The organism is Duganella radicis (genome assembly GCF_009720825.1).
Lineage (GTDB): Bacteria > Pseudomonadota > Gammaproteobacteria > Burkholderiales > Burkholderiaceae_D > Rugamonas > Rugamonas radicis.
The window spans coordinates 1-57671 of the sequence record NZ_WNKY01000014.1 but is presented as its reverse complement, the minus strand read 5'-3'; the positions used below and the strand labels follow the sequence as shown (position 1 = coordinate 57671).

At 63.1% G+C, this 57671-nt stretch carries 47 protein-coding genes and 2 rRNA genes (1 of these 49 running past the window's edge); 14 read left to right on the top strand and 35 right to left on the bottom strand.

Going from position 1 to position 57671, the window contains the following annotated elements:
- The 7 genes from GM676_RS14660 to GM676_RS14630 all read right to left on the bottom strand — a co-directional run.
- A protein-coding gene (locus GM676_RS14660) for a succinylglutamate desuccinylase (protein ID WP_155464392.1) crosses the window boundary here: on the bottom strand, positions 1–683 show its 5' portion. It extends 319 nt beyond the left edge of the window; 683 of the gene's 1002 nt are visible here — the first part of the coding sequence; the start codon lies at positions 681–683; its stop codon lies beyond the left edge, outside the window.
- A gap of 4 nt (positions 684–687) precedes the next feature.
- Complete coding sequence (locus GM676_RS14655) at positions 688–5385, bottom strand: NAD-glutamate dehydrogenase domain-containing protein (RefSeq protein ID WP_155464391.1); 4698 nt, start codon at positions 5383–5385, stop codon at positions 688–690.
- Positions 5386–5454: 69 nt separating this feature from the next.
- Complete coding sequence (gene astB, locus GM676_RS14650) at positions 5455–6789, bottom strand: N-succinylarginine dihydrolase (RefSeq protein WP_155464390.1); 1335 nt, start codon at positions 6787–6789, stop codon at positions 5455–5457.
- 11 nt (positions 6790–6800) lie between these two features.
- Complete coding sequence (gene astD, locus GM676_RS14645; RefSeq protein WP_155464389.1) at positions 6801–8282, bottom strand: succinylglutamate-semialdehyde dehydrogenase; 1482 nt, start codon at positions 8280–8282, stop codon at positions 6801–6803.
- Entirely contained in the window at positions 8275–9330 is a 1056-nt protein-coding gene (gene astA / locus GM676_RS14640; protein ID WP_155464388.1) for an arginine N-succinyltransferase, read from the bottom strand. Before astA ends, astD begins: the two co-directional genes overlap by 8 nt.
- A 14-nt stretch (positions 9331–9344) precedes the next feature.
- Positions 9345–10379, bottom strand: coding sequence for an arginine N-succinyltransferase (locus GM676_RS14635; protein WP_155464387.1), 1035 nt, complete (start codon positions 10377–10379; stop codon positions 9345–9347).
- 94 nt (positions 10380–10473) lie between these two features.
- Positions 10474–11718: an acetylornithine/succinyldiaminopimelate transaminase gene (locus GM676_RS14630; RefSeq protein ID WP_155464386.1), complete on the bottom strand. Its 1245-nt coding sequence runs from the start codon at positions 11716–11718 to the stop codon at positions 10474–10476.
- Positions 11719–12021: 303 nt separating this feature from the next.
- Here GM676_RS14630 and GM676_RS14625 point away from each other — a divergent pair, with 303 nt between their 5' ends.
- The gene (locus GM676_RS14625; protein ID WP_170304300.1) at positions 12022–14589 is read left to right on the top strand and encodes a transporter substrate-binding domain-containing protein; all 2568 of its coding nucleotides are present in this window, start codon (positions 12022–12024) and stop codon (positions 14587–14589) included.
- Here the strand turns inward: GM676_RS14625 and GM676_RS14620 are convergent.
- The gene (locus GM676_RS14620) at positions 14586–15530 is read right to left on the bottom strand and encodes a GlxA family transcriptional regulator (protein ID WP_155464384.1); all 945 of its coding nucleotides are present in this window, start codon (positions 15528–15530) and stop codon (positions 14586–14588) included. The two genes, GM676_RS14625 and GM676_RS14620, sit on opposite strands and share 4 nt — an antisense overlap.
- Before the next feature lie 6 nt (positions 15531–15536).
- A complete protein-coding gene (locus GM676_RS14615; RefSeq protein WP_155464383.1) occupies positions 15537–16445 on the bottom strand; it encodes a DMT family transporter in 909 nt (302 codons plus the stop codon).
- A gap of 75 nt (positions 16446–16520) precedes the next feature.
- Here GM676_RS14615 and GM676_RS14610 point away from each other — a divergent pair, with 75 nt between their 5' ends.
- The 3 genes from GM676_RS14610 to GM676_RS14600 all read left to right on the top strand — a co-directional run bounded on the left by GM676_RS14610 (position 16521) and on the right by GM676_RS14600 (position 18217).
- Entirely contained in the window at positions 16521–16982 is a 462-nt protein-coding gene (locus GM676_RS14610; RefSeq protein WP_155464382.1) for a MarR family winged helix-turn-helix transcriptional regulator, read from the top strand.
- 18 nt (positions 16983–17000) lie between these two features.
- Complete coding sequence (locus GM676_RS14605) at positions 17001–17282, top strand: hypothetical protein (protein WP_155464381.1); 282 nt, start codon at positions 17001–17003, stop codon at positions 17280–17282.
- A 98-nt stretch (positions 17283–17380) separates the two neighbouring features.
- Entirely contained in the window at positions 17381–18217 is an 837-nt protein-coding gene (locus tag GM676_RS14600; protein WP_155464380.1) for an HDOD domain-containing protein, read from the top strand.
- A 121-nt stretch (positions 18218–18338) separates the two neighbouring features.
- On the opposite strand, the gene GM676_RS14595 is transcribed toward GM676_RS14600, so the two are convergent.
- The 8 genes from GM676_RS14595 to queA form a co-directional block, all read right to left on the bottom strand.
- Complete coding sequence (locus tag GM676_RS14595; protein ID WP_155464379.1) at positions 18339–18956, bottom strand: glutathione S-transferase family protein; 618 nt, start codon at positions 18954–18956, stop codon at positions 18339–18341.
- A gap of 57 nt (positions 18957–19013) precedes the next feature.
- The gene (locus tag GM676_RS14590; RefSeq protein ID WP_211923234.1) at positions 19014–19709 is read right to left on the bottom strand and encodes a helix-turn-helix transcriptional regulator; all 696 of its coding nucleotides are present in this window, start codon (positions 19707–19709) and stop codon (positions 19014–19016) included.
- A gap of 60 nt (positions 19710–19769) precedes the next feature.
- On the bottom strand, positions 19770–20933 hold the full coding sequence (locus GM676_RS14585) for a DUF4351 domain-containing protein (protein WP_155464378.1): 1164 nt from the start codon (positions 20931–20933) through the stop codon (positions 19770–19772).
- A 135-nt stretch (positions 20934–21068) separates the two neighbouring features.
- Positions 21069–22091: a protein translocase subunit SecF gene (gene secF, locus GM676_RS14580; protein WP_155464377.1), complete on the bottom strand. Its 1023-nt coding sequence runs from the start codon at positions 22089–22091 to the stop codon at positions 21069–21071.
- 15 nt (positions 22092–22106) lie between these two features.
- The gene (gene secD, locus GM676_RS14575; protein WP_155464376.1) at positions 22107–23969 is read right to left on the bottom strand and encodes a protein translocase subunit SecD; all 1863 of its coding nucleotides are present in this window, start codon (positions 23967–23969) and stop codon (positions 22107–22109) included.
- Positions 23970–24028: 59 nt separating this feature from the next.
- Positions 24029–24361 (bottom strand): preprotein translocase subunit YajC, encoded by a 333-nt coding sequence (gene yajC, locus GM676_RS14570; RefSeq protein ID WP_371866239.1) that lies wholly within the window; start codon positions 24359–24361, stop codon positions 24029–24031.
- A 71-nt stretch (positions 24362–24432) separates the two neighbouring features.
- The gene (gene tgt, locus GM676_RS14565; RefSeq protein WP_155464375.1) at positions 24433–25572 is read right to left on the bottom strand and encodes a tRNA guanosine(34) transglycosylase Tgt; all 1140 of its coding nucleotides are present in this window, start codon (positions 25570–25572) and stop codon (positions 24433–24435) included.
- 2 nt (positions 25573–25574) lie between these two features.
- Positions 25575–26600 (bottom strand): tRNA preQ1(34) S-adenosylmethionine ribosyltransferase-isomerase QueA, encoded by a 1026-nt coding sequence (gene queA / locus GM676_RS14560; protein WP_155464374.1) that lies wholly within the window; start codon positions 26598–26600, stop codon positions 25575–25577.
- 71 nt (positions 26601–26671) lie between these two features.
- Here queA and recG point away from each other — a divergent pair, with 71 nt between their 5' ends.
- Entirely contained in the window at positions 26672–28738 is a 2067-nt protein-coding gene (gene recG / locus GM676_RS14555) for an ATP-dependent DNA helicase RecG (RefSeq protein WP_155464373.1), read from the top strand.
- A gap of 203 nt (positions 28739–28941) precedes the next feature.
- Here the strand turns inward: recG and GM676_RS14550 are convergent, their stop codons facing one another.
- From GM676_RS14550 to pyrC, 4 genes are all read right to left on the bottom strand, one after another.
- Positions 28942–30153: an MFS transporter gene (locus GM676_RS14550; protein WP_155464372.1), complete on the bottom strand. Its 1212-nt coding sequence runs from the start codon at positions 30151–30153 to the stop codon at positions 28942–28944.
- A gap of 68 nt (positions 30154–30221) precedes the next feature.
- A complete protein-coding gene (locus GM676_RS14545; protein ID WP_155464371.1) occupies positions 30222–31217 on the bottom strand; it encodes a Gfo/Idh/MocA family protein in 996 nt (331 codons plus the stop codon).
- A gap of 52 nt (positions 31218–31269) precedes the next feature.
- Positions 31270–32079, bottom strand: coding sequence for a DUF3025 domain-containing protein (locus GM676_RS14540; protein WP_371866238.1), 810 nt, complete (start codon positions 32077–32079; stop codon positions 31270–31272).
- Positions 32080–32082: 3 nt separating this feature from the next.
- Positions 32083–33135, bottom strand: coding sequence for a dihydroorotase (pyrC, locus tag GM676_RS14535; RefSeq protein ID WP_155464370.1), 1053 nt, complete (start codon positions 33133–33135; stop codon positions 32083–32085).
- A 112-nt stretch (positions 33136–33247) separates the two neighbouring features.
- Here pyrC and GM676_RS14530 point away from each other — a divergent pair, with 112 nt between their 5' ends.
- Together GM676_RS14530 and GM676_RS14525 are read left to right on the top strand one after the other, a co-directional pair.
- Complete coding sequence (locus GM676_RS14530) at positions 33248–33490, top strand: type II toxin-antitoxin system Phd/YefM family antitoxin (RefSeq protein ID WP_155464369.1); 243 nt, start codon at positions 33248–33250, stop codon at positions 33488–33490.
- Positions 33487–33750, top strand: coding sequence for a Txe/YoeB family addiction module toxin (locus GM676_RS14525; protein WP_371866237.1), 264 nt, complete (start codon positions 33487–33489; stop codon positions 33748–33750). The genes GM676_RS14530 and GM676_RS14525 overlap by 4 nt, the downstream gene beginning before the upstream one ends.
- Here the strand turns inward: GM676_RS14525 and GM676_RS14520 are convergent, their stop codons facing one another.
- Positions 33751–35199 (bottom strand): amidohydrolase family protein, encoded by a 1449-nt coding sequence (locus tag GM676_RS14520; protein WP_155464367.1) that lies wholly within the window; start codon positions 35197–35199, stop codon positions 33751–33753.
- Positions 35199–35924, bottom strand: coding sequence for an amino acid ABC transporter ATP-binding protein (locus tag GM676_RS14515; RefSeq protein WP_155464366.1), 726 nt, complete (start codon positions 35922–35924; stop codon positions 35199–35201). The genes GM676_RS14520 and GM676_RS14515 overlap by 1 nt, the downstream gene beginning before the upstream one ends.
- Before the next feature lie 190 nt (positions 35925–36114).
- Here GM676_RS14515 and GM676_RS14510 point away from each other — a divergent pair, with 190 nt between their 5' ends.
- The gene (locus GM676_RS14510) at positions 36115–37350 is read left to right on the top strand and encodes a dicarboxylate/amino acid:cation symporter (RefSeq protein ID WP_155464365.1); all 1236 of its coding nucleotides are present in this window, start codon (positions 36115–36117) and stop codon (positions 37348–37350) included.
- A gap of 40 nt (positions 37351–37390) precedes the next feature.
- Here GM676_RS14510 and GM676_RS14505 read toward each other — a convergent pair whose 3' ends face one another.
- Positions 37391–37591, bottom strand: a complete 201-nt coding sequence (locus GM676_RS14505) for a hypothetical protein (protein WP_155464364.1) — start codon at positions 37589–37591, stop codon at positions 37391–37393.
- 194 nt (positions 37592–37785) lie between these two features.
- Here GM676_RS14505 and GM676_RS14500 point away from each other — a divergent pair, with 194 nt between their 5' ends.
- Positions 37786–39357 (top strand): family 43 glycosylhydrolase, encoded by a 1572-nt coding sequence (locus GM676_RS14500; RefSeq protein WP_155464363.1) that lies wholly within the window; start codon positions 37786–37788, stop codon positions 39355–39357.
- Here GM676_RS14500 and GM676_RS14495 read toward each other — a convergent pair.
- Positions 39354–40775: a M20/M25/M40 family metallo-hydrolase gene (locus tag GM676_RS14495; RefSeq protein WP_155464362.1), complete on the bottom strand. Its 1422-nt coding sequence runs from the start codon at positions 40773–40775 to the stop codon at positions 39354–39356. The two genes, GM676_RS14500 and GM676_RS14495, sit on opposite strands and share 4 nt — an antisense overlap.
- Complete coding sequence (locus GM676_RS14490) at positions 40772–42610, bottom strand: ABCB family ABC transporter ATP-binding protein/permease (protein WP_155464361.1); 1839 nt, start codon at positions 42608–42610, stop codon at positions 40772–40774. The genes GM676_RS14495 and GM676_RS14490 overlap by 4 nt, the downstream gene beginning before the upstream one ends.
- A gap of 61 nt (positions 42611–42671) precedes the next feature.
- On the opposite strand from GM676_RS14490, the gene GM676_RS14485 reads away from it, so the two are divergent.
- Genes GM676_RS14485 through GM676_RS14475 form a run of 3 tightly spaced genes read left to right on the top strand, consistent with a single transcriptional unit; the run spans position 42672 to position 45025 of the window.
- On the top strand, positions 42672–43112 hold the full coding sequence (locus GM676_RS14485) for an acyl-CoA thioesterase (RefSeq protein WP_155464360.1): 441 nt from the start codon (positions 42672–42674) through the stop codon (positions 43110–43112).
- A gap of 25 nt (positions 43113–43137) precedes the next feature.
- Positions 43138–44703, top strand: a complete 1566-nt coding sequence (locus GM676_RS14480) for an alkaline phosphatase D family protein (protein WP_155464359.1) — start codon at positions 43138–43140, stop codon at positions 44701–44703.
- A gap of 43 nt (positions 44704–44746) precedes the next feature.
- On the top strand, positions 44747–45025 hold the full coding sequence (locus tag GM676_RS14475) for a hypothetical protein (RefSeq protein ID WP_155464358.1): 279 nt from the start codon (positions 44747–44749) through the stop codon (positions 45023–45025).
- Here the strand turns inward: GM676_RS14475 and GM676_RS14470 are convergent.
- From GM676_RS14470 to GM676_RS14455, 4 genes are all read right to left on the bottom strand, one after another.
- Complete coding sequence (locus tag GM676_RS14470) at positions 45022–46692, bottom strand: long-chain fatty acid--CoA ligase (RefSeq protein WP_155464357.1); 1671 nt, start codon at positions 46690–46692, stop codon at positions 45022–45024. The two genes, GM676_RS14475 and GM676_RS14470, sit on opposite strands and share 4 nt — an antisense overlap.
- 2 nt (positions 46693–46694) lie before the next feature.
- Entirely contained in the window at positions 46695–48386 is a 1692-nt protein-coding gene (locus GM676_RS14465) for a long-chain-fatty-acid--CoA ligase (RefSeq protein WP_155464356.1), read from the bottom strand.
- A 165-nt stretch (positions 48387–48551) separates the two neighbouring features.
- On the bottom strand, positions 48552–49679 hold the full coding sequence (locus tag GM676_RS14460; RefSeq protein ID WP_155464355.1) for an aminopeptidase: 1128 nt from the start codon (positions 49677–49679) through the stop codon (positions 48552–48554).
- 9 nt (positions 49680–49688) lie between these two features.
- A complete protein-coding gene (locus GM676_RS14455) occupies positions 49689–51767 on the bottom strand; it encodes a molybdopterin-containing oxidoreductase family protein (RefSeq protein ID WP_155464354.1) in 2079 nt (692 codons plus the stop codon).
- A 125-nt stretch (positions 51768–51892) separates the two neighbouring features.
- Here GM676_RS14455 and GM676_RS14450 point away from each other — a divergent pair, with 125 nt between their 5' ends.
- Entirely contained in the window at positions 51893–53086 is a 1194-nt protein-coding gene (locus GM676_RS14450) for a M20 aminoacylase family protein (protein WP_155464353.1), read from the top strand.
- Here GM676_RS14450 and GM676_RS14445 read toward each other — a convergent pair.
- The gene (locus GM676_RS14445) at positions 53078–53974 is read right to left on the bottom strand and encodes an NAD(P)-dependent oxidoreductase (RefSeq protein WP_267875605.1); all 897 of its coding nucleotides are present in this window, start codon (positions 53972–53974) and stop codon (positions 53078–53080) included. The two genes, GM676_RS14450 and GM676_RS14445, sit on opposite strands and share 9 nt — an antisense overlap.
- Positions 53975–54068: 94 nt before the next feature.
- Between GM676_RS14445 and GM676_RS14440 the strand changes: the two genes are divergently transcribed.
- Positions 54069–54614: an acyloxyacyl hydrolase gene (locus GM676_RS14440; RefSeq protein ID WP_155464352.1), complete on the top strand. Its 546-nt coding sequence runs from the start codon at positions 54069–54071 to the stop codon at positions 54612–54614.
- A gap of 42 nt (positions 54615–54656) precedes the next feature.
- Here the strand turns inward: GM676_RS14440 and GM676_RS14435 are convergent, their stop codons facing one another.
- From GM676_RS14435 to GM676_RS14420, 4 genes are all read right to left on the bottom strand, one after another.
- Entirely contained in the window at positions 54657–55871 is a 1215-nt protein-coding gene (locus tag GM676_RS14435) for a L,D-transpeptidase family protein (RefSeq protein WP_229262694.1), read from the bottom strand.
- Positions 55871–57235 carry a L,D-transpeptidase Cds6 family protein gene (locus GM676_RS14430; protein WP_155464351.1) on the bottom strand — a complete coding sequence of 455 codons (1365 nt, stop codon included), beginning with the start codon at positions 57233–57235 and terminating at the stop codon, positions 55871–55873. The genes GM676_RS14435 and GM676_RS14430 overlap by 1 nt, the downstream gene beginning before the upstream one ends.
- A gap of 122 nt (positions 57236–57357) precedes the next feature.
- A 5S ribosomal RNA gene (gene rrf, locus GM676_RS14425) occupies positions 57358–57470 on the bottom strand.
- An 82-nt stretch (positions 57471–57552) separates the two neighbouring features.
- Positions 57553–57671, bottom strand: a 23S ribosomal RNA gene (locus tag GM676_RS14420); the annotation flags it as partial.

Below are 57671 nucleotides of genomic sequence, written 5' to 3'. Positions count from 1 at the left end.
AGCGTGCCAATCCGTCCCAGTTCAATCGTCGTGCCGGCCGCCGCATGATGTTCGGCCGAGTAGTAGCTGTACGTCCCCACCGAAGCAGGGTTCATGATGATGGCGCCGATACCGGCAAGACCCAGCCAATCGATCAACATGCCACGCGGCTCGTCCGGGATCAGCTCCGGCACGATGGCGAAGGTTGGATAAACCGACGGGCGGATCGCGGTGTGCAGGTCGAGATGCCAGCGCCGCGGGCCAGCGTTTGCAAAGAACGCGCTGGTAGCGGCGATCATCACATCGGCGCGCGCGGCTTCCGCCGTGCCTTCCAGCGTGCCGCGCTGTTCGCGGAACATGCGGTTCAGGTCTGCATCGATGAAGCGCTTGCCAGCGCGGATGGCGCCGATGTTACCGACGCAGAGCATCAGATCCACTGCCAGCGCGGACGCCTGATGCGACAAGGCGTCCAGCAAGTAAGCCACGACTTCGATCGGGCCGGTCTCGTCGCCATGCACGCCGACGGAGACCAGCACCGCCGGCCGCTCGTCGTCGCCAGCGGCCGGGGCACGGATCGTGATGATCCCGTCCGCCGGCTCGGCGACCGTGAAGCCGGCCGCCGTGAAGCGCGGTCCGATGGCGCTGAAGTCCGCTTCCGCCAGCGCGCGGACGGCTGGCGGCAAGGCTGCTGGCAAATCGCTCATCGTGTTACGCCGCCACCGCAGTGGCGTTGACCGCCTCCGACAAGGCCCAAACATCCAGCATCGCTTGCTCCAGATCCGACGCCACCGCATAGCCCGACAAGCCCAGCGTGTTGGCGACAACTTCCACCGCCTCCACCGCCGAGTGATCGCCGGTCGCATGCTTGAGCACCTGCGTCAGCAAGCGTTGCTGCGTGCGGCGCAGCGCGTTCTGCGCATAGCTGCGCAACTGTTCCTGCGAACGGCTGGTGGCCGGCAATTTCAGGCCGCGCTCCAGCGTATCGATGCCGACCTGCGCGCGCAGCGCCAGGCCAACTTGCAGGAAGGCCGGCAAGTCCATGCCCGCAGGACGCTGCACCGACAGCGCCGCAAACACAAACGCCGCCACGGCTTCAATCGCATCCACCGCCATCCATGCACGCACAAATTCCGGACGCAGGCCGGAAGTCAGTTCCGCCTCCGACTTGCCGCTGGCAGGCGTCAGTTGCGCCAGCGTTTCCGGATTGGCGAACAGGCGGGTCAACTCGCCCACGCCATTGCGCAGCTGATCGGCAGGCACCGACAGCGCCCCTTCGATCACGGCCTTTTGCAGCACGCGGGTATGCGCATCGACCTTGATCGACACCGCGCGCGGCACTTTCAGCGCATCCGCATCCAGCGCGTTGAACACTGGCGCCAGATTCAGCGCCGACCATGCCTGGCCCCACGCCAGAATGACTTCCGCTTCATCCACGCCATGCTCGCCAGCCAGTTGGCGCAGCATCAGCGGGCCGCAGCGGTTGACCGATTCGTTGGCCAGCACAGTGGCCAGAACCGCATTCGCCAGCGGATGCGCCAGTGCTGGGCGGGTCGCCACCAGCAGATCCGGGAAGTACGGCTTGAGCACCGACTCGGCCCAGCTGTTATCCGTCAGCGGCAGCGCCGACAGGATGCGCTTGTAGCGGTTCTTCACGTTGGCGATGACCACCGCCAGTTCCGGCGTGGTCAGGCCGCGGCCATCGGCCTTGCGGCGCGCCAGCTCGGCCACCGATGGCAGCTGTTCCAGTTCACGCGACAGCGCGCCCTCTTCTTCCAGCGACGCGATCAAGGCAGCATAGCCATCCTGCACATCAGCATCGGCTTGCGCTTGCAGCTCGCGCACCAGAAGCTGCGTTTGCAGCGTGTTGTCGCGCAGGACCAGACGCTCGATATCCTGCGTCATTTCGTTCAGGATGCGGTTGCGGTCTGCTTCGCTCAACTGGCCGGCGTTCATTTCCACGTCCAGCCACATCTTCGCGTTCACCTCGTGGTCCGAGCAATCCACGCCGGCCGAGTTGTCGATCGCATCGGTGAAGATGCGACCGCCCGACAAGGCGAATTCGATACGGCCAGCCTGCGTCGCCCCCAGGTTGCCGCCCTCGGTCACCACCTTGCAGCGCAGCGCATTGCCGTTGACGCGGATATTGTCGTTGGCGCGGTCCTTCACCTGCGCGTGGGTTTCGGTGGAAGCCTTGATGTAGGTGCCAATGCCGCCGTTGTAGAACAGGTCCACAGGCGCCAGCAGGATGCGGTGCATCAGCTCTTCCGGCGCCAGCGCGGTTTCTTCGATATCCAGCACGGCGCGGATTTCAGGCGACAGCTCGATCGAACGCGCACTGCGCGGGAACACGCCGCCGCCTTTCGAGATCAGTTCCTTGTTGTAGTCGTCCCACGAGGAGCGCGGCAGCGCGAACATGCGCTCGCGTTCCTTGAACGAGACTTCCATGTCCGGGTTCGGATCGAGGAAGATGTGACGGTGGTCGAATGCCGCCACGATTTTCAGCTTGCGCGACAACAGCGCACCGTTGCCGAACACGTCACCCGACATATCGCCCACGCCCACCATGGTCACAGGCTGCGCGTGGATGTCGTGATCCATTTCGTAGAAGTGGCGCTTGACCGCTTCAAACGCGCCTTTGGCGGTGATGCCCATCTTCTTGTGGTCGTAACCGTTGGAGCCGCCCGACGCAAAGGCATCGCCCAGCCAGAAGCCGCGCTGCACGGCGATGCTGTTGGCGATGTCGGAGAAGGTCGCGGTGCCCTTGTCGGCCGCCACCACCAGATACGGATCGTTGCCGTCGTAGCAGACGGTATCGGTCGGCGACACGATCTTGCCCAGCACGCGGTTATCGGTCACTTCCAGCAGGCTGGAAATGAACAGGCGATACACTGCCTCGCCTTCCGCCGCGATGGTTTCGCGCACGGCGTCTTTCGGCATTTGCTTGCACACGAAACCGCCCTTGGCGCCGGCCGGCACGATGACGGCGTTCTTCACCATCTGCGCTTTCACCAGGCCGAGAACTTCGGTGCGGTAGTCTTCCATGCGGTCCGACCAGCGCAGGCCACCGCGCGCGACAGGGCCGCCGCGCAGGTGCACGCCCTCGAAGCGGCGCGAGAACACGAAAATCTCGCGGAACGGACGCGGCTCCGGCACCAGCGACAGATTGCTGGTGTCGAACTTGAAGATGATCTTGTCGCCCTTCTGCTCATTCTGGAAGTAGTTGGTGCGCAGCGTGGCGCCGATCAGCGTCGCCATCGCGCCCAGCACCTCTTCGCTGTCGGCGTGATTGATGGCCGGCAGGCGGCTCTTGATGTCGGCGATCTTGTCCAGCGCGGCGGCGCGCGTGGCGTCGTCGTTGGCTGGGTTGAAGCGTTGCAGGAAGGCGTCCACCAGCTCTTTCACCATGGCCGGCTGCTTGCGCAGCGTCTCCGCCATGTAGCGCACCGAGAAGCGCGGGCTGGCCTGGCGCCAGTAGCTCATGTAGGCACGCACCAGCTGCACTTCGCGCACACTCAGGCCGCCTTCGACGACCAGGCCATTCAGGCGGCCATCTTCCGCTTCATTGTTGAACAGGGCGGCAAACAGTTCCTCCGCCACCGGCACGATTTCGGCCTTGGCCAGCTTGACGGCGCTGGCGGCGTCCACCGACAGGCTGGTGACGTAGTGACGCTCGCCATTCACGCGCAGCGAGTGCGCATGTTCGCGGTCGATCGCCACGCCGGCGTTATGCAGCGCCGGCAGGATGGTCGACAACGAAGGCACGCGGTCCACCGAGTACAGGCGGATGGTGGTGTGGCCGTTGTCGGCTTCCACGCGCACGTTGACGCGCGCCGGGTCCGGGTTGCGCAGGATGGCGCCCAGATCGTGGAAGGCGGCGGACGGCGTGGTCGCCGCCACGTAGTCCGGCGGCAGGGTGGCGCACATCTTGCGCATGCTGGCGCGCAGCGGCACGTCGGCCACCGCATCCGCCAATACCGAGAATTGATCGTGCCAGCCATCCAGCACCGACAACAGCGGTTGCTGGATGTCGGTTTCCAGATCCAGCGGATAACGCGCGCCATGCGCGATCAGGTACACGCGGGCCAGCGGGCCGTCGGCCACCAGCGTCTGCGAGCTGACGTGATGCGCGCCGGCGCTGGCTTGCAGCGCCTTGGCCAGCGCGGAAGCGACGCTTGCGCTGTAACGCTCGCGCGGCAGGTAGACCAGCACGTTCAGGTGACGCGCATAGACGTCGCGGCGGGCGAACACTTTGGCGCGCGGCTGCTTGTACAGCGAGACGACGGCGCCGCACACCTCGGCCAGCCATTCCGGTTCCGCTTCCAGCGCTTCGGTGCGCGGCAGCGATTCGAGGATTTCAACAAACTTCTCGGCGCGAAACCCTTCCTGGCGCACGCCGGCGATGCTCAACACGCGCGCCACACGGCCGCGCGCGAACGGCAGCCGGTTCAGCGGCGTCGAGGTGGCGGCGCGGGTGAACAGGCCCACGAAGCAGTATTCGCCGAGGATGGCGCCTTGCGCGTCGGTGTGGCAGATGCCGATGAAGTCCAGTTGCGCATCGCGGTGCAGCGTGCCTTCCACGTCGGCCTTGACGATGGACAGGGTGTGGCCGCGCTTGGACAGCGTATCGAAATCGCCTGGGATGTTGGCGAGGCAGGTTCCGTACACCGGATGCGAGGTGTCTTGCAGTACGCCGATGCGGCTGGGGATATCGCGTTCCAGTTCGCGCACGCCCGGCTTCACCGCGTAGTAGGCGTAGCCGAACGGTTCGAAGCCCTCATTTTTGGCCCATTCGAGGAAGGCGGCGACCTCCTTGCCCTCTTCGCCATGCGCCGAGGCTTCGGCGCCGATGCGGCTGAAATGTTCGCGCATGGAGGCGGTATCGCGGCGGACCACGGCGGCGTCACGCGAGACCATGACGATCCGCTCCACCAGCATGCCAATTTCGGCTTCCGGCAAATCTTCCGACAGCAGCACCAGCACATAGGACTCCAGCTTGGCGCCGCTCTCGCCGACGGCGGTGACCACGCCATCCGCGTTGCGGGTGACTGGCAGCACGGCGTTCAGCACACCATTGGCGGTGACGCGCAATTTGCGCATCGCCATCACGATGGAGTCCACCAGATACGGCATGTCGTCGTTGAGGATCAGCAGCGCGGTGGCCTTGCCGCCACGGCCATCGTCGTAGCGCAGTCTGGCGATTTGCGCGCCAGTGCCGCTGCGCTTGGAAGCTTGCGTGAAACCGTCCCACAAAACCGGCGCCAGACTATCGGGCGCGGTGCCCGCCAGGTCTTCATCATCGAGAGAACCGAGCCAGGCGCTGATCAGCGCGGCGACTTCGGTGGCGGGCTTGTTTGCATTAACCAAATCCAGCGTCTGTTTACGCAGGTCTTGTGGCATTTGTTTCATCGTTGCTTCTCCAATACGTTATAGGTATCTTGTGTTGCAAACGCCGCGCCGGCTTGTGGCTGCGCGTCGTTAATCGTAGAGTCCAGGCAGGCCGAGGATGCGGCTTAACTCTTCCAGTGCATTATGCACCTCAATTGCCAATTGCGGGTCCGCCAGGTCGGCGGGTTCCAGGCGGTCGCGGTAGTGTTTTTCCACCCACGCCACCAGCGTGTGATAAAGCGCTTCGGTCATCACCACGCCTTGATGCATGGCCGCCGCCTCGGCGTCGGTCAGCGCCACGCGCAGGCGCAGGCACGCAGGGCCGCCGCCGTTGCGCATCGACTGGCGCAGGTCGAAGTGAATCAATTCGTCGATCGCGCCGCCGCTGGCGACCAGGCTTTCCAGATACGAGGCCACCGAAACGACTTCCTGGCACTCGTGCGGAATCACCAGTGCCATCTTGCCATCGGCCTTGCTCAGCAGCTGGCTGTTGAACAGATAGCTGGCGACGGCGTCCGCCACCGGCACGCGCGCCGTGTCGACGCGGATCGCGTTCAGGTCCGCGCCCACGCCGGCCATGGCACGGCGCAGCTGATCGAGCGCACCTGCTTCGTCGGCGAATGCCTGTTCGTGGTAGAACAGGGCATTGGCGTTACCTACCGCGATCACGTCGTTATGGAACACGCCTTGATCGATGACGTCGGGATTTTGCTGGATGTAGACCGTGCGCCCGGCCGACAGACCATGCAGGCGAGCTACCGCTTGCGAGGCTTCCAGCGTCTGGCGTGCCGGGTATTTTTTCGGCGCCGACGCCGATGCGTCGAACTCGGTGCGTCCGTAAACGAACATTTCGACGCCGGCGCTGCCATGGTCCTTGCACAAGCGCGTGTGGTTGGCCGCGCCTTCGTCGCCAAAGGCCGGCGTGCCAGGCAGCGCATCGTGCACGGCGAAGTGCTTCTCGTCCTTGAAGATGGCGCGCAGCGCGCGGGCCGACTGTGCGTGCTCGAAAGCGCGGTGCAGCTTGTTGTTCAGGTTAGCGGCGGTGAGGTGCAGGCGGCCGTCGGCGCTGTCGGCCGAAGGGCTGACGGTGGCGGCATTCGCGGTCCACATCGGTGATGCCGAATACGCGCAGGCCAGGATCACTGGCGATTCCTTGGCCGCTTTGGACAGCACCTCGGCATCGCTGCCGGTGAAACCGACGCTGCGCAGCAGGCGGAAGTTCGGACGATCCTGCGGCGGCAGCAGCGCCTGCCCGAAGCCACGCGCGGCCAGCGCGCGCATCTTGGCCAGGCCTTGCAGCGCGGCCAGCCTGGGATTGGAGGCGCTCTTGACGTTGTTGAACGATGCCACATTACCGAACGACAGGCCGGCGTAGTTGTGCGATGGGCCGACCAGGCCGTCGAAGTTGAATTCGCGTGCGGACATTGCAGCTACCTTTAGAAATTCATGCCCGGCGAGAGCTTCGCCGGCATTTCGAGGACGTTGTTTTCAATCGAAGCCACTGGATACGCGCAGTAGTCGGCCGCGTAGTAAGCGCTGGGACGATGATTGCCCGACTGACCCACGCCGCCGAACGGCGCGCTGCTGGCGGCGCCGGTGGTTGGACGGTTCCAGTTGACGATGCCGGCGCGGGCGCGCACCTGGAACATCTTCCACAACTTTTCGTCGTTGGAGATCAGCGCCGAGGCCAGGCCGAAGGCCGTATTGTTGGCGGCGTCGATGGCGCTGTCGAAGTCCGCCACGCGGATGATTTGCAGCAGTGGGCCGAACCACTCTTCATCGGGAATGCCCTTGGCGCCGGTAACGTCGACAATGCCGGCCGAAACAAAGCCGGTGTTGGCATCAAGGTGCTTCATCTCCAGCAGCAGCTTGCCGCCGCGCGCAACCATGTCGTTCTGCGCCTGCACCAGGCGTTTGGCCACAGCGGCCGACACCACAGGCCCCATGAACGGCGCCGGCTCGGCATCGGAGGCGCCGATGGTCAGGCGGCTGGCCACATCGACCAGGCGCGCGACGATGGCGTCGCCGGCCACGCCAACCGGCAGGATCAAACGGCGCGCGCAGGTGCAGCGCTGGCCGGCCGAGATAAAGGCCGACGAAATCGCCATGAACACGGCGGCGTCGGTTTCCCTGGCGTCCCAGATCACCAGAGGATTGTTACCGCCCATCTCCAGCGCCAGCATCTTGCCCGGCTGGCCGCCGAACTGTTTATGCAGCGCGGTGCCGGTCTGGCAGCTGCCGGTGAACAGCACGCCGTCCAGCAGCTTGCTCTGGCCCAGCGCGATGCCGGTCTCGCGGCCGCCATTGACCAGATTCAGAACGCCGTACGGCAGGCCGGCTTTTTCCCACAGCTGCACGGTTTTGATGGCGGTGCGCGGCGCGTATTCGCTAGGCTTGAACACCAGCGTGTTCCCGGCGATCAGTGCCGGAACGATATGGCCATTCGGCAGGTGGCCCGGGAAGTTGTAAGGACCGAACACGCCGAACACGCCGTGCGGACGGTGGCGCAGCACGGCCTCGCCATCGGCGACCTTGCTGTGCGACTCGCCGGTGCGCGCGCCATAGGCCTGCACCGAGATATCGATCTTGTTGGCCATGGTGGTGACTTCGGTGCGCGCTTCCCACAACGGCTTGCCCACTTCCTCGGAGATCAGCAGCGCCAGCTCCTCGGCATCCTGCTTGAGCAGATCGCGGAAGCGGGTGCAAATGGCGATACGCTGTTCCAGCGGCGTCAAGGCCCATGCATCAAACGCGGCGCGCGCGGCGGTGGTGGCTTGCGCCACGTCCTGCGCGGTCGACTCGTTGCTGCTCCAGGTTTGCTTGCCGGTGGCCGGGTTGATGGTGACCAGTTCCGCGCCGCTGCCGTGCAGCCATTCGCCGTTGATGAAGTTACTGATGTTTGCCGTTGAGTTAGCCATTGTTCTTCCTCGGATTGAGAGTCAAAGTGCGCACGGTGTCGCCGGTGTGGCAGCGCAGGAGCTTCTGCTCCGCTTCCGGCAAGGCGATGGCGCCGTTGACCGGTACCGCCTGCGACAACATCATGCGGAAATCCTTCATGTTGGTGTTGGAGACCAGCATAGGCTCGGCCGCCGTGCTTTCAGGCGCGCAGGCGGAATCCCAGTCCGTGGTCAGGCCGATTTCGGCCAGTGCGCTGTCACGCAGGGCGCGCAGTTCCGACACGCGCGCTTGCAGCACCGGGCCGGCATCGAAGATGTCGACATAACCTTCGAAGTACATGCCTTCCTGCTCCAGCAGGCGGCGCGCCGGCGCGGTGGAGGTGTGCACCTTGCCGATCACGTCCTGCGCGTCCTGCGGCAGGTAGTCGACGTACAGCGGCTGGCGCGGCATCAGTTCGGCGATGAAGGACTTCTTGCCGACCGCGGTCAGCGCGTCAACGTGGTCGAAGTCCATCTTGAAGAAGTGGCGGCCCAGCCCTTCGTAGAAGGGCGAACGGCCGCTCTCCTCCTGGTAGCCGCGCATTTCCGCGATCAGCTTTTCGGTGAACAGGTGCGGGAACTGGGCGATGAACAGGAAGCGGCTCTTGGACAGCAGCTTGCCGTTGTTGCCGCTGCGGTAGTCGGGGTGCAGGAACAACGAGCACAGTTCGGTGCTGCCGGTCAGGTCGTTCGACAGGTACAGCGTGTCCATGCGGGTGAACACATTCAGCTCGCGGCTGGAGTGCACCAGGGTGCCGATGCGGTAATTGTAGAACGGTTCGGTCAAACCCACCGCGCCCTTGATGGCGCACACGCCGGCCAGGCGGCCAGTGTCGGTATCCTCCATCACAAACATATAGTCGCGCTGTTCGGGCGGGATGGTTTCGGCGAACGAGGCCACGGCGATGGCGACGCGGTCGCCCATCATCTTCATGTCCGGCTTGAGCGTGGTCATGCCGCTGCCCACCTGGGTGGCCATCACGTACAGGGCGTCGAGGTCTTCGGCTTGGATTGCGCGTACAACTAGCATAGGTTTTCTCGTTTTTATATTCTGACGCAGATGACGGTGTCGCCTTCGGCGACCTTGAGCGCTTCCCGCACCTCCGCGGGCAGCGCCACGCTGAGTTGCGACTCCAGCGACGGGCAATGCGTGATCACGGCGCGGAACTCGTGCTCCGAACCGGACGACACGGCATAGCGCAGTTGCGGTTCGCGGCCGCGGTCCGGGGCCTCCACCGAGGTGGCGACGCGGCGTTGCAGCGCGCCGGTGAAGGTGCGCAGCGAATTTTTATGCGCCTGCAAAATCGGCCCGCCGTCGAAGATGTCGATGTAGTCGTCGGCTTCGAAGCCTTCGGCGGTCAGCAGGTTGAACGCCAGTTCGCCCGATGGATGGATCTGGCCCATGGCCGCCTGCGCGTCGCCCGGCAGCAGCGGCACGTAGACCGGATAGTGCGGCATCAGCTCGACGATCAGCGTGCGGTTACGCGCGCCGCCGATGGTGCGCTCGGCGTCGAGGAAATCCATCTTGAAGAATTTGCGGCCCAGCGCGTCCCAGAACGGCGAGCCGCCTTCACTGTCGGTCACGCCGGCCAGCGGCACGAAGAAGCGGTCCGAGAAGCGGTGCGGCGCCAGCACGGCGAACATCAGGCGCGCGCGCGACAGCAGCGCCGCTTCCGGCGTGCCGTGTTCGCGCTCGCCGACGTAGAAGGACGACAGCTGCGAGTAGCCGGTCAGCTCGGAGCACAGCGTCAGCGCGTGGACGCTGTGGCTGATGTTGAGGTCACGCGAGACCTGCTGGATCACGTCGTTGCGGAAGGAGAAGTAGGTGCCGTTGGAACCGGCGGCGGCAAACATGGCGGCGGTGCCGACGATCTGCCTGTGGTCCGACTCCAGCACCATCAGGTAACCCTCTTCGCTCGGGATGTCGACATGCGCCGCGAACGAGGCGATCGACAGCTCGACCATGGCGCGGATTTTCTCGCGCGTCTTGGGCAAGGTATGCACTCCCGGCATGGGCACCGCGGCCAGCGCTTCAAGGGCTGCGATATCCGCAAGTTCGACCGGACGGACTACATACATGGAAACTCCTTAGAGAATGCGAACGCACCCGGCGCGCCGAACGCGCAGGGCCGGAAGAAAAGCGGCGGATCGAAATCCGCCGCGTGGTGCCGTCTTAAGCCGCTTTCAACAGGCCATCCAGCGACAGGCGCAGGATGCGGTCGGCCTCGGCGATCTGTTCGTCCGAGACGATCAGCGCAGGCGCCAGACGCACCACGTCCATGCCGGCGATCAGCACCATCATGCCGTTGGCTTCGGCGGCCTTCTGGATATCCTTCGAACGGCCCTTCCACGCATCGGTCACCACCAGGCCCAGCAGCAGGCCGGCGCCGCGCACTTGCTGGAACACCTGCGGGTAGTCGCCGATCAGCTTTTCCATGGTCGAGCGCAGCTTGGCGCCGGCTTCTTTCACGCGCGCCAGGAAGGCTGGCTGGTTGATGGTTTCCAGCACGGTCAGCGCCACGGTGGCGGCCATCGGGTTGCCGCCGTAGGTGGTGCCGTGCGAGCCGACGCCCAGGGTCGCCGCCAGTTCGTGGGTGGTCAGCATGGCGGCCACCGGGAAGCCATTGCCCAGCGCCTTGGCCGAGGTCAGGATGTCCGGCACGATGCCGTAGCTCATGTAGTGGAACAGCTCGCCGGTGCGGCCCATGCCGGACTGCACTTCGTCGAAGATCAGCAGGGCGCCGGTCTTGGTGCACAGGTCGCGCAGTTCTTGCAGGAAGGCCTTGTCGCCCGGCACCACGCCGCCTTCGCCTTGCAGCGGTTCAACGATCACGGCGCAGACGTCGTCGCCGATGGCGGCGCGTGCCGACTCGATATCGTTGTAGGTGATGTGGTCGATCGACGGTGGCAACGGCTCGAAGCCTTCGGTGTATTTCGACTGGCCACCCACCGACACGGTGAACAGGGTGCGGCCGTGGAACGACTGGTAGCACGAAATGATGCGCGATTTTTGCGGACCGAATTTGCCGTGCGCGTATTTACGGGCCAGCTTCAGCGCCGCTTCGTTGGCTTCGGCGCCGGAGTTGCAGAAGAAGGCGCGGTCGGCGAAGGTGGCTTCGGTCAGGGCCAGGCCGAGGCGCAGCACCGGCTCGTTGGTGTAGCCGTTACCGAGATGCCACAGGGTGTTGGCCTGGCGGGTCAGCGCCTCCACCACGATAGGATTGCAGTGGCCCAGCGCGGCCACGGCGATGCCCGAGGTGAAATCCAGGTAGTGCTTGCCGGACTGGTCCCACAGGTCCAGGCCCGCGCCTCGGACCGGAACCATCGCTGCCGGTGCGTAAGTTGGCACCAGTACCTCATCGAAAGTCTGACGAGTCACAGGACGGTTGAGAGCGGTCGTATCTACTTTGGCGTTCATGGCATTCCCTATCAATGGTGGGTACGGTGCGGCACGGCGCCGCGTGGACCCATTATAAAAAGCGGCATGCTAAAACTCTTTTCAAATGGCGACAAGGATTTTCATTTTTGACCGATAGCACAAACTTGGCAAAATGGTCAGAAAAGAGGAGGGACGGGCGGCGCCACATGGTGTTGCTCCGTGGTGAAAGATGAAAAGCAAAGGCTGTTTCGGCGCCAAAACTCAGTTAAAGTAGTCGTACTGTTTCCGAAGGTTACCGCCAAAATGCCTACCGCAACACGTTTGCTGGCTTCATTCCTGTGCATGAGCGTCCTCTTCGGCGTGGACGCCACACGGCCGGCCGGCGCGCTGGCGCCCGGTGTGACGCTGACGCCGCAGGAACAGGCGTGGATCAAGGCCCATCCGCTGTTGACCATGGCGGCCGATGAAAACAATGCGCCCATGATCTTCCGCCGCGCCGATGGCGACCGCGGTTCCTTCGGCGGCGCCTGCTACGACTACGCCGCGCTGGCGGCGCGCAACGCCGGGCTGACTGTCCGGTACGAAGGCTCGACCTGGGACGAGGCGCTGCAAAAAGGCATGGCGCACCAGGTCGACGGCGTGCTGTGCGCGCGCGACCGCCCGGAACGCCGCACACGCCTGAATTTTTCCAACGCCTACATGGAACTGCCGATCGCCATGGCGACCCGCACCGAGCACGCCGACCTGCCGACGCTGGGCGGTTTCGCGCGCCAGCGCATTGCCGTGGTGCGCGGCACGGTGCGCGTGCCGGTGATCCGCGCGCGCTGCCCGGACTGCCGCATCATCGAAGTGGCCTCGCCCAAGGAAGGCATGGAGCTGGTCCGGCAGCGCCAGGCCGACGGCTATTTCGACGACATGCCGGTGATCCAGCGCGCCATGACGGCGGCGCCGGAGCAGTACAAGATCGCCCTGCTTTACTACGACTCGGAGGCGGCCGCCATCCGCCTGGCCTTGCGCAACGACCAGCCGGAACTGCTCTCCATCATCAACAAAGGCCTGGCCGCCATCACCGGCGCCGAGCATGAGCAAATCCGCGCGCGCTGGCTAGCCGGAGCGGAAGACGCGCCGGTCGAGCGCGCCCTGCCATTCACGCCGGCGCAGCGCGCGTGGCTGGCGGCGCATCCGGTGATACGCGTCGGCGTCGACAGCAGCCGCGCGCCGGTCGAGTGGCGCGGCGAGGATGGCAAGCTGCGCGGCATCTCGCTCGACTTCATGGCGCGCGTCAGCGAGATGCTGGGCGTGCGTTTCGAACTGGTGCCCATGGCCAGCGTGGCGGAAGAGCTGACCGGCATCGAGCAGCGCCGCATCGACCTGGCCTCGGGCCTGTCGCAGAACGCCACCCGCCAGCGCTATATGCTGCTGAGCGATTCCTACCTGAGCACGCCGCTGGTCATTTTCGGCAAGACCGGCAGCTCGCCCAGCGGCGGCCTGGCGGGACTGAAGGGCCAGCGCGTGGCGGTCAGCGCGCGCACCGCGGTGGCCGACGCCATCGCGCGCGACTGGCCCACCATCCAGGCCGTGCCGACCGCGAACTTCCGCGCCGCCACCCAGCTGCTGCGCTCCGGACAGGTGCAGGCCATCGTCGGCCCGCTGCTGACCGGCACCCACCAGCTGGTGGAACTGGGCGCCGCCGACGTGCAGGTGATGGGCGAGACCGACTACGCCTATCAGGTCGGTATCGGCGTGCGCTCCGACTGGCCGGAGCTGGTGCCGATGCTGAACATGGCGCTGGCGGCCATCCCCAAGACGGAGCGCGACGGCTTCCGCCAGAAGTGGAACACCGTGCGCTTCGAGCATGAGGTCGATTACCGGCCGCTGGGCCTGCTGGCGCTGGCGGTGCTGGTCGCGCTGATCTTCATCCTGCAATTGCGCGTGATGGTCAAGCACCGCACCCGCGAGCTGCGGGAGGAAGTGGCGACGCGCCGGGCGCGCGAGGAAGAAATCCAGCAACTCAACGCCGTGCTGGAAGCGCGCGTGGAACAGCGCACGGCGGAGCTGCGCCAGGCCAATGACGATTTGCGGCTGGCGGCCGACCATCTGGTGCAGACCGAGAAAGTGGCGTCGCTGGGACGGCTGGTGGCCGGCATCGCGCACGAGCTGAACACGCCGCTGGGCAGCACCTTGACGGCGGCCACCACGCTCAAAGCCCATCTGACGTCGTTCCGCAAGGGACTGGAGACCGGCACGCTGAAACGCTCCACCGCCGACGACTTCGTCGGCCAGTGCCAGCAAGCCTGCGACATCATCGAGCGCAACGCCTACCGCGCGGCCGGGCTGATCGACAACTTCAAGGAACTGGCGGTGGACCAGGCCAGCGCCCGCCGCCGCCGCTTCCCGCTCAAGCGCACGGTGGAGGAAGTGCTGGCCACCCACCACAACGCGTGGAAAGCCACGCCGCACAACATCGAACTGGAGATCGGCGACACCATCGAGCTGGACAGTTTCCCCGGCCCACTGGCGCAGGTGCTGTCCAACCTGCTGGAAAACTCGCTGGTGCACGGCCTCAGCGCAAGCCACCCCGGTTGCGTGCGCATCAGCGCCCGGTTGCAAGGCAATGACGTGGCGCTGACCTACAGCGACGACGGCAGCGGCATCCCGGCCCACCACCACAACCAGATCTACGATCCCTTCTTCACCACCCGGCTGGGGCAAGGCGGCTCCGGCCTCGGCCTGTACATCGTGCAGACGCTGGTGACGGGTGTGCTGGGCGGGCACATCACGGTGCAGTCCCAACCCGGACAAGGCACGGTGTTCAACATCACGCTACCGCTGGTGGCGCCGGTGCTGAGCGAAGGCACGGCCAGCGGTGCGCACGGCCTGGTGGCCGTGCCGTCTTCGAAGGCGGCCTAGGACGGCGAGGCCAGTTTGCGCTGGCGCTCCTCGCGCGGCGTATTGCCGAACAGGGAACCGAAAGCCGTCGAAAAGTGCGAGCCCGACGAGAAGCCGCACATCAGCCCCACCTGCACGATGGAGTGATTGGTCTCCAGCAGCAGCTGGCGCGCGCGTTGCAGGCGCAGGTCCAGGTAGTAGCGCGACGGCAGGCTGCCGAGATATTGCTTGAACAACCGCTCCAGCTGGCGGCGCGACAGGCCGACCAGGTTGGCGATGTCGTCGGTGGACAGCGGTTCCTCGATATTGGTTTCCATCAGCGTCACCGCTTCCGACAGGCGCGGCTGCAAGGCGCCGAAACGGGCCTGCAAGGCCACGCGCTGGCGCTCCTCCGGCCCGCGCACGCGCTCCACGCACAGGCTCTCCTTGACCGCGGCCTGCACATTGGCGCCGAACAGATGCTCGATCAGGGTCAGGGCAAAGTCGATCGAGGCGGCGCCGCCGCAGCAGCTCAGGTGGCGGCCGTCCAGCTCGAACAAATGGGGCGTGAGGATGGCGCGCTCGGTGATGTCCTCGGTATCGGCATACAACGCCCATGGCAGGGCGATGCGCACGTCCGCCATCAGGCCGGCCTTGGCCAGCCACAGCACGCCGGCGCCGACCCCGCCCCAGTACTCGGCGGAGCGGCAGCGCTCGATCACGGCGCGCGCCTGTTCGGACGACAACGGCGCCTGCTGTTCGTCGGCCACCAGCAGGGCGATGTGCCAGTTGGGCTGCGCCAGCACCACTTGCGCCGGCGTCATGGTCTCCAGTTGCAGGGCGTCGCGGCCCAGCGCGGCGGCGGCCAGCCGCAGCGGCTGCGCCAGCCCGGCCCAGGTAATGGCATCGGCCTCGCCGGCGTTGACCAGCAACAGGCGCAAGGGCCGCTGCTGGGCGAGGCTGGACAGGGTATCGAAGGACATGCGGGCTTACTCCGGCGCCAGGACCGTCGCGGGACGCTCGGTGCTCCATTGGCTCACTATCATACCGGAGATCAACAGCGCCGCGCCGAGCAAGCCGTTCCATGCGAGCGTCTCGCCCAGCCAGAAGTAGGCGAAGATGGCCGCGCAGCCGGGCTCGAACGCATAGATCACGGCCGCCTCGTTGGCGCTGCTGTGGCTCTGGCCCCAGGTTTGCAGCGAGATGATGGCGGCGGTGGCGATCACGCCCAGATAAATCAGGTTGACGCTGTACAGCTCCAGCCCCTTGCGGATGTAGGCCGTATAGGCGGGCACATCCTGCGGCAGCTCGGTGATCAGCAGCCAGACCGCGGCGCACACCGCCACCGTGATGATTTGCGAGGCGGTCAGCGCCATCAGCTTTTCCACCTTGCGCGTGACCGTCTCCATCAGCTTGATATAGACGCCAAACAACAGCGCGCACAGCAGCGCCAGCGTATCGCCGCGCCCCCAGCTGAAGCTGCCTTCCCAGCACAGGGCAAACAGGCCGGCCACCGACAGGCTCAGGGCAATCAGAATGCGGCGCTCCAGCCGCTCGGCCCATGGGCCTCGCCCCAGCAGCACGCCGAGCAGCGGCGGCACCAGCACGTTGAGACCGGTGATGAAGGCGTTGCGGTTGGAGCTGGTCAGCGCCAGCCCCTCGATCTGGAACACGTAGCACAGGAACAACACCACACCGGCCAGGATGCCCCAGCGCAGGTCGCGCCAGCGCACACCCCACAGGAAGGGCAGCAGCAGCGCGCCGGCCAGCGCAAAGCGGCACAGCACGATCCAGCTGGCCGACAGGTAGCCGGTCATATTCTTCATCGCGGGGAAGGTCGTGCCCCAGACCAGGGTGACAATCAACAAAGCGGCAATGCCGCGCAGGTGTACAGGCATGGTTGTTTTTATGATTAGAGTGCGCATAGTGTAACCGCCGGAAAGCGGGATGCGAAGCGGCTATAATCACGTCCCATGGGTGAACGATTCTTGAAAAGCATACGGCTGCTGGCCGAGTGCATGCAGGGCTATGAACGGCTTTCCGGCGAGTACGTGCGCCGGAGCGGTTTGACGCACGCGCAGTTCGACATCATCGCCACGCTGGGCAACACCCCCGGCATGTCCTACAAGGAACTGGGCGACAAGACACTGATCACCAAGGGTACCCTCACCGGGGTGATCGAGCGGCTGGAGCAAAAAGGGCTGGTGGAACGTCAGCGCAACGACTGCGACAAGCGTTCCTTCTTTGTGAAACTGACCGCGGAGGGCGAGCGGACTTTCCGCACCGTGTTCCCGGAAGTCATCTCGCAAAGCGGCAAAGTGTTTGCCGATTACACCGACGACGACTTCGCGCAGCTTGAAAAAACCCTGTCCGCACTTAAAACTGTCATCATGGCCGGCCAGACTGGAATGCCGTCCACCCATGACTGCGATTAAAACACCAAGGAAACAGATTTGAAAACCTCTCTGCTGGAAGGCAAAAAGCCTGCCAAATTCGACAAACACATCATCGGTAACCTGCTGCTGGACGTGGCGCCGGCTGACGAAGTGCGCCAGGAGGCGCTGATCGTCGGCGTGCGCAACGAAGACGGTGAAATCTACCGCCTGATCGGCGCGAGCACCCACAACAGTTTCATGAACGCCGTGGAAGAACTGTTCGACCTCGAGCTGGTCGACGAGCTGCAAGACACCGACGAACCGGTGGAAGGCTGCGACGCCATCTTCAGCGAGCAGTAAGCGCCCACTAACAAGGCACTGTTGGGTCTAGCCCACGCCGTAAAAAGTATTTTCAGAAAAAGTGCCGCAAGGCAATATTTTGAGTATAATTTTTTGGCATGGACAGACTCGACGCCTTCAAGACTATCGCTGCTCAAGCGAGCCGGGGAGAACTCACGTTCCCGGCCAACGTCAACGCCTCGCTGCGCTTGCAGCAGGCGCTCAACGACCCCGACTGTCACGTCGAGGCCGCCGCCAGGCTGATCCAGGCAGACCCGTTGCTGTCCGCGCGCAGCGTTGCCATTGCCAACTCGGTGGCCTACAACCGTTCCGGAACTGAAATCTCCAGCGTGCGCGCGGCCGTGCAGCGGCTGGGCATCCGCACCCTGCAATCGCTGGTGGCGGCGGTGATCGTGCGCCAGATCGGCAGCCAGGTGACCGAGCCGTCGCTGGTGACTAAAATCAATCAGCTGTGGGAACACACCGCCCACGTGGCGGCGCTGGCGCAGGTGATTGCGCGCCGCGTCACCCATGTCGATCCCGATACCGCGCTGTTTGCCGGCATCATGCACGAGGTGGCCGGCTTCTACATGCTGGCCAGCGCCGGCGACTATCCCGAAGTGATGAATGGCGAGCCGGAAGACTGGGTCGAGCACGGCGAACTGGACATCGGCTGCGGCGTGATGACCCACCTGGGCGTGCCGGACGGCGTGTTCAAGGCCATCGAATCGATGTGGATAGGCTTGCGCGCCCTGCCGCCCGAAACGCTGGGCGACACCCTGCTGCTGGCCAACGATCTGGCGCCGGTGCATTCGCCGCTGCACCAGCGGCCCGGCGCCACCACGCTGCAAGGCGCCCGCACCATCGACTTCGTGGTGGGCGAAGGCACGCTGCACGCCATCATGACGGAATCGGCGCTGGAAGTGCAGTCACTGTACGCGGTGCTGATGCTGTGAAAAAAAAGCCCGCTGGGCAGCGGGCAAAGTCCAAAACTAGGGATCTCCTCCAGAGGAGACAATTGCAGAATACTCGTCTCCCCCTGTCTGTTCTGTGCGCCAGTTAACATAAGCGATGCATTTACCAGACCGGCACGGTTTGTTTCCATGCCTCCAGCTGCGATACGCGCGCCAACCAGGCCATCAGCTTGGGGTATTGCGTCACCGGCAGCCGGGCTTGCTCGATGTAGGTCAGGGGGGCGGCAATCGCATAGTCGGCCAGCGAGACTTGCTCGCCGACGATCCAGTCGCGACCCGCCAGATGCTGCTCCAGCACGGCGGCAAACTGCGCCACCAGCCGGCCGGCGCGGTCGAGCTCTACCGGGTCCGGACCGCCGTTGCCGATCAAGCCTTTCCAGATGTGCTCGTAGGCAAACACGCCCAGCGCCGGCGCGAAGTGCTGGGCCGACCACAGCATCCAGCGGTTGATGTCGGCGCGCACTCTGATGTTATCGGGATACAGAGTTTGCCCATGGGTACGATCCGCCAGGTATTGCATGATGGCGCAGGACTCCCACAGCGTGAAGTCGCCGTCCTGCAACACCGGCACCTTGCTGTTGGGATTGAGCGCGACGAGGCGGCGGCGGTCCTCCTCGCTCATGAGATTGACTTCGGTCAGCTCCAGCGGCGTGCCCATGTGGATGGCGGCCAGCATCACGCGGCGCGAGCAGGTGGAGGCAGGATGGTAGTAGAGTCGCATTTGGTATCTCCGGTGGGTTGATGTCTCCATCGTAGATCCGTGCCGCGACAGTTTTTGTCAGGAGTCTTCGCGAAGGTTGTGTTCTTGGCGCCAGGTCTTGAGCAGGTCGTGACGGCGCGCCGGGTAGCGCTGTTGCAGCGATTCCACCGCCGCAATGCGGTCGATACGGAAATGGCGGAACGCCATGCGCATTTCGCACCATGCCGCCAGCAGCCGCTTGCCTTCGAAGTACGCCAGCGCGAATGGCCAGACCACGCGGTCGGATGGCGCGCCGTGCTCGTCGCGGTAGGACATGCGCAGGCGGTGCTGGTAGCGGATCGCTTCGCGCACCGGCCGCACGTGGATGTCGCTGGCGTCCTGCTGGTCCAGACCGATCGGCACCCACAGGCTGGTTTCGGCCATATCGTCGCGCAGGTCTTTCGGCGTGGCGGCGGCGATTTTGGCGAGGGCGTTGCTGGCGGCGGCGGCCAGCGCGTCATCGCCCTGCCGGCGTACCCAGCGGGCACCGAGCACCAGCGCCTCCAGCTCGTCCGCGCCGAACATCAGCGGCGGCAGGAAGAAACCGGTCTTGAGCATGTAGCCGACGCCGGCCTCGCCTTCCAGCGGTGCGCCGAGTCCGGCAAGAGTCTGGATATCACGATAAATGGTACGCTCGGAAACGCCCAACTGGTCCGCCAGTTTTGCGGCCGTAACGGGGCGGCGGTAGCCGCGCATGGCGTCCATCAGCATGAATAAGCGGCCGGTGCGGCTCATGTGCGTGTCTTACCTCAGGAAATAGCGAGTACTGAAGCTTGACCGCTGTGGCCTTGCAGGTCAAGTCTGCCGCGCAGGATCTGCAAATACCTGCTTCAACGATTGCGCCTCCAACAACGCCTCCCCCCAGGCTTGCAGCTGCTCCACACTCGCCTTGGCCAACCTTCCCTGAACCGTCTTAGGCAGCGGCCCGAAACGCCGCGCAAGCTGCCTTTCCAACAGCGCCACCGCGCCGTCCTTACGCCCTCGCTCCAGTCCCTGCTCCAGCCCTTTCTCCAGTCCTTGCTCCAGTCCTTGCTCCAGTCCTTGCTCCAGTCCTTGCTCCAGTCCTCGCTCCAGTCCTCGCTCCAGTCCTTGCTTCAGTCCTTGCTTCAGTCCTCGCGCCAGTCCTCGCGCCAGTCCCTGTTCCAGTCCTCGCTCCAGTCCCTGCTCCAGCCCTTTCTCCATGCCTTTTGCCAAGCTTCCATCGATAAGCATTTGCTCCAGTTGATTGTACAGTCTCATGCCATACCCCCTGTCTAACAGAAGAACCTCTTCCCAATAGCGCTTTTGATAGCGCTCGGGCAAGGTCATCATCCAGTTAATCACGCTGAATAAAACAAGTATGCGCCGATTGGTCCAACCATGTTGATACAGTAGCTTGGTCAACTGCCATTTGGCGGCGTAAAGCTTATCTGGATCATGATGAGCCTGCTGTGTACGCAGGTGGGCGAGCACTACCCAGGCAATCGGGTTATCCGAAGCCAGCAGCGCGTCCTCTTGGTTAGCGTAATCGAGCAGCTTGGCGGCGACATAGGAGATACCAATTGTCGTGCCCAACCCGCTGTCATGAAACGCACTTGGGCGCCAGTTGGAATCTGCGTCCGCCAGCAGCACCAGGCTGGCTACCCGCAGTCCGTACTGCTTGCGAATGTGATAGTTGTAGTCGAACACGCGCTCCGCCAGCGAGGCGTCGCGTTGCGCCTGCACTTCTATGTGAATCAGCAGTTGCGAGGCGCTGCCATCGCGCAGCCGCACCTCAACCAGCTTGTCAGCCAGCATGCTATTCGGCGCGTCGCCGAAACCAATCCGCTCCAGTTCCTTATCGCGAAAACGTGGCCGTCGCGACCAATCGATCTGGCCATGCAGCTCAGGAAAGAAGAACGCCACGAAGTCGCGGAATGCGTGCGTTATAGCAGCTTTCCAAGGCACATCGTAGCGAGCAGGCGGCGTGGTATCAGGCATCCGTCCAGTCTACGGCTGCACCATGCCCTGCGGTTTGAGGCGGGCCAACAAACAAAAAAATAGCCCTCTCCCGCACTGAGCACGATCTTGAGCGCGTTCAGGCTGGAGAGGGCCACCGGTGAAACCGGCTTGTCTTTAGACGACTGCGCCGTCCGTTTCGTCTTTTTCCTTGATCGGCTTGATCAAGTCTTCGCGCTTCACGCCCAGCCACATGGCGACGGCGGCGGCCACGAACACCGAGGAGTAGATGCCGAAGCAAATACCGATGGTCAGCGCCATGGCGAAGAAGTGCAGCGTGGGACCGCCCAGGAACAGCATCGACAACACCATCATCTGCGTGCAGCCGTGGGTGATGATGGTACGCGAGATGGTCGAGGTGATCGCGTTGTCGATCACTTCCTGCACCGACGCCTTGCGCTGCTTGCGGAAGTTTTCGCGGATACGGTCGAAGATCACCACCGATTCATTCACCGAGTAACCCAGCACCGCCAGCACGCCAGCCAGCACGGTCAGCGAGAACTCCCACTGGAAGAAGGCGAAGAAGCCCAAAATGATCACCACGTCGTGCAGGTTGGCGATAATCGCCGCCACCGCGAACTTCCACTCGAAGCGCACAGCCAGGTAGATCATCACGCCAATCACCACCATCACCAGCGCGTTCAGGCCATTCTGGGTCAGCTCGTCGCCCACCTGCGGACCGACGAACTCCACCTTCTGCAAGGACACCAGTTCGACATCGCCAGCGCCCGCGCACGATTGCTTGACCACGTGCTCGCCCTTGGCGGTCACAGTGTCGATCTGCTTCAGGCTGCCGCTTTCAGCTTTGCACAGCGCGTCGAACACCTGCACCGAAGCGTCCTTCGGCGTGATGCCCTTCACCACCGGCAGACGCAGCATGACGTCGTGCGCGGTGCCGAAGCCGGTGGCCTCAGGCTGCTCGTAGCCGATGCTTTCCAGCGTGTGACGTATCCGTTCCAGATTCGCCGCCTGCTGGTAGCGCAGCTCCATCACCGTGCCGCCGGTGAATTCCACCGACAGGTGCAGGCCGCGATGCAGCAGGAAGAACACGGCCGCGACGAAGGTCAACGCCGAAACGACGTTGAACACCAGCGCGTGGCGCATGAACGGGATGTCTTTTTTAATGCGGAAAAATTCCATGCTCAGTGCCCCTGATTATTTCTGGCCCGGTACCCAGACGGTACCAATGGCGATCGATTGCAGTTTCTTCTTGCGGCCGTACCAGAGGTTGACCACACCGCGCGACACGAACACGGCGGAGAACATCGAGGTCAGAATACCCAGCGTGTGCACCACGGCGAAGCCGCGGATCGGACCGGAACCGAACACCCACAGCGCCACACCGACGATCAGCGTGGTGACGTTGGAGTCGATAATCGTCGCCCACGCGCGGTCGAAGCCAGCGGCAATCGCGGCCTGCGGCGTGGCGCCGCCGCGCAGCTCTTCGCGGATACGCTCGTTGATCAGCACGTTCGAGTCAATCGCCATACCCAGCGCCAGCGCGATAGCGGCCATGCCCGGCAGGGTCAGCGTCACCTGCATCTGCGACAGAATCGCCAGCAGGAACAGCAGGTTGCACGCCAGCGCGAACACGCTGAAGAAACCGAAGATCATGTAGTACGCGATCATGAAGATCGCGATGGCGGCAAAGCCGTACAGCGTCGAGTGGATACCCTTGCTGATGTTCTCGGCGCCCAGCGCAGGACCGATGGTGCGTTCCTCGATCACTTCCATCGGCGCCGACAGCGCGCCGGAGCGCAGCAGCAGCGCCAGCTCGGCCGAATTCTCGGCGTTGCCCATGCCGGTGATCTGGAAGCGGCTGCCCAGTTCGCTCTGGATGGTCGCCACCGACAGCACCTCAGGCTTGCCCTTCTCTTTCAGCACGATCGCCATCTTCTTGCCCACGCGGTCGCGGGTGGCGTCGCGCATGCGGCGGCCGCCGTCGCCGTTCAGGTCGATGCCCACGGCCGGTTGCTGGTTCTGGTCGAAGCTGGCCACGGCGCTGGAGATGTATTCGCCGCTCAGCACCACGTCCTTCAGCAGCACCACCGGCACGCCTTTGCCCACGGTGAACAGTTCCGAGTTGAATGGAATCGCCGCGGTCAACTCGGTGCCCGGGGTGATCGATTCATCCACCATGCGCACTTCCAGCGTCGCGGTGCGGCCGATCACGGCCCGCGCACGCGCCACGTCCTGCACGCCCGGCAGCTGAACCACGATGCGGTCCGGGCCTTGCTGCTGGATGATAGGCTCGGCCACGCCCAGCTCGTTCACACGCTTGGACAGGGTCGAGATATTCTGCTTCACGCCATCGTCGATGGTTTGCTTCAGCGCGGCCGGCTTCAGGCTGACCACGGTTTTCAGCTCGCTGCCTTCGCCGGCGTCGACGAAGTTCAGGTCGGCGATCTGGCCGGACAGCACATCCTTGGCTTTCTGGCGGGTGGCGTCGTCGCGGAATTTGATTTCCACGGTATTGCCGACCAGCTCGATGCCGGCGTGACGCACATTCTTGTCGCGCAGCGCAGCGCGGGCCGCCGCCTGGATGCCCTGGATGCGCTTGGCCAGCACGGCCTTGCTATCCACCTGCATCAGGAAGTGCACACCGCCGCGCAAGTCGAGGCCGAGGTACATCGGCAGCGCGTGCAGCGACTGCATCCATTGCGGCGTGTCTTCTTGCAGGTTCAGCGCGACCAGATAGGTCGGATCTTCCGGATCGGCGTTCAAGCCTTTTTCCAGCACCGACTTGGCCTGGAACTGGATGTCCGGGGTGGCGAAGCGCACGCGCACGGAGGCGTAATTGCCGCTGCCGTCAAAGGCCAGGCCCTGGTTGGCGATGCCGGCCTTGGCCAGCACATCGGCCACCTTGGCCGTCATGTCGGCGCTCATCTTGACGGTCGACTTGCCGCTGGTGACCTGCACCGCCGGCGACTGGCCGAAGAAGTTCGGCACCGTGAACAGCGCGCCCAACAGGATCGCAACCGCGATCACGATATATTTCCAGACTGGATAACGATTCATATAGCTCTAACGTTCAGTGTAGACGTCAAAAGGCCCGCATCGTGTGCGGGCCGGGGGAATTACAGGCTCTTCAGCGTGCCGTTCGGCAGCACCATCGTGATCGAGTTCTTTTGCACCACCAGTTCGGCGCCGCTGGAGATTTCCAGGGTCACGTACAGGTCGGAGATCTTGGTGATCTTGCCCAGCACGCCACCGGCGGTGACCACCTCATTGCCCTTGGCCAGCGCTTCCATCATGGCCTTTTGCTCCTTGGCGCGCTTCTGCTGAGGACGGATCATCAGGAAGTACATGGCCACGAACATCAGAATCAGGAAACCATATTGGCCCAGGAAGCTGGACGAGCCCAGGATGTCGGTCGAGGATTGGGCGTAAGCGTTGGAAATGAAGAACACAGGTGACTCCGATATCTATAGTTTAAAAAACAGCGCTGTATTCTAGCACTGGCCGCACGGCGTCAGGACTTTTACACGCCCCGAGCGCGGTCGGCGTGGAATTGCCGCACCCAGGCCGGGAAACGGTCGGCATCCAGGGCGTCGCGCATCTGCTGCATGATGTCCAGGTAGTAGTGCAGATTGTGGATGGTATTCAGGCGCGCACCGAGGATTTCCTGGGTGCGGTTCAGGTGGTGCAGATAGGCGCGCGAGAAGTTCTTGCAAGCGTAGCAGGAGCAGGTGCTGTCGTACGGTTCCTTGTCATCCTTGTAACGCGCGTTCTTGATCTTGATGTCGCCGAAGCGGGTGAAGATCCAGCCGTTGCGGGCGTTCCGGGTCGGCATCACGCAGTCGAACATGTCGACGCCGTTGGAGACGCCGGCCACCAGGTCTTCCGGCGTGCCGACGCCCATCAGGTAGTGCGGCTTGTTGGCCGGCAGTTTCGGGCCGACGTGTTGCAAGATACGCATCATGTCTTCCTTCGGCTCGCCGACCGACAGGCCGCCGATGGCCAGGCCCGGGAAATCGATCTTTTCCAGGCCTTCCAGCGATTCATCGCGCAGCTTCTCGAACATGCCGCCCTGAACGATGCCGAACAGCGCGTTCGGGTTCTCGCCGCGCTGGAATTCATCGTGCGAGCGCTGGGCCCAGCGCAGCGACATGCGCATCGACTTGGCCGCCTCGTCCAGCGTGGCCGGGCGGTTGTCGATTTCGTACGGGGTGCATTCGTCGAACTGCATCACGATGTCCGAATTCAGCACGCGCTGAATCTGCATCGAGATTTCCGGCGACAGGAACAGCTTGTCGCCATTGATCGGCGAGTTGAAGTGCACGCCCTCTTCCGTGATCTTGCGCATGGCGCCCAGCGAGAACACCTGGAAGCCGCCGGAGTCGGTCAGGATGGGCTTGTCCCAGCCCATGAAGTCATGCAGGCCGCCGAACTTGGCCATGATGTCGTTGCCCGGACGCAGCCACAGATGGAAGGTGTTGCCCAGGATGATCTGGGCGCCGATTTCCTTCAGCTCCAGCGGCGACATGGCCTTGACCGAACCGTAGGTGCCGACCGGCATGAAGATCGGCGTTTGCACCACGCCATGGTTCAGCTTGACCTCGCCACGGCGGGCCTTGGTCACGCCGGTGGTGTCGGTTTTGTGTAATTTAAATTCCAGCATTCTTATTCCTTGTTCTGCGTCGTCAGCAGCATGGCGTCGCCATAGCTGAAGAAGCGGTATTCACTTGCGATCGCGTGGGCGTAGGCCTTGCGGATCTCTTCAAAACCGGCGAAGGCCGACACCAGCATCAGCAGGGTCGACTTGGGCAGGTGGAAATTGGTGATCAGGCGGGTGACCGTCTTGAACTGGTAGCCCGGCGTGATGAACAGCGCGGTGTCGGCGCTGCCCGCTTCCAGCTGGCCGCTCTGCGAGGCCGATTCCAGCGCCCGCAGCGAGGTCGTACCCACCGCCACCACGTCGCGGCCGGCCGCACGCGCCGCGCGCACCGCGTCCACGGTTTCCTGCGGCATGGTGTACCACTCGGTGTGCATCTGGTGCTCGGACAGGTTTTCGTGGCGCACCGGCTGGAAGGTGCCCGCCCCCACGTGCAGCGTGACGTAGGCAAAGTTGACGCCCTTGGCTTTCAGCTTCGCCAGCAGCGGCTCGTCAAAGTGCAGGCCGGCGGTCGGCGCGGCCACGGCGCCCGGCACTTTGTTGAACACGGTCTGATAACGGTTTTCGTCGAACGCATCGGCATCGTGCTCGATGTAGGGCGGCAGCGGCAGGCGGCCGTGGGCTTCGATCAGATCGAACACATCGGCATCGAAATGCAGCGTGAAGAACTCGCCGGCACGCTCGCCCACCGTAACGTCGAAGGCATCGGCCAGGCGCATTTTGGTGCCGGGCAGCGGCGAGCGCGAGGCGCGCACCTGGGCCAGCACCGTGCGGTTATCCAGCACGCGCTCCACCAGCGCCTCCACCTTGCCGCCGCTCTCCTTCGTGCCGAAAAAGCGGGCCTTGAGCACGCGGGTATTGTTCATCACCAGCAGATCGCCCGGCTGCAACAGGTCGACGATGTCGGCGAACTGGCGGTCGATAATCTGCTCGCCGTCCAGATGCAGCAGACGGGAAGCGCTGCGGTCTGGCAGCGGGAATTGCGCAATACGCTCTTGCGGCAAGTTAAAATCGAAGTCGGAAAGCGAATACATGGTCGGACTCTGTTAAACAAAAATACGGTAGGCCTTACAATACCGGCGGCCAACCCTCTATTTTACGCCATATGCCTGTTTCACCGTCGAAAACCGCCAAAAAAACCGTCAGCGCAGAGGCCAAACTGGCCAAATTGGGCTTGCACACCGATATGGACCTGGTGCTGCACCTGCCCATGCGCTACGAAGACGAAACACAGGTCATCACCATCGAAGAAGCCCGGCTGCATGGTGGCGACACGTCGCAAGTTGAGGGCGTAGTCACAAAAAACGAGATCGCCTACAAGCCGCGCCGCCAACTTTTAGTGCACATCAGCGACGGCACCGGCGATTTGCAGCTGCGTTTCATGAATTTCTACGGTAGCCAGGTCAAGCAGCTGGCCGAGGGCACGCGGGTGCGCGCGCGCGGGGAGTTGAAGCACGGCTTCTTCGGCGCCGAGATGGTGCACCCGGCCTACAAGGTGGTGAACGAGGGTGCGCCGCTGCCGACCTCCCTGACGCCCGTATATCCGGCCGGCGAAGGCCTGTCGCAGCCGGTGCTGCGCCGCGCGATCGGCGAGGCGATGAAACGGGTCGACTGGACCGACACCATTCCGGCCGAGGTGCGCCGCCAGCTCCAGCTGTCCGATCTTGAGCCGGCGGTGAAGCTGTTGCACTATCCGCCGCAGCAGGTGGACGAACACGCGCTGGCCGACCGTTCGCATCCCGCGTGGACACGGGTGAAGTTCGACGAGTTGCTGGCGCAGCAGCTGTCGCTGAAACGGGCCCAGCGCGCGCGCCGCGCCAAGGGTTCACCGGCGCTGACCAAGGTGGGCGTCCTGTCGCGCGACCTGCAGGTGGCCCTGCCCTTCAAGCTGACCGGCGCGCAAAAACGCGTGCTGGCCGAAATCAGCGCCGACCTGCGCCAGCCGTATCCCATGCAACGCCTGCTGCAAGGCGACGTAGGCAGCGGCAAGACCGTGGTGTCTGCGCTGGCCGCCGCACAGGCGATCGACAGCGGCTACCAGGCCGCGCTGATGGCGCCGACCGAAATCCTGGCCGAACAGCACTTCCGCAAGATCGCCGCATGGATGGAACCCTTGGGCGTGAAGGTCGCATGGCTGACCGGCAGCTTGAAGAAAAAGGAAAAGCAGGCCGCCTACGACATGATCGAATCCGGCGAGGCACGACTGGTGGTGGGCACGCACGCGCTGTTGCAGGATGTGGTGACGTTCGAAAACCTTGGCCTCGCCATCGTCGATGAACAGCACCGCTTTGGGGTCGGCCAGCGCCTGTCCTTGCGCAACAAAGGCGTGGAAGGCGCGGTGCCGCACCAGCTGATGATGTCCGCAACGCCGATCCCCCGCACGCTGGCCATGACCTACTACGCCGACCTTGAGGTATCGGTGATCGACGAGTTGCCGCCGGGCCGCAGCCCGATTGTCACGCGCGCCATCGACCAGAACCGCCGCGACGAAGTGATCGAACGCGTACATGCCGCTGCGCTGGAGGGCCGTCAGGTCTACTGGGTCTGCCCGCTGATCGAGGAATCGGAAGCGCTGCAACTGCAAACCGCGACCGAGACGCACACCCTGCTGGCGGAAGCCCTGCCGGACCTGAATGTTGGCCTGGTGCACGGCCGCATGAAGCCCGCCGAAAAACAGGTGGTGATGGACGCGTTCAGCGCCAACGAAATGCAGGTGCTGGTTGCCACCACCGTGATCGAGGTTGGCGTCGACGTGCCGAATGCGTCGCTGATGGTGATCGAACACGCCGAGCGTTTCGGCCTGTCGCAGCTGCACCAGCTGCGCGGACGCGTGGGCCGGGGCTCGGCGGCATCGGTGTGCCTGCTGCTGTTCCAAAGCCCGCTGGGCCACGTCGCCAAGCAACGCCTGATGACCATGCGTGAAACCACGGACGGCTTCGAAATCGCCCGCCGCGATCTGGAGATACGTGGCCCCGGCGAATTCCTCGGCTCGCGCCAGTCCGGCCAGGCCATGCTGCGTTTCGCCGATCTGGAAACCGACGGCTGGCTGGTGGATCAGGCGCGCGACGTCGCCCACGACCTGCTGCACGCCGACACGCCCGAAAAAGCCGCTACCGTCGAAGCCCACCTCACCCGCTGGCTGGGCGGCCGCGAGGAATTCCTCAAAGTCTAAACCCGGGGTCAGTTCTTGCAATCCAACACGGGCTCAACCATATTCCGGCTGACCTCGTGTTGGATTGCAAGAACTGACCCCGGATTAGAAGCAAAGGTAGATGCGGTTGGCCAGATCGACTACGAAGTCCGGCGTCAGGTAAGCTGCGAACCCCACCGCCAGCACAGCGGCGATGGCGGCGCGCAGCAGCCAGGTTTTCATGATCATGCCGCCTGTGCGCGGACCAGCGGACGCTCGTTGATCGGCAGGTTAATCAGGCCGGACATCACACCCAGCGCAATCGCGATGCCCCACACGATGTTGTAGCTGCCGGTAGTGGTGTACAGGTAGCCGCCCAGCCACACACCAAGGAAGCTGCCCAGCTGGTGCGAGAAGAACACGATCCCCGCCAGCATCGACATATGCTTCACGCCGAACACGCCGGCGATGATGCCGTTGGTGAGCGGTACGGTGGACAGCCACAACACGCCCATCGCCGCCGCAAACAGGTACACCGTCAGCGGCATCAATGGCGCCAGCAGGAACAGCGAAATCACCACCGCACGCGAGAAGTAAATCGCCGACAGCAGATAGCGTTTCGGAAAGCGCCCACCCAGCTTGCCCGCATAGTAGGAACCGAAGATGTTGAACAAGCCGATCAGCGCCAGCGCCAGCACCGCCACGCTTGGATTGCCGATGCCCTGATCCTTCAGGTAAGCGGGCAAGTGCACGCCGATGAACACCACCTGGAAGCCGCACACGAAATAGCCCGCCACCAGGAACAGGAAGGAGCGGTTGCCCAGCGCCTCGCTGGCCGCTTCGCGGACGCTTTGCTGTGGACCGTGCGCATGCTCCACCGAAGGCTCGCGCAGATAGAAAGCCATCGGCACCATCAGCAGCAGGATCAAGGCGCCCAGTATGTAGAAGGCGTTCTGCCAGCCGACGGCGGAAATCAGCTGCTGCTCGATCGGCATCATCATGAACTGGCCGAAGGAGCTGGCCGCGCCCGAAATGCCGAACGCCCAGGAACGCTTTTCCGGCGGCGCCACGCGGCCGATGATGCCGCTCACCGCGCCGAACGCGGTGCAGGCCAGGCCAAGGCCGACCAGCACACCGGTGCCAAGCACGAACAAGGCAGGCTGCGTCACCAGCGCCATCCACGCCAGGCCGGCCGCGTAGCAGACCGCGCCTACCAGCACCACACGCATGGTGCCGAAGCGGTCCGCCGCCATGCCGGCAAACGGGCCGAAAGCGCCCCACATCAGGTTCTGCATGGCCTGCGCCAGCGAGTAGGTCTCGCGCGTCCAGCCGTTGGCCTGGGAGATCGGTTGCAGCCAGAAGCCGAAACCGTGGCGCACGCCCATCGCCAGCGTCAGGACGACGCCGGTGGCGAGCAGCACGTTTTTCAAGGTGAGTGTGCGGTCGTTGGCGCGCATGGTATCCCCCGTTATTCAATTCATATCACGGGATTGTAACCAGTTCGCGCCGACCGCGCTTGCGGCCCTCAGGCGTCGGCTGGGTAGCGCAGGCCGATCTGCGCGCGGATATCGTCCAGCGTGCCCATGATGGCTAGCGTCTCGGCATGTGGCATCACCGGGCTTTCGATCAGGCACGCGCGGATGCAGCGGCCGACTTCCTGCGCTTCGTGGGTATAGCCGTTGCCGCTTTTCGGCAGATTCAGGGTGCGCTCCTCGCGCGAGGTGCCGTTCACCAGCGTGACGGTGACCTTGTCGGTGTTGTGGAAGCGGTCGTGCAGACGCACGAATCCCTTTTCGCCTGAGATGGTCAATTCGGTCGGCGTGCGCGAACGCAGGCTGCACGCGCAGGACGACACGCCACCACCTTGGTGCGACAGTGTGAACGCGGTTTGCATATCGACGCCGGTGGCGGTCATTTCCGCCTGCGCCTTCACGCCAGTGACGCCCCCCAGGAAGAACGACGCCATCGACAGCGGGTAGATGCCCAGATCCAGCAGCGCACCACCGCCCAGCTCCGGCGCGAACAGGCGGTGCTCCGGACCGGCGTCCGAAGTGAAGCCGAAATCGGCGGTCACGTTGGCCGGCTTGCCGATCTCGCCGCTGTCGACGATGCGCTTGGCCTCCACCACGGATGGCATGAAGCGCGTCCACATGGCCTCCATCACGAACAATTTCTTGGCGCGCGCGAGGTTGATGATGTCCTCGGCCTGACGGCGATTCATGGTGAACGACTTCTCCACCAGCACCGCCTTGCCACCGTTAAGGCACATCAGCGCGTTCTCGTGGTGCATGGGGTGCGGCGTGGCGATGTAAATCACATCCACATCCGGATCATCGGCCAGCGCCTGATAGCTGCCGTGAAAACGCTCGGCGCCATATTGCTGGCCGAAGCTGGTAGCGCTATCCACAGAGCGCGAAGCAACGGCGACCAGTTTTGCGTCGGGCGTGTCCTGCAAAGCGGTGGCGAAGGCTTTGGCGATTTTGCCGGTGCCCAGAATACCCCAGCGGATTGGCTGCGTCATGGCGTGCGCTTTCTGCCGCGTCGGCGGCGATTGAGTTGATATCGGGATTATTTTACTGCGGCTGCCCGCTTGGGACGGCCCGTTTGGGACGGAACACCGTTGCATCCGCGTAGAAGGCCTCGTCCTGCCCGGGCCACCAGCCCGGCACGCCCAGCACCTGCATCGGCGTGAAGCCGGCGGTGCTCAGGCCCTCGTCGGCCAGCTGCCGCGCGACGGTGGCGTCTATCCATGCGCGGCGCGCGGTGTGGTCCAGCGTGAAGAAGTCTTCGCTGGCCAGCACGATGCGCGTGTGTGCGGTGATAGCCTTGCGCGGCGCGACCAGCTTTTCCATCAGCGCGTGGCCGAACAGCCATGTCTGAGCCTCGGCTGCCCCCCACTGCGCGCGGCGCTCAACGAAGGCCTCATGCCAGCGGTGTTCGCCCAGCGCATCAATCAGCGCATGGCCGTCCGCGTTATCGCGCACTACCAGCAACGCGGCGTTTTCATCGAAGATGGTGGCGCCGTCACGTGCCGGGCCGCGCGATTTGCCGACGCCATCCTGCGCGATCTGCGCCGCTTGCAAGGCATTCAACTGGACTTTGATACGCGGGAAGGCCAGCCACACAAGGCCGTTGAAGAAGTCATGCAGGTTGTCGCGCGTGGGCACGCAACCGGTGGCGCCGATGTGTTCCTCGTAGGCCGTACCTTCCGGCAGATCCTCCTGCGGCACGAAAGACAGCGGCAGGCCGAGGTGATTGCGCAGGCCCAGTGCGGCGGCCTGCTTGCTGAAACTATCGCGGAAGTGCTCTTGCGCGGACAAGCGGCCGGCCGCGTCGCGTACCGATTCGTACCACGGACGCGACCAGTCGATTGTGTCCAGCACTGCTTACACCATTTTCCAGTTGATGGTTTCGCCGGCGTTGAGTGGCACCACGGTCTGGTCGGCCAGCGGCAGGGTTTCCGGCAGGGTCCACTGCTCACGCTTGAGCGTGATCTTGCCCTGGTTGACCGGCAGGTTGTAGAAGGCCGGGCCATTCAGCGAAGCGAAGGCCTCCAGCTTGTCCAGCGCGCCGGCGCGTTCGAAGGCTTCGGCATACAACTCCATCGCGTGCAGCGCGGTGTAGCAGCCGGCGCAACCGCAGGCGGCTTCCTTGGCGCCCTTGGCATGCGGCGCCGAGTCGGTGCCGAGGAAAAAGCGCTCGTCGCCGCTGGTCGCCGCAGTCACCAGCGCCAGACGGTGTTCTTCGCGCTTCAGCACCGGCAGGCAGTAGTAGTGAGGACGGATGCCGCCCTTGAAGATATCGTTACGGTTGTACAGCAGGTGATGCGCGGTGATGGTCGCGGCGATCGGACCTTCGGCTTCCGCCACGTACTGGGCGGCGTGCTTGGTGGTGATGTGTTCGAATACGATGTTCAGCGCCGGGAAATCGCGGCGCAGCGGGCGCATCACGCGCTCGATGAACACAGCCTCGCGATCGAACAGGTCGATGTCCTGATCGGTGACTTCGCCGTGCACCAGGAATGGCAAGCCCAGTTCCTGCATCTTTTCCAGCGTTTTGTAGCAGTTGGCCAGATCGGTCACGCCCGCATCCGAGTTGGTGGTGGCGCCGGCCGGGTACAGCTTCACCGCGTGCACCACGCCGCTCTCCACCGCGCGCACGATTTCGTCCGGCTGAGTGTTGTTGGTGAGGTAAAGCGTCATCAACGGCTCAAAATCCAAGCCCTCCGGCAGCGCCGCCAGAATGCGCTCGCGATAGGCGACAGCGGCGGCGGTGGTGGTGACCGGCGGTTTCAAATTCGGCATCACAATCGCGCGGCCGAACTGGCGTGCGCTGTGCGGCAGCACGCTGGCCAGCGTGGCGCCATCGCGCAAATGCAGGTGCCAGTCGTCTGGGCGGGTGATGGTGATGCTGGATGGCGTTTGTTCGAGGTCGGACATGGCGGCGGGCTTTCAAAATGCGAATAGCCGATATTTTACCTCGTTGCGCCAACCGCTTGACAGTGCGTACGTAGAAGCGTACGTTTTAATCAACCATCCACTGGAGCGCACTATGGACACCATCTCCGCCAGCGAGGCCCGTGCCCGGCTGTACAACCTGATCGACGAAACCGCCGCAAACCACGCGCCAGTAACCATCACCGGCAAGCGCAATAACGCCGTGTTGATCTCTGCCGACGACTGGGCGGCCATTCAGGAAACGTTGCATCTGCTGTCCGTGCCCGGCATGCGGGAATCGATCATCGCTGCGCGCGCCGAGCCATTGGAGGATGGCAGCAAGGAACTGAGCTGGTGAGCTGGCAACTGGTGTACTCGCGTCAGGCTCAAAAAGACGCAAAGAAGTTAGCTGCGGCCAATCTGAAGAAACAGGCGCAGGCGCTGTTGGACACGCTGGCAAACGATCCATTTGCCCGCCCGCCGCCATATGAAAAACTGGTCGGCGACCTGGCTGACACGTATTCACGCAGGATCAATATCCATCACCGCTTGGTCTACGAGGTCTTTCCGGACCAGAAAATTGTTCGCATCCTGCGCATGTGGTCGCACTACGACTAGCTATGGCGCCGTCGTTTTCGCGGCCCAGGCCTTGGTGTCGGCCAGGATTTTGTCGAGGTGGGCGCGGTCGTAGAGGTTGCCGTGGCTGATGACGGTGCGGATCTTGCGCGTGGCGCCGATGTCTTTCAGCGGATTCGCATCCAGCACCAGCACGTCGGCCGCCTTGCCGGCTTCCAGCGCGCCGTAGCGATCCAGCTTGCCGAGGAAACGCGGGCCGTTGATCACGGCGGTTCGCAGGGCTTGCACCGGCGTCAGGCCATAGTTCACGTACAGGCCGATTTCATCGTGCAGCGCCTGTCCCGGATAGTCGTACGAATTCAGGAAGCCGGCATCCGTCCCCGCGATGATGCTCACGCCCTCCTGCTGCAAGATCGGCAACAGCGAGGCCGATTTCTCGAACACCGCTTTGCGCTGCGCGATCGCCGCCGCGTCGTCCTGCGCCGCGCGCTGCACGCGCCAGTCATAAGTGGCGCGCAGGCCTTTGCCGATGTACTGCAAGGCTTCGTCGTGGGCATGGTCCTCCATGTCCAGATACGCCACCACGCGCGACACCGACAGGGTCGGCACCACCGCCGTGCCCTTGGAGGCCATGTAGCGGAACGATGCACGCGCGGCCGCTTCGTCATACGAATCCAGGCTTTGCTTGACGGCTTCCTTGCCGGTCAGCTTGCCGGCGGCGACCAGATCGGTCAGCTCTTGCTCACGCGGAGTGGATGCGCGCAGCAGGTAGGACTGGTGCTCCACCGTGCCGAGGCCGGCATCGAACATGGTTTTCAAAGTCAGCTGCACCGGAATGTGGCCCGAGGTGCGCATGTCGCGCTCCTTGGCCTGGCGCAGCGCTTCCAGATAAATCTCCGGCTTCAGGGTGTTCTCGGTGATCTTGACGAAATCCACCTTCTGGCCTTGCAGCTTGTCCAGCGCGCGGCCCACTTCTTCCGGCGTGCCGACTTCAATCGTGCCCTTCCACAGCGGCTTGTAGCCCTCCAGCTTGGCGGCGGAGGTGAAGATGGTCGGACCTTCCAGCTTGCGTGCATTGACCTCATCGCGCCATTGCAGCACGGTATCCGGCAAATCGCCCGAGCAATCGCGCACGGCGGTGATGCCGTAGGCCAGATACAGTTGCAGCAAGTGCTTGTTCTCTTCGATCAACGCCGGACCGCCGCCAAAGTGCACGTGCGTGTCCCACAGGCCAGGCATCACGTACTTGCCCGGCAGGCTGATGGTCTTTTTGGCCGCGTAATTAGACAGCCGCTTGTCGTCCACCACCGCCAGAATGGTGTCGCCCTTGAGCACCACCGATTTGCCGGTGACGGCCTTGCCACCGGCCACGTCGATCAGGGTCGCCTTGGTCAGCACCAGGTCGGCGGCGATTTTATCCGCTGCATGAGCCGCGCTCAGCAGTCCCAGCGCCAGCATCGCGCCACTCAATTGCTTAAGGGAAATGTTCATCAGTGAATTATACGGGCCAGGAAGTCGCGTGCGCGCTCTGTTTGCGGCGCGTGAAAGAACTCCTCCTTGCTGCTGTCTTCCAGAATGCTGCCCTGGTCCATGAACACCACCCGGTTGGCCACCTTGCGGGCGAAGCCCATTTCGTGGGTCACCACCATCATGGTCATGCCCTCCTGCGCCAGGCCGACCATCACATCCAGCACCTCGTTGATCATTTCCGGGTCCAGCGCCGAGGTCGGCTCGTCAAACAGCATGGCGATCGGGTCCATGGCCAGCGCGCGGGCGATCGCCACCCGTTGCTGTTGCCCGCCAGACAACTGGGCCGGGAATTTATCCTGATGGGCCAGCAGACCGACGCGGTCGAGGTAGTGCAGGCCGCGCTCGGCGGCCTCGTCCTTGCTGCGGCCCAGCACCTTGATCTGGCCCAGCGTCAGGTTGTCGCGCACCGACAGATGGGGAAACAGCTCGAAATTCTGGAACACCATGCCGATGCGCGCCCGCAGCGCCGGCAAATCCGTGCCTTTGGCGCCGACCGAGGTGCCATCGACGGTAATTTCGCCCTGCTGGAACGGTTCCAGCCCGTTGACGGTCTTAATCAGGGTGGACTTGCCGGAGCCGGACGGTCCGCAGATCACCATCACATCGCCTTTTTCAACCCGGGTGCTGCACTCCTTGAGCACCTGGAACTGCCCATACCACTTGCTGATATTTTTGATTTCGATCATAGGAAAGTAGATTATTTTGCGGGCCGCCCACGCGCTTGACAGCGCCCCTGCCCACAAGGATACTGCGGAACTTGCCAATAGTTTCAGCAGCCGACGCACCCGAAACCGGCTGACGCCATAAGAAGAAAGCAGCGGCTACCCAACCCGCTGTCCAGGCTCAGAGAGACACTACCACAGGAAACCTCAAAATATGAACAAACAAAGCCGATTGACCACGTACATCCTGATTGGACTGGCGCTAGGCATCATCACCGGTTATTTCGCCCATGACAATCTGGCCAGTCCAACCGGCTTTGCCGACACCATGGCGCTGATCACCACGCTGTTCCTGCGCCTGATCAAGATGATTATCGCCCCGCTGGTATTCTCCACGCTGGTGTGCGGCATTGCCAAGATGGGCGATGCCACCGCCGTGGGCCGCGTCGGCGTCAAGACGCTGGGCTGGTTCTTCATCGCTTCGGTGATGTCGCTGAGCCTGGGCCTGGTGCTGGTCAACATCTTCCGTCCGGGCGACGCGCTGCTGGGCCACATGGCTGCCACCGCCGCCAAGGCCGACCTGGCCACCTCCAGCCTGACCCTGAAAGACTTCGTCACCCACCTGGTGCCGTCGTCCATCGTGGACGGCATGGCCAAGAACGAAATCCTGCAAATCGTGATCTTCTCGCTGTTCTTCGGTTCGGCTGCCGCTGCGGTGGGTCCGAAAGCCAACGTGCTGATCGACGCGCTGGACGGCGTGGCGCACGTGATGCTGAAAGTCACCGGCTACGTGATGAAGTTTGCGCCATTCGCCGTGTTTGCGGCGGTAGCGGGCACCATCGCCAAGAGCGGCCTGGGTGTGCTGTCCACCTATGGCGTGTTCATGGCCGAGTTCTACTTCGGCATCGCGCTGCTGTGGACGCTGCTGATCTTCATCGGCTTCCTGTTCCTGAAAGGCCGCGTGTTCGCGCTGATGAAAGAGATGCGCAGCCCGGCGCTGCTGGCCTTCTCGACCGCGTCGAGCGAAGCGGCGTATCCGAAAACGCTGGAAGGCCTGGAGCGTTTTGGCGTGCGCAACCGCATCGCCTCGTTCGTGCTGCCGATCGGCTACTCGTTCAATCTGGATGGCTCGATGATGTACTGCACCTTCGCCACCGTGTTCATCGCGCAGGCGTATGGCATTGAGATGTCGCTGGGCCAGCAGATGACCATGATGGCGGTGCTGATGCTGACTTCGAAAGGCATGGCCGGCGTGCCGCGCGCCTCGCTGGTGGTGATCGCCGCGACGCTGGGCCAGTTCAACATTCCGGAAGCCGGCATGCTGCTGCTGCTGGGCATCGACCACTTCCTCGACATGGCGCGCTCCGCGACCAACGTCATCGGCAACGGCATCGCCACCGCCGTGGTGGCCAAGTGGGAAGGCGAGATGGACCCGCCGAAAACGGCCTGAGCCTGAAACGACAACGCCACCTTCAAGGTGGCGTTTTTCTTTATAGCCAAGTCCGTTTCCCCTCCGGCTTGGCCCCCATCTCCCGCAACCGGCGCCGCAAACGCGCGTTGTCGATCAACGCACAAATCATGGTGATCAACACGACGATATTAAGCGCATCGCTACCAAAGAATCTGAAAAACAGCGCCGCCCCGCCAGCGCAGAGCAGACCGGCCACCAGTAACATCACTCCGTCTTTCATTTGTAACTCCAACGTAGTTAAGGATCACGTCATCGGAGGGTAGTCCGCAAAAACATAATGCGCTTTGCGATGGCTCATAGCAAGCAAGCGGGACCGTTGTGTGGAATCGTTAGCCGGATTGGCGGTTTTCATAATTGCGATGGGCTGAGGCTTAATGCACCATCTCGGGATAATTATGCTTGGATGGAGATGATATGACTGCTACCCGGCGCACTGCGCTTAAGACTCTTCTCGCTGGCGCCGCCGTTGCGCCGCAATTGGCACAGGCGGCGGCCGCTGAACCGAAATGGGGACGCGGCGTCGAAGGCCAGCGCAAGGCCGATCTCGGCAACGGCACCTTCCTCAACCCCATCCTCGCCGGCGACCACCCCGATCCCACCATCCTCAAGGATGGCGACGATTACTACATGACGTTTTCGTCCTTCCTGTCCTACCCCGGCGTCATCATCTGGCACTCGCAGGATCTGGTGAACTGGCAGCCGGTCGGCCCGGCCCTGACCAAGCCGCTCGGCAGCATCTGGGCCATGGACCTGGTCAAGCACAACGGCCGCTACTTCATCTACATCCCGGCCGGCGACAGCATCTACGTGATCTGGGCCGATAACATCCGCGGCCCGTGGAGCGATCCGATCGACCTCAAAATCCAGGGCGCCATCGACCCCGGCCACGCGGTCGGCGAAGACGGCAAGCGCTATCTGTTCGTCAACGGCGTGCGCCGCATCGGTCTGACCGACGACGGCCTGGCGACCGTCGGCAAGCTGGAAAAAGTCTACGAACCATGGCGCTACCCGCAAGACTGGGTGGTCGAGATGTTCGCCCCCGAAGGGCCCAAGCTGCTCAAGCGCGGCGAATGGTTCTATCTGGTGATGGCGGTCGGCGGCACCTCCGGCCCGCCGACCAGCCACATGGTGATCGCCGCTCGCTCGCGCTCCATCCACGGCCCATGGGAAAACCATCCGCAAAACCCGCTGGTGCGCACCAAAAGCGCCGATGAAAAATGGTGGTCGCGCGGCCATGCCACGCTGGTCGAAGGTCCGGCCGGCGACTGGTGGATGGTCTACCACGGCTACGAAAACGGCTACCGCACGCTGGGCCGCCAATGCCTGCTCGAACCGATCGAGTGGACCAAGGACGGCTGGTTCAAAGCCAAAGGCGGCGACCTCTCCGCCCCGCTGCCAATGCCAAAGAAAGGCAAGGCCGTACAGCACAACTTCGCCAAGTCGGACGATTTCCAGACGCTGAAATTCGGCGTGCAATGGAGCTTCTTCAATCCGGGCCCGGACGAGATGAAGCGCGTGCAGCACACGCCCGGCGTGCTGGCGATTAAAGGCAAAGGCACGTCGCCGGTCGATTCCTCGCCACTGACCTTCATCACTGGCGACCGCGCCTACGAAGCCACCATCACGCTCGATATCGGCGCCGATGCGGAAGGCGGCCTGCTGCTGCACTACAACGAGCGCGCCTACGTCGGCATCGGCTTCACGCAAACGCACATGAAGACCTTCGCCCACTCGCAGGAGCAAAGCTGGATGCGGGAGAAGATGGATGTCTCCACCGTCCATATCCGCGTGAAGAACGACCGTCACATCGTGACCTTCCACTACTCGCTGGACGGGAAGAACTGGATACAGCATTCGTGGCAGCTGGAAGTCTCCGGCTTGCACCACAATGTGTTTGGCGGCTTCCTCAGCCTGCAACCCGGCATCTACTGCGCGGGCGCAGGCACGGTGAAGCTGCGCGACTTTAAATATCGCGCCCTGGCTTAAATCTGTTCCGCGTAGACCTTCACCAGTTCGTGCAGGAATACGCGGCCTTCCATCAGCGACTGCACGCCGATGTATTCATTCAGGCCGTGGATGTTGCCCAGGTCCGGCGTCAGGAAGATACCGCTGATGCCATAGGTCGGAATGCCTGCCGCGTTAAGGAACTGGCCGTCGGTGGCGCCGGACTGCAAGATCGGCATCACCGGCACGCCCGGCCACAGCTTGGCGGTCAGCTTCTCCACCGGTTCCATGATGGCGCGCGTCAGCACTGGCGGCGCCGAGTTCTCGCCGCGAATCTCCAGCGTTTCCACCTTCACCGCCGGATCATCGATCGCCTTTACCAGCGCCTGGCGCACCGTCTCCTGCGACACGCCGGGGAAGATGCGGCAGTTGACGTTGGCGCGCGCACGCTGCGGCAGCGCGTTGGTGGCGTGGCCGCCATCCAGCATGGTCGCCACGCAGGTGGTGTGCAGCATGGCCGCCCAGCTGGCATCCGCGTTCGACACCGTGGCAACCGCCTTGGTATCGCCCGGATCTTTCACCACGGCTTTCATCGCATCGGCGATGTCCTTGTGACCCGCATCCAGCTGAATCCTGGCCATGGCGTTCAGGTAGCCTTTGCTGCCATCGGTCAGCTGGATCGGGAATTCATAGCCCTGCACTTTCGATAGCGCGCCCGCCAGATGATAGATCGCGTTGTCCTTCACGGGACGCGAGCTATGGCCGCCACGATTGGTCACCTCCAGGCGATAGTTCTGCGCCACCTTCTCGCCCGCCTGCACCGTCATCGAAACGCGCTTGCCGGACGCATTCAGCTCGCCTCCGGCGCCTTCGTTCAGCGCGTAGGCCGCATCGATCAGCTCGCGGCGGTTCTTGGTCAGCCACTCGGCGCCGTTGAAGGCGCCGGCAGTCTCCTCGCCGCAGGTCAGCGCCATCTTCAAGGTGTGGCGCGGCTTATAGCCTTCCTGCTTGAAGCGGATCAGCGAATCGGCCCAGATGGCCGCTTGCGCCTTGTCGTCCACCACGCCGCGCGCATAGAACTTGCCGTCTTCCTCGATCAGCGTGAACGGATCGCGCGTCCAGTCTTCGCGCTTGGCTTCCACCACGTCGATGTGCGCCAGCAGCAGGATGGCTTTGGCTTTCGGATCGCGTCCCGGCAGCACGGCCACCAGACCGCCCTCTTTCGGATGATCCGGCGCCGTGAAGATGTGCAGGTCGGACTCGGGATAGCCCGCCGCCTTCATGCGTGCCGCGATACGCTCGGCCGCCAGCGTGCAACTGCCAGCCGACAGCGTGGTGTTGGTTTCGACCAGCTCTTTGTACAGGGCGCGGAACTGCTGTTCGGTAGGATCGGCGGCGTAAGCACTTTGTACGCATGCCAGCATGGCGGTAACAGCACCCAGGACAAAACGAGACTTCATTGGTCAGCTCCTTCGGTTAATAATTCTTCATCCGCCCTTGCCTGCTGGCGTTCCCACATTTGAGCATACAGGCCGTTCGCCGCCAATAGCGAATAGTGCGTGCCGCGCTCCACGATGCGGCCGTGATCGAGCACGATGATCTGCTGCGCATCGGCCACGGTGGACAGGCGATGCGCGATCACCATGGTGGTGCGGGTGCGCGAGATTTCCTTCAACTGCGCCTGGATCGCTTGCTCGGCCTTGGAATCCAGCGCCGACGTGGCTTCGTCGAAAATCAGAATGGCGGGATTTTTCAGCAGCGTGCGCGCGATCGCCACGCGCTGCTTCTCGCCGCCGGAGAGTTTCAGGCCACGCTCGCCCACCATGGTCTTGTAGCCGTCCGGCAGGGAATCGATGAAATCGTGGATCGAGGCGGCGCGTGCGGCGGCCACGATCTCGTCATGCGTGGCGCCCGGCTTGCCGTAGGCGATGTTGTATTCGATGGTGTCGTTGAACAGCACCGTATCCTGCGGCACGATGCCGATGGCGTGGCGCACCGAGTCCTGCGTCAGCGAGCGCAGATCCTGGCCATCGATGGTGATGCTGCCCGCGTTCACTTCGTAGAAACGGAATAGCAGGCGCGACAAGGTGGACTTGCCGGAACCGCTGTGGCCCACCACCGCCGTGGTGGTGCCGGGTGCGATGGTAAAGTCCACGTCGAACAGAATCTGGCGCTTCGGATCGTAGCTGAAGTCCACATGATTGAAGCGCACTTGCGCGCCGTGCGTGACCAGCGGACGCGCGTCCGGCGCGTCGGCGATTTCCTTGTTCTGGTCCAGCAGCGAAAACAGCTTCTCCATGTCGGCCAGGCTTTGCTTGATCTCGCGGTAGATCACGCCGAGGAAGTTGAGCGGAATGTACAGCTGGATCATGAAGGCGTTGACCAGCACCAGATCGCCCAGCGTCATCTTGCCATCAATGACACCCACCGTGGCGCGCCAGAGGATCAGCGTGACGGCGACCGCGATAATCATCGACTGCCCGGTGTTCAGCAGCGACAGGGAAGTCTGCGACTTGACCGCCGCGCTTTCGTAGTGCTGCAAGCCTTCGTCGTAACGCTTGGCCTCATACTCCTCGTTGCCGAAGTACTTCACCGTTTCGTAGTTGAGCAGCGAGTCGATGGCCTTGGTGTTGGCCTTGGAATCCAGCTCGTTCATGGTGCGGCGGAAGTGCGTGCGCCAGTTGGTAATGATGATCGTGAAGCTGATGTAGGACACCAGCGCCACAAAAGTAATCACCGAGAACCAGATATCGTAGTGCGTGACCAGATAGCCCAGCACCAGCGTAATCTCCACCAGCGTCGGCAGGATGTTAAACAAGGTGTACGAAATCAGCGAACCGACCGCGCGCGTGCCGCGTTCGATATCGCGCGTCATGCCGCCGGTCTGGCGGTTCAAATGGAAGCGCAGCGACAGCGCATGCAGGTGGCGGAACACTTTCAGCGCAATGGTACGCACCGCGCGCTGCGTCACGCGCGCGAACAGGAATTCGCGCAGTTCCGTGAACAGCGTGGTGGAGACGCGCAGCACGCCGTAGGCCACCAGTGCGCCCAGCGGCAGCACCAGCAGCGCCTGCGGATGCGATGGCGTGATGGTCAGCGAGTCGATCAGCTTTTTCATCACCACCGGCACGCCGACGTTGGCCAGCTTGGCGCCGACCAGGCAACCCAGCGCCAGCAGCACGCGCCATTTGTAGACCCATAAATACGGGATCAGGGTTTTGATGGTTGCGGTATCGCTGCGGTTTGGGGCGGCAGGGCTGGCGGGAGCTGGCGGGGAATCGGCGTAACGGCGCATGGCGGATAATGGCTTTTTATGGTTCAATCCCGTTAATTGTAGCCCCAGAAGAGAAATCACGATGACCACGCCTCAAATCCCCAACGTCAACACCATCAATCGCGGCCTGCCAGCCGGGAAAATGCCGGAACTGCGCATGATGCCTTCGCCGTCGGACGCCAATGTCTACGGTGATGTGTTTGGCGGCTGGATCATGGCGCAGGTGGACATCGCTGGCTCGCTGCCGGCCACGCGCCGCGCCAATGGCCGCGTCGCCACCATTGCGGTGAATTCCTTCGTGTTCAAAAACCCGGTATTCGTGGGCGACCTGCTGTCGTTCTATGCTGATATTGTCAAGGTTGGCAATACGTCCATTACTGTGCAGGTGGAGGTGTACGCGGAACGCAACCGCCTGCAAACCAACACCGTGAAGGTGACCGAAGCGACCCTGACCTACGTCGCCACCGATTCCGACCGCAAGCCGCGCAAAGTGCCATCGATTGAAACGCTGATCGGCGGCTAAGCCGCCGCGGCCCACGCCCGGACGCATGGACGACCAGCGCCGCATTTTTCTCGCTACCGCCAGCCGCCTGGGCGCACTGGCCGCGCTCACCAGCGCCAGCCCAGCCGCACTTGCCGCGAGCAATACTTACCCGTTCAGCCTCGGCGTCGCCAGCGGCTCACCGCTGCCGGACGCCGTCATCATCTGGACGCGCATTCTGCACGACCCGTTCAACGCCGCCGCCACGCCGCCCATCGCGTTCAGCGTGCGCTGGGAAATGGCGGAAGACGACAACTTCCGCCGCGTCGTCGCCAAAGGCACAGCCAGCGCCACGCCCGAACTGGCGCACAGCGTCCACGTCGACGTCACCGGCCTGCAAGCAGGCCGCTGGTACTGGTATCGCTTTATGCTGGGCGACGCCGTCAGCCCCACCGGCCGCACGCGCACCGCGCCCGCCGCCGGCAGCATGCCCAAGCAGCTCAAGCTGGCCGTGGCCTCCTGCCAGCACTGGGAATTCGGCACCTACGCCGCCCATCGCCACATCGCCGCCGCCGCGCCCGACCTGGTGGCCTTCCTGGGTGATTACATCTACGAATGGGGCCCATATCAGCTGACGCACCCGAAAGCCGCGCTACGGACCGCTGAGAGCTTTACGCTGACCGATTACCGCGCCCGCTACGCCCAGTACAAAACCGACCGCGACCTGCAAGCCGCCCACCACGCCGCGCCATGGATAGTCACCTGGGACGATCACGAAGTCGCCAACGACTATGGCAACGAACGCGACGAACGTCTCGACCCGCGCTTCCTGCAAAGAAGAGCCTCAGCCTACCAGGCCTTCTACGAACACATGCCGCTGCGCCTGACGCAGCGCGACTTCGCCCATCTGCGCATCTACCAGCGCTACGACTGGGGCAAGCTGGCGCGCTTCCACGTGCTGGACGACCGACAGTACCGCGCCAACCACGCCTGCCCGCCGCCGGGACGCGGCGGTTCCAGTTCAGTGCTGCTGCGCGACTGCGCCGCGCTGATGGACCGCAACCGCAGCATGCTGGGCAAGGAACAGGAACAATGGCTGGCGCAAGGCCTGTCGTCATCGTCCGCGCGCTGGAACATCCTCGCCCAGCAAACCCTGGTGGCGCAGAACAGCCAGCTACCAATCATGAAGGAAGGCGACGGCCGCTTCTGGACCGACGGCTGGGACGGCTATCCGATGGCACGCCAAAAACTGATGGACACCCTGCACACCAGCCGCGCCAGCAATCCGCTGATCCTGTCCGGCGACGTGCACAGCTTCTTCGCCTGCGAACTGGCGCGCAATCCGTCACGGCCGGCCTCGCCCACCAACCCGCTGCTGGCGACGGAATTCTGCGGCACCTCCATCACCTCGCCATCGCGTCCGCAAGCACGTACCGAGCAGTATGTATCGATGAACCACGGCATCAAGTATGGCCGCAGCGACAAGCGCGGCTACATGCTGCTGACCGTTACGCCCGCCGACACCACCGCACACTTTCTTGTGCTGGACAACGTGCAGGACAGCACCAGCCCCATAACGCGCGCCGCCGACTTCATCGTGCGTGATGGCCAGGCGGGCCCGCATCGCGCTTGAATCGCGGCGGCCAGGTTCTATACTGGCTTGCAGGGGGTGTCGTATGTTGAAAGTGTCTGAAGTCGAAATCGCGCACGAGCTCGATCGCTACCTGCATCAGGCTCTTACGCAAACAGTGGTAGTGGAAAAGGCCGACCACGCATCGGTGGTCGTGCTGTCGCTAGCCGAATTTGAACGGCTACAGGAAGCGGAGGACCGGCACTTTGCCGAGGCCGCCCGCAAGGCCAACGTGGAAGGCTACCTCAATCACGAGCACGAGGTACGCACCCGTCTGGCTACCGCCATGCGAGCCCGCAGGCTCGCATGCATTCGAAGGCCTTAGGCGGCAGCTTTCTCGTCGCGCAGCTGGCGGCGCAGGATTTTGCCGACGTTGGTTTTCGGCAGTTCATCGCGGAATTCGATGTACTTGGGCTTCTTGTAAGCGGTCAGCTCGTGCTTGCAGAAGTCCAGCACCTGCTCGGCGGTCAGGTTGGGGTCCTTGCGCACGATGAACAGCTTCACGGCCTCGCCCGAGTTCTTGTCCGGTACGCCGATGCAAGCCACTTCCAGCACGCCCGGATGCGCCGCCACCACGCCCTCCACCTCGTTCGGATAGACGTTGAAGCCGGACACGATGATCATGTCCTTCTTGCGGTCGACAATCTTGGTGAAGCCGTTCTCATCCATCACGCCAACGTCGCCGGTCTTGAAGAAGCCATCGCTGGTCATCGACTTGGCGGTATCTTCCGGACGGTTCCAGTAGCCGGCCATCACCTGCGGGCCGCGGATGGCGATCTCGCCAGTCGAACCCAGCGGCAGCTTGTTGCCGTCATCGTCCAGGATGGCCACTTCGGTCGATGGAATCGGCAGGCCGATGGTGCCGGTGAATTCCTTGATGTCGATGCGGTTGGCGGTGGCCACCGGCGAGGTTTCGGACAAGCCGTAGCCCTCGATGATCGGCGTGCCCGTCACTTTCAGCCAGCGTTCCGCCACGCTCTTCTGCACCGCCATGCCGCCGCCATTGCACAGCTTGTAGGACGAGAAGTCCAGCCTGGAGAAATCGGGGTTATTGAGCAGCGCGTTGTACAGCGTGTTCACCGCCGGCAGCACGGTCACCTTGTACTTGGACAGTTCCTTTACAAAGCCCGGAATATCGCGCGGGTTCGGAATCAGCAAGCTCAGGCCGCCGGTACGCAGGCTCATGAACGCGCTGATGGTCAGCGAGTAGATGTGGTATAGCGGCAGCGCGCTGACGAACACCATCTGCTCGCCGCCGCTCTTCATTTGCAGCCACGCTTCGTTTTGCAGCACATTGGAAATCACGTTACGGTGCAGCAGGATGGCGCCCTTCGACACGCCGGTGGTCCCGCCGGTGTATTGCAGGAAGGCGATGTCATCGTGCCCCAGCTTGACCGGTTGCAGCGTCATGCCCGCGCCCTCGGCCAGCACTTTCTTGAACGAGATCGCGCCCGGCAGCGAATACGCCGGCACCATCTTCTTGACCTTGCGCACCACGAAATTGACGATGGCGCCCTTCAGGCCGCCCAGCAGATCGCCCATGGTGGCCACGATCACATGCTTGACCGGGGTTTGCGCCACCACCTGCTGCACGGTGGTGGCAAAGTTTTCCAGCACGATGATGGCTTCGGCGCCCGAGTCCACCAGTTGGTGCTGCAATTCGCGCGGGGTGTACAGCGGGTTGACGTTGACCACCGTATAACCGGCGCGCAGCACGGCCGCCATGGCGACCGGATACTGCAACACGTTCGGCATCATGATGGCGACGCGCGCGCCCGCTTGCAGGCCTCTGCCTTGCAGCCAGGCGCCCATTTTCGCCGACAATTGATCCAGCTCGCCGTAGGTCAGGAACTTGTCCATGCACACGAAGGCATTGCGGTCAGCGTACTTGCGGAAGGACTCTTCCAGCAAATGGGTGACCGAGCGGTATTGGGTGTTGTCAATCTCCGCTGGTACGCCTTCGGGGTACGACTTCAGCCAAATCTTATCCATCTTTATGCAGCCTTTTTCTTGTCGCCGGTTGGTTCGTCGCGCAGCATGCGGCGCAGAATTTTCCCGACATTGGTTTTTGGTAGCTCCTCGCGGAACTCAATGTATTTCGGCTTTTTATAGCCGGTCAGTTGTTCTTTGCAGTAGGCCATCAGGTCGGCCTCGGTCAGGTTCGGGTCCTTGCGCACCACGAACACTTTGACGGCCTCGCCCGAGTGCTCGTCCGGCACGCCGATCGCCGCGCATTCCAGCACGCCCGGATGCGCGGCGATCACGCCTTCCAGCTCGTTCGGATAGACGTTGAAGCCGGACACCAGAATCATGTCCTTCTTGCGGTCGACGATTTTCACGAAACCATTGGCGTCCATCACGCCGACGTCGCCCGACTTGAAGTAGCCGTCCGGCGTCATCACGCGCGCGGTTTCATCCGGGCGGTTCCAGTAGCCGGCCATCACCTGCGGACCGCGAATCGCGATCTCGCCGGCCGTGCCCAGCGGGACTTCCTTGCCGTCGTCATCCAGGATGGCGATGTCGGTCGACGGCACCGGCAAGCCGATGGTGGCCGTGAATTCCTTGCTGTCGGCGCGGTTGCAGGTGGCCACCGGCGAGGTTTCGGACAAGCCATAGCCCTCGATGATGGACACGCCGGTCACCTTCAGCCAGCGGTCGTTGACGGCCTGCTGCACCGCCATGCCGCCGCCATTGCAAATCTTCAGCGCCGAGAAATCCAGATGTACAAAATCCGGATGATTCAGCAGCGCGTTGTACAGGGTGTTCACCGCCGGCAGCATGTTGAACTTGTACTTCGCCAGTTCCTTGATGAAGCCGCCGATGTCGCGCGGATTCGGAATCAGGATGTTCAGCGCGCCCACCCGGGTGCCCCACATCGCGCACGCCGTCAGCGCGAAGATGTGGTACAGCGGCAATGCGCACACAATCGTCACCTGCTCGTTCGAATCATGCAGCGCCGGCTTGGACCAGGCCTCGCTTTGCAGCAGGTTGGCCACGATATTCTTGTGCGTCAGCGTCGCGCCCTTCGACACGCCGGTGGTGCCGCCGGTGTATTGCAGGAAGGCCGGATCGCTCTCCTTGAGCTGCACCGGCGTCAGCTTCATGCCGCCGCCCTGCGACAGCGCATCCTTGAAGCGCACCGCGTTCGGCAGCGAGAACGCCGGCACCATCTTCTTCACGCTGCGCACCACGAAATTCACCAGCATGCCTTTGAGGCCGCCGAGCATCTCGCCCATGCTGGCCACCACGATATGCTTCACCTGCGTCTTGCCCAGCACCTGTTCCAGTGTGGTGGCAAAGTTCTCCAGGATGATGATCGCCTCGGCCCCCGCATCGTTCAGCTGATGCTCCAGCTCGCGCGGCGTGTACAGCGGATTGACGTTGACCACCGTGTAGCCGGCGCGCAGGATGGCCGCGATCGCGATCGGATACTGCAACACGTTCGGCATCATGATGGCCACGCGCGCGCCCGGCTTCAGGCCACGGCTTTGCAGCCAGGCGCCGAGACGTTTGGAATATGCATCGACTTCGGCATAGGTGAGGAACTTGTCCATGCAGACATACGCGTTGCGGTTGGCATATTTCTGGAACGACTCTTCCAGCAACTGCACCAGCGAACGGTACTGACTGGTATCCACTTCGGTCTGCATGCCCGGCGGATACGACTTCAACCAGATTTTCTCCATCCTGTGCCTCTTGTCTCGAATATTTATCGTTGTAAGGCCGGCGCACAGAGCCGGTCAGGGAGCTTGCTGATGATGCGATGCTATCGGGCAGGACGCCCGTACGCAAGCGCATTTAACCATAATTAGAACGGAGGTTCTAACGGCTTTTTGTGCTGCGACGCAGCATCAATGCGCGCCTTCGCCGTCTGGTTGCGCTCCCTTGCCGCTTTCGGCGTTGAGCATCGGCGGGCGGCCCAAGAGCTCCAACTGCTGTCGGCGTTGACCTGCATCAAGAGTCGCTATTTTTTGCACCGCACCATAAAATCGCACGAACGTTCGTTCCTGCTTTAACAACACGCGGAAGGCAGGCAGATAATCGTGGTAAGTTCCCACCGCGCTGAGGTGGGCATTGGTCAGCGGCTCGGCAAACCAGCGGTCGTAACCGGCATAGCCGCCCCAGCTTTCCTTGAGCTTGGCGTAGTCGGATTTGAGGTGGGCGAAGATGCGCGCCTTCTCGGCGCGCTTGTGGCGCGTGCTGGTCTTGCCGGCGTACAGATCGGCCAGCATTTTGCGGTGCCGCACCAGCAGCGCCAGGAAGTCCTGACGGCGCGCGTTGTAGCGCGTGTAGGCTTCGCGCATCGGATCGGTGCCGTACAGCTCCAGCCAGCGCGCCACGCCCGCCTCTTCCACCGCCGTGGCAAAGCCTTCGTTGAATTGCGAATCGCCCGGCACGTACACCACCTGGTGCGCCAGTTCGTGGAACACCATGCGCGCCAGTTCGGCGTCGGAATAGTTGATGAAGGTGGACAGCAGCGGATCGCTGAACCAGCCAAGGGTGGAGTAAGCCGGCACGCCGCCCACCTGGACGTCGTCGCGCTCCTTGCGCAGTTCCTCGGCGTAGGCCATCGCATCCTCCTTGCTGTAGTAGCCGCGATAGCTGACGCAGCCCGCGATCGGGAAGCACCACTGGATGGGACGCAGCGACAGCTCCGGCGTCGCCACCACGTTCCACAGCACGAAGGGCCGCGACAGGGCGGCGTAGTTCTTGTAGCTGGCGTTGTCGGGCAGGCCCAGTTCCTTGACCGCGAATTTGCGGATCAACATGGCCTTTTCCAGGCGGGCTTTCAGCTGGGGATCGGTGCTTGGGTCGCCCAGCCAGTCTTCAATCGGACGGGCGTCCGACCACAGCGAGTACTGGCCTTGCGCGGCCTGCATGTAGTACTTGAATTGCGCGCAACCGGCCAGCATGGCGGACACGCACGCCACCGCCAACCAGAACTTGGTGCGGAGGATTTGGCGTGCAATATTGCGCATACATCACCTTCAAGCGGAGACCTTCTCAACTTGAACCAGTGTATCGTAAAACGTCGGTGCGCGGCCCATATCTGTGAGCTGTTGGCTGGTAACCTCATTGGCGTTTTTGCCATCCGTGGCTAGCTTTTTCCACCACACTGACAAGCCGACAACCAGGCCCGCACGCGCCTTGTCCGTTACGCGCGCCTTGGCCACGAAGGAGCCGCGGTCGTTGAAGATGCGGACCATGTCACCGGCGGCGATGCCGCGCGCCGCGCTGTCATCCGGATGGATGTCCAGGTGCGGCTCGCCCTCCGCCGAACGCAGGCTTTTCACGTTGACGAAAGTGGAGTTGAGGAAGTTGCGCGCCGGCGGAGAAATCATCGCCAGCGGATAGCGCTTCGCCAGTTCCGGATTGCTGGCCACCGATTCGTATGGCGGCAGGTAGCTTGGCAGCGGATCGAGACCGTCGGCCTTCATCTGCTCGGAATAGAACTCGCACTTGCCGGACGGCGTAGGGAAGCCGCCTTGCGCAAACGGCGCCGCCGGCATGTTCAGTTTCTGCCAGCCCTTCCGCTTCAAGGCGTCCCAGTCAAAGCCGATGGCGCGCACGTCCTGCGCGTTGAAGGCTTGCGCCGCCAGCTCGTCGTCCGACTCCTTGAAGCAGTCGTCATCGAAGCCCATCTTCGCCGCCAGCAGGCGGAAGATTTCGGTGTTGGCCTTGGCCTCGCCCATGGGCGCGATGGCGGCGTTATTCGCCATCATGTACAGGTGGCCGTAGGAGGTGTGCGCGTCGATGTGTTCCAGCTGCGTGGTGGCCGGCAGCACGATGTCGGCGTAGTCCGCGGTATCGGTCTGGAACTGCTCCAGCACCACCGTGAACAAGTCCTCGCGCAGGAAGCCGCGCATCACCTTGTCCGAATCCGGCGCAATCGCCAGTGGATTCGAGTTGTAGACGATGACCGCTTCCACCTGCGGCCCGAACGCCGGCGATGCAGGCCGCAGCAGGTCGTCGCCGATGGTGGTCATGTTGATGGTGCGCGGGATCTTCTTCAACAAATCCGGGCGTTGCAGCTTGGGCTTGTTGGTCGGGAAGGAGCCGCTGGACGACAGCTGCACACCGCCGGCCGGATGACGCCACGCGCCCACCAGCGCCGGCAGGCAGGCGATCGCGCGCACCGACATGCCGCCGCCGCGCACACGCTGCACGCCATAGTTGGTGCGGATCGCCACCGGCTCGCCGGCCTTCGCCATGCCGCCGTACAGGCGCGCCAGGCCAACCACCTCATCGACCGTGATGCCGCAGGTTTGCGCCACGCGCTCCGGCGTCCATTCCGCCGCGCGCTGCTTGAGCTGCTCAAAGCCCAGCGTGTACTGCGCGATGTAGTCGTGATCCAGCAAGTCTTCCTTGATCAGCACATGCATCAGGCCCAGTGCCAGCGCGGCATCGGTGCCGGGCAGCAGGGCGATGTGCTGATGGCACTTCTCGGCCGTCAGCGAGCGGTAGGGATCTATGGCGATCAGCCTGGCGCCATTGCGCTTGGCTTCCTGCGCGCGGGTCCAGAAATGCAGGTTGGAGGCGATCGGATTGCCGCCCCAGATAATCAGCAGTTTCGAATTCTGGAACTGCTCCATGTCGGTGCCGATGGAAGCGCCAATGGTGTATTTGTAGCCCGTGAAACCGGCGGTCGCGCAAATCGTGCGGTCCAGCAGCGAGGCGCCGATCTTGTTGAAGAAGCGCGAAGACATGGACTCGCCCTGCACCAGCCCCATGGTGCCGCAATAGCTGTACGGCAGGATTGCTTCCGGGTCGCGTTCCGCAATCGGCTTGAGGCGGGCCGCGATGGTGTTCAGCGCCTCCTCCCAGCTGATTCGCTCGAACTTGCCCTCGCCCTTTTTGCCCACGCGTTTCAGCGGATACAGCAGGCGGTCTTCGTGATAGGTGCGCTCGGTGTAGCGCGAAACCTTGGTGCACAGCACGCCGGCCGTGGTGGGATGGTCGGGATCGCCCTTGACCGCGGTGGCGACGCCGTCTTCCACCGTCACCAGCAGCGCGCAGGTGTCGGGGCAGTCGAGCGGGCAGGCTGCGCGGACTTGTGTGGTTGTCATGTCAGAAAATCCATAAAGCTTTTGCTCAAACCAGTATCGTAAACCATTGCGTGCGCTCTGGCTTAACTCTGCGGACAAGGGCTACAATTAGGAAAATGGAAATAGCGGAAGAGTGGAGAAGTAGCATGAAACTGGTTGATCCCATCATTGCATTTCAGTCCGAGCTACAGGAGATCCGGCGCGACCTGCACGCCCATCCTGAGCTCTGCTATGAAGAACAACGTACATCCGACGTGGTGGCCGCCAAGCTGACCGAATGGGGCATCCCCGTGATTCGCGGCCTGGGCATCACCGGCGTGGTCGGCGTCATCAAGAACGGCGGTTCGAACCGTTCGATCGGCCTGCGCGCCGACATGGACGCCCTGCCGATGCAGGAAGTGAACACCTTCCCGCACGCCTCGGTCCATCCCGGCAAAATGCACGCCTGCGGCCACGACGGCCACACCGCCATGCTGCTGGGCGCGGCCAAACATCTGGCCGAACACCGCAACTTCGACGGCACCGTGTACCTGGTGTTCCAGCCGGCCGAGGAAGGCGGCGCCGGCGCCAGACGCATGATCGAAGACGGCCTGTTCGAACGATGCCCGATGGATGCCATCTACGGCATGCACAACTGGCCCGGCATCCCATCCGGCCACATGAGCGTGACCGAAGGCCCGCTGATGGCGTCCAGTAACGAGTTTTATGTGACAGTCAAAGGCAAGGGCGGCCACGCGGCCCAGCCGCACAAATGCATCGACCCGGTGATGATCGCGGTGCAGATCGCGCAAAGCTGGCAAACCATCATCAGCCGCCGCACCAGTCCGCTGGACACGGCCGTGCTGTCGCTGACGCAAATCCAGGCCGGCACCGCCACCAACGTCATTCCCGACGAGGCCAAAATGGCTGGCACCGTGCGCACCCTGTCGGGGGAAGTGCTGGACCGGCTGGAAAAACAAATGGAACAGATCGCCGTGAATACGGCCGCCGCGTTTGATGCGGAAGTGGAGTTCAAGTTCCGCCGCAACTACCCGCCGCTGATCAACCATCCGGAAGCGACCCGCTTTGCGGTGGAAGTGATGAAGTCCGTGGTCGGCGCCGACAAGGTGGACGACAAGACCGAGCCATCGATGGCGGCGGAAGACTTCGCCTACTTCCTGCAAGCCAAACCGGGCTGCTACATCTTCATCGGCAATGGCGAGGGTGACCACCGCGCCGGTGGTCACGGCCTCGGTCCATGCGTGCTGCACAACGGCAGCTACGACTTCAACGACAACCTGCTGCCGGTGGGCGCCAGCTTCTGGGTCAAGCTGGTGGAAGCCAGCCTGCCTTTAGCCTAATTGATCCGGGGCCGTGCCGACGCGGCGCCCCGGATTCAGCTGTTCAAGACCGATCAGCGCGGCCGAGTGATCGGCCTGTGGAATGGTTTTGGACAGCGTCATGTAGCGCGCCGTCACCAGCTCCGTCAGCGGCAGCACAATGCCGGCCGCTTCCGCCGCCGCCAGGATGTTGCGCTGATCCTTGAGCTGCGTGGTGACCTTGCCGCCGGCGACAAAATTCCGCTCCAGCATGCGCTGGCCATGCACTTCCAGAATCCTCGACTCGGCAAAGCCGCCGCGTATCGCCGCGCGCATCGCCGTCGGATCGGCACCCGCCGCCTGCGCCAGCAACATGGCTTCCGCGACAATGTTGATGGTTGCACCAACGATCAGCTGATTGCACAGCTTGGCCACCTGCCCGCTGCCGGCCGGGCCGACCAGCGTGGCGCGGCCCATGGCTGACAGCACCGGCTCCGCCTCGGCGAAATCCTGCGCCACTCCGCCCGCCATGATGGCCAGCGTGCCGGCCGCCGCGCCGCCAACACCACCCGACACCGGCGCATCGATAAAGCGCCGGCCTTGCGCCGTCAGCTCGGCATGGAAGGCCTGCGCTTCGGCTTGCTGGGTCGAGCTCATGTCGATCCATAATGCGTTCGGCGCCAGCGCCGGCAAGGCCGCGTCCAGCACCAGCCGCACGGTCGGGCCGGCCTCCAGCATGGAGATCACGATGGGGGCGCCACGCACCGCCTCGGCCAGATCCTCGACAGCGCGGGCGCCGGCAGCGGCCAACGCCTGCGCCTTGGCGTGCGTGCGATTCCAGACCGTCACTGGATGGCCGGCCGCCAGCAAGCGGCGCACCATCGGCTCCCCCATCAAGCCTATGCCTAAGAAGGTAATTTGCGTAGACAATTTCGCTCCAAGAATTATTTTCCGAACCCCGGTACAATCTCGGGTTAGCCGTATAACAATCGAAAAAATACAGCACTTACATTGCAAGGATACTATGTTCACTAAAAAAATGATCGCGGTTGCCGCCGCCTTGGTCGTCGCTCAAAGCGCGTTTGCGGATGATAAACTGGTCGACTCCGTGTCGGTCGACGTCGGCGCCGGCGAGCACGTACAAATGGTGCGCTTCAACGCCGCCAAGGATTGGGACAACAAATGGTTCCAGTCGAACGGCACCCACCTGGGTGGCTACTGGGAACTGAGCACCGGCGTGTGGCAGGAAAACCGCTACAAGAACGTGGTCGGCGCTGAGCAGAAGCTGTGGGACATCGGCTTCACCCCGGTGTTCCGCTTCCAGAACGACAACAAGAAGGGCCTGTACTACGAAGGCGGCATCGGCGTGCACATGTTCTCCAAGCTGTACAACAACAGCGACAACCGCCTGTCGACCCACTTCCAGTTCGGCGACCACATCGCCACCGGCTACGTGTTCAACAACAACTGGGAAGTGGCGCTCAAGCTGCAACACTTCTCGAACGGCGGCTACAAAAAGCCAAACTCGGGCGTGAACTTCGTCGAGCTGAAAGCTGCGTACCACTTCTGATGCACGTCGCCCCGCGCAGGCGGGACCCATGCTGAGTCGGCGTTACGATACGTTCGACTCAGCCACAATCTTCCAGTTCTTACCTTCCTTGGCCCAGTACTGCTTCTTGCGCACCGCGTGACGGAACTTGCCGATCACGATCTGCTGGGTGAAATTGCTGACAATGACCTCTTCCTGGCTAGGCTGGCGGAAGAAACTCGGATCGCTGACCGTGACGCTGATCTTCTTGGCGCTCGGGATGTAGCGGTTCTTGTCCAGCCAGGTATTGATATCCTCATCCGCCGCTGACTTGAAGCGCGCCGAATACAGCGACTTCAGGCTGGCATCATCGCGGTTCTCCACATCGCGCCGCCAGGTCTCCACCAGCGAGGCGGCCTGGCGCAAATCCTTCTCCAGCTGCTCCCTGCTGACGAACTCCACCTGGTCGCCAATCAAAATGGGCGTCTTGCCGATTTCCACCGTACGCGTCAGGAAATTCAGATCGTCGTTGCTGACCACCACGCAGCCGTCGGTCGACAGCGGCGGCCGGCTGAAGGTCTCCGGCGGCGTGCCATGCACCCAGATGCCGGAACCGCTGCGACCGTTCACCTTGTCCCAGTCGTTCGGATAATCGAGCGGCAGCGCGCCCTTGCCATACATGTCTGGCAACTTCACACCCGGCAGGCGGCCGATCAGGTAATACACGCCCACCGGCGTGCGCATATCGCCTTCCTTGAGCTTGTTGATGCCCAGCTTGCCCTGGCTGACGTAGAAGTCCTGCATCAGGCGCAGGCCATCACCGGTGTTTTCATACAGGTAAAGGCGCGAATGCTTGGCGTCGACAATCAGCGCGTGCCGCTGATCCTTGCGCATTTGCAGCAGCGCGCGTGGCAGCAAGGTGGGTGCCGGACGCTCGGCCTGCAAGCGCACCGCCGCCTCGCGCCGCAGATCGGCCAGCTTGGCTTCCGAACCGGCCGGCACAGCGGCGCCCAGATCGGTCACCGCGCGCGTGTGCATCAGCAGAATATCGCCTCGGATCAAATGACCGAGACGGAAATTGGGATAGGCCTCGACCAGTGCATCGGCCTTGCGCTGCGCCGCGCCGAGGTCGTGTGTCGCCAGCTCTTTGTAAATATCGTTGAGCAGCTCTTCCGGATTGGCTTTACGGGCAACCGGCGCCCGCGCCGGCTTTTTTGCGGCGTAGCTGAACTCCCCTCCCATCAGGCTGAAGAGGACCACGCCGAGAACACCCCATTTACGCAAAAGTGAGTGAGACATCAGTTACCCGAGATTTCCTGCTTGATCTGCCATTTTCCGCCGTTTTTGACCAGCACCAGCGTCTTGCGGCTGCGCGCGGTCAGGCGATCGGACTCATAAGTCTGGCGGAAAGTGACCCTGGCTGTATTGCCATCTACCTTCACCTCGGGCGAGGCGACTTCCACGCGGATGCGGCCCTTGCCCTCGATGCGGGCGCGGCGCTCGTCAGCCCACGCTTTGCGCGTCGCGCCCTTGGGCGGTTCGAACTGCTGGCTATAGTAACCGAGATAGGCGTCGACGTTTTGCGACGTCCAGGCCTTGGCCCAGCCATTCACCTGCGCCATCACCGCATCGCGCTCGGAGTTATCCGGCTTGGCGGCGACCTTTTCAGGCTCAGGCTTGGCAGGCTTCGGCGGTTCGGCCTTGACTGGCGGTGGCGCAACCGGCGCTGGTGCAGGCGCGGCCGCCACTTTTACTGGAGCAGGCGCAGGTGCCGGGGTCGGCATTACCTTGACCGCTGCTGGCGCCGCGGCAACGACGGCGGCAGGCGCTGGTTTGGCAGGCGCTGGAGCTGGCGCCGCCACAGCCACTGGAGCAGGCGTTGGCACAGGCTTCGCCGCGACCGTAGCAGGCGCTGGAATCGGTCCCACCGTCGCCGCAACTTTAGGCGCGGTCGCCGGCGGAGGAGATACCGACAACGCAGGAATCCGCTGCGGCGCATTGGCCTGTGCCGGATTCTGCGGCGGCAGTTGCGAAATCAAAGGCGGCTGCGTGCTGGCGGCCGGCCGCGCCGGCGCGGCGGCAGGTGCGGCAACTGGCGCTGGTGCAGGGGCTTGCGCCACCGCCGTCTCCGCGCCTATAAACTTGCCGCCGGTGCTGGTCGAAAACGTGCGCAACATGGTGAGCTTGGACTTGGCCGGCACTGCGGTGGCGGAGCCCAATGCCAGCGCCTTATCGTAAGCCTGGCTAGCCATCTTGCCGTAAATATCGCCGAGATTTTCGTAGGCGGTCTGATAGCTCGGATTGGTGCGAATCGCCTTTTCCAGCGCCACGCGCGCCTTGTCGTACTGGCCATTGGCTGCATACAGCACGGCCAGGTTGTTGTACGGCTCCGGCAGATCCTTGTAATCTTCGGTTAGTTTAGTAAAGACGGCGATCGCCTCTTCCGATTTATTCTGCTCAGTCAGCAGCACGCCCTTCATGAACCGCATTTGCGGATCGGATGGGTGCTTGCTCAGGTATTCATTGGTCTTATTGAGGGCTTCGACGACTTTGCCGGCCTTGGCCAGCTTGCTGACATCGGCATAATCGTCTGCGTGGGCAGGAGCCCAGGCCACCAATGCCAATGCGCAGTACAGCATTGTTTGGGCTGTCTTATTTTTCATTGAGATTTGATGCTGGCGCGAAAGAAGACATGGTACACCTTCATTTCCGCAGATCAAAATCGCTTGTTGCGCCAAACGCAAAAAGGCCCGCTCACAGAGCGGGCCTTCTCGGCTTATAACTAGCTTGACGATAACCTACTTTCACACTGGTTGCAGCACTATCATCGGCGTAGAGTCGTTTCACGGTCCTGTTCGGGATGGGAAGGGGTGGGACCGACTTACTATGGTCATCAAGCTTTGACTTGGCAACAATCTGGAGAAGTAAAGAACTTAGGGAGAACTCATCAAGAGTAAATGCGTATAACCGTCAAGGTTATAGGGACAAGCCGTACGGGCAATTAGTATCAGTTAGCTTAATGCATTACTGCACTTCCACACCTGACCTATCAACGTCCTGGTCTCGAACGACCCTTCAAAGAGCTCAAGGCTCTGGGAA

Coding starts and splice junctions, on each gene's coding strand:
- GM676_RS14655 (WP_155464391.1), bottom strand. CDS start 5,385: ATGAAACAAATGCCACAAGACCTGCGTAAACAGACGCTGGATTTGGTT.
- astB (WP_155464390.1), bottom strand. CDS start 6,789: ATGTCCGCACGCGAATTCAACTTCGACGGCCTGGTCGGCCCATCGCAC.
- astD (WP_155464389.1), bottom strand. CDS start 8,282: ATGGCTAACTCAACGGCAAACATCAGTAACTTCATCAACGGCGAATGG.
- astA (WP_155464388.1), bottom strand. CDS start 9,330: ATGCTAGTTGTACGCGCAATCCAAGCCGAAGACCTCGACGCCCTGTAC.
- GM676_RS14635 (WP_155464387.1), bottom strand. CDS start 10,379: ATGTATGTAGTCCGTCCGGTCGAACTTGCGGATATCGCAGCCCTTGAA.
- GM676_RS14630 (WP_155464386.1), bottom strand. CDS start 11,718: ATGAACGCCAAAGTAGATACGACCGCTCTCAACCGTCCTGTGACTCGT.
- GM676_RS14625 (WP_170304300.1), top strand. CDS start 12,022: ATGAGCGTCCTCTTCGGCGTGGACGCCACACGGCCGGCCGGCGCGCTG.
- GM676_RS14620 (WP_155464384.1), bottom strand. CDS start 15,530: ATGTCCTTCGATACCCTGTCCAGCCTCGCCCAGCAGCGGCCCTTGCGC.
- GM676_RS14615 (WP_155464383.1), bottom strand. CDS start 16,445: ATGCCTGTACACCTGCGCGGCATTGCCGCTTTGTTGATTGTCACCCTG.
- GM676_RS14610 (WP_155464382.1), top strand. CDS start 16,521: ATGGGTGAACGATTCTTGAAAAGCATACGGCTGCTGGCCGAGTGCATG.
- GM676_RS14600 (WP_155464380.1), top strand. CDS start 17,381: ATGGACAGACTCGACGCCTTCAAGACTATCGCTGCTCAAGCGAGCCGG.
- GM676_RS14595 (WP_155464379.1), bottom strand. CDS start 18,956: ATGCGACTCTACTACCATCCTGCCTCCACCTGCTCGCGCCGCGTGATG.
- GM676_RS14590 (WP_211923234.1), bottom strand. CDS start 19,709: ATGAGCCGCACCGGCCGCTTATTCATGCTGATGGACGCCATGCGCGGC.
- GM676_RS14585 (WP_155464378.1), bottom strand. CDS start 20,933: ATGCCTGATACCACGCCGCCTGCTCGCTACGATGTGCCTTGGAAAGCT.
- secF (WP_155464377.1), bottom strand. CDS start 22,091: ATGGAATTTTTCCGCATTAAAAAAGACATCCCGTTCATGCGCCACGCG.
- secD (WP_155464376.1), bottom strand. CDS start 23,969: ATGAATCGTTATCCAGTCTGGAAATATATCGTGATCGCGGTTGCGATC.
- tgt (WP_155464375.1), bottom strand. CDS start 25,572: ATGCTGGAATTTAAATTACACAAAACCGACACCACCGGCGTGACCAAG.
- queA (WP_155464374.1), bottom strand. CDS start 26,600: ATGTATTCGCTTTCCGACTTCGATTTTAACTTGCCGCAAGAGCGTATT.
- recG (WP_155464373.1), top strand. CDS start 26,672: ATGCCTGTTTCACCGTCGAAAACCGCCAAAAAAACCGTCAGCGCAGAG.
- GM676_RS14550 (WP_155464372.1), bottom strand. CDS start 30,153: ATGCGCGCCAACGACCGCACACTCACCTTGAAAAACGTGCTGCTCGCC.
- GM676_RS14545 (WP_155464371.1), bottom strand. CDS start 31,217: ATGACGCAGCCAATCCGCTGGGGTATTCTGGGCACCGGCAAAATCGCC.
- pyrC (WP_155464370.1), bottom strand. CDS start 33,135: ATGTCCGACCTCGAACAAACGCCATCCAGCATCACCATCACCCGCCCA.
- GM676_RS14530 (WP_155464369.1), top strand. CDS start 33,248: ATGGACACCATCTCCGCCAGCGAGGCCCGTGCCCGGCTGTACAACCTG.
- GM676_RS14520 (WP_155464367.1), bottom strand. CDS start 35,199: ATGAACATTTCCCTTAAGCAATTGAGTGGCGCGATGCTGGCGCTGGGA.
- GM676_RS14515 (WP_155464366.1), bottom strand. CDS start 35,924: ATGATCGAAATCAAAAATATCAGCAAGTGGTATGGGCAGTTCCAGGTG.
- GM676_RS14510 (WP_155464365.1), top strand. CDS start 36,115: ATGAACAAACAAAGCCGATTGACCACGTACATCCTGATTGGACTGGCG.
- GM676_RS14505 (WP_155464364.1), bottom strand. CDS start 37,591: ATGAAAGACGGAGTGATGTTACTGGTGGCCGGTCTGCTCTGCGCTGGC.
- GM676_RS14500 (WP_155464363.1), top strand. CDS start 37,786: ATGACTGCTACCCGGCGCACTGCGCTTAAGACTCTTCTCGCTGGCGCC.
- GM676_RS14495 (WP_155464362.1), bottom strand. CDS start 40,775: ATGAAGTCTCGTTTTGTCCTGGGTGCTGTTACCGCCATGCTGGCATGC.
- GM676_RS14490 (WP_155464361.1), bottom strand. CDS start 42,610: ATGCGCCGTTACGCCGATTCCCCGCCAGCTCCCGCCAGCCCTGCCGCC.
- GM676_RS14485 (WP_155464360.1), top strand. CDS start 42,672: ATGACCACGCCTCAAATCCCCAACGTCAACACCATCAATCGCGGCCTG.
- GM676_RS14480 (WP_155464359.1), top strand. CDS start 43,138: ATGGACGACCAGCGCCGCATTTTTCTCGCTACCGCCAGCCGCCTGGGC.
- GM676_RS14475 (WP_155464358.1), top strand. CDS start 44,747: ATGTTGAAAGTGTCTGAAGTCGAAATCGCGCACGAGCTCGATCGCTAC.
- GM676_RS14470 (WP_155464357.1), bottom strand. CDS start 46,692: ATGGATAAGATTTGGCTGAAGTCGTACCCCGAAGGCGTACCAGCGGAG.
- GM676_RS14465 (WP_155464356.1), bottom strand. CDS start 48,386: ATGGAGAAAATCTGGTTGAAGTCGTATCCGCCGGGCATGCAGACCGAA.
- GM676_RS14460 (WP_155464355.1), bottom strand. CDS start 49,679: ATGCGCAATATTGCACGCCAAATCCTCCGCACCAAGTTCTGGTTGGCG.
- GM676_RS14455 (WP_155464354.1), bottom strand. CDS start 51,767: ATGACAACCACACAAGTCCGCGCAGCCTGCCCGCTCGACTGCCCCGAC.
- GM676_RS14450 (WP_155464353.1), top strand. CDS start 51,893: ATGAAACTGGTTGATCCCATCATTGCATTTCAGTCCGAGCTACAGGAG.
- GM676_RS14440 (WP_155464352.1), top strand. CDS start 54,069: ATGTTCACTAAAAAAATGATCGCGGTTGCCGCCGCCTTGGTCGTCGCT.
- GM676_RS14435 (WP_229262694.1), bottom strand. CDS start 55,871: ATGTCTCACTCACTTTTGCGTAAATGGGGTGTTCTCGGCGTGGTCCTC.
- GM676_RS14430 (WP_155464351.1), bottom strand. CDS start 57,235: ATGAAAAATAAGACAGCCCAAACAATGCTGTACTGCGCATTGGCATTG.